Raw genomic sequence first — 56,279 nt, forward strand, 5'->3', positions numbered from 1 at the left:
GATGGTGTCGCCGATCATCAGCACTTCATCGGGCCGGCACGCAATGCCATCACAAAGGTATTGGTAGATCTCGGCTTGCGGCTTCACGGCGCCGGCTTCGTACGACCAGGCGCAGAAGTCCGGCCGAATGGGCAGCAAGTCCAGCACCGGCGGACCATACGGCGCGGCCAGGTTGGAGCAAAGCGCGACCTTGATGCCGCGTTTCCGCAATGCAAGCAACGTCGGCGTGGCATCCGCGAAAAGCGAGATGGATTGAATCTCTTCACGCAATTCGGCTTCAAGCGCGTTCAGATCTGCATCGCTGACCACTCCGCCAAACAGGCTGGCGGCCTGTCGCAGGTCGATCGGATTGCTCATCGCGCGGACCCCGTCGTCGCGCTGGCGCGGACGACCCGCTTCATGCAGCAGCCGGACCAGCTTGCGGAACGGTCGGGTCGGCCGTTCGATGTGGACCAAGGTTCCGAATACGTCGAATGCCACGGCCTTGATTGCCATTGAACCTCCTGCGCCAATGAGGCTTTCCGGTGATTGGCCGGACCGTGATGTCCAGCCTGTCTGCGACGGATTCTAGCGGCAAAACTTCCGGCGGCTTGCTGGACCCCTTGGTCTTCGGATGAGCAGGGAGGAAGGAGCACCGGGTGAGGGGCTACTCGTCGCGAGCGACCGTGACGAATATGCCGTCGGCTTCGTTCAAGCGGGGGCCCACCGGCAGGATCATTACCGACACGTCATCGGGCAGATGGGACGCCAGCGCTTGCAGCCGTTCGCTGACGATGCTGTCCAACGAATCGCGGCGCGACGCTGCTGACACCGCAAGGCTTACCCCAACCTTGTTCCAGCTTTCCCAGGATTCCGGCGCTTGCCGGTATGCCACTGTTGTCCATTCCGATGGGTTGACGACGGTGCCGTCCGCCAACCTTGGGGGCGCATCGCTCCAGGCTTCCAACTTCTCACGTGTCGCGCCGGAGTAGATCCACGCAGGGGGCGGGCGGATTCCCTGGGTGGGCTGGGCGGAAATATCAAGTTTGGCGGCCAGCGCCTCCAATGCCTGATCCGTGGACAGCTTGGCTTCCTTAAGCCGGGTGGGATCGATCGAGAGCCAAAGCTGGATGGGTTCCGGCACATTGCTCCAGACCTGGGTGATGGTATGGCTATCGCCAATACCACGACCGATCCTGTCGGCCACCAGTTGTTGCAGCTCGGGCTTGCTGAGGCGCGGACTGGCCACCAGCAGGTAGAGATCCGCGCTGGGAACGGCGCCCCACACGAGGGCCGGCGGCTGGATGGCGTCTGATGGCGTTGCCTGCGCGGCATTTGCGGGCAGGTAGACGCAGAGGGCCAAAGCGGCAAGCCAGTTGCAGCGCGCCGGCCAAAAGCGGTGAATCCAGGTCATCAGAGGCATAGGTTTTTAGTTGTTCAAATGCTGTTAAATCCCGCACGCGATGGTCACGAGCGGGGAGTTGATGGACATGATCATTGTTTCGATACCGGTCTACGGAAGCGCTGAGTCGCGCTCCTGACGGATCTGACGGTTGAGGTCCGGAATTATCCCAGACGGCAAAAACCCGCAGCGCGCGAGCTGGTGCGGGTTTGAGGTACTACCTGGATATCAGTCCAGACAGGTGTCTGGTGCCCGGCGGCCGGAATCGAATCGGCACGCCTGTCTTGCGCCTGGATTACTCGCTTTTCTCTGCGCGAACAAAATGATCAGCGCAAAGAATGATGATGAGCACAGACGAACCAACGTCGATTTCTAACGCGCTCACGCGCCGCGGCACTGACCGGCCGCGGCGCGTGCGCCTATCAACGCCGGCGCGCGGTCAGCCAGTCGATCGGCTGAAGCGCCTGGCCGACGATACGGATCTCGCCGACGCTGCCAAAGAACCCATCAGCCCGCGCGCCATCCCACGAACCGGCGCCGACGATCCACGGCATGTCGGCCGCCAACGTCGCCAGGCCGCGAGCGCCCGAGGTGTTGCGCAGAACCGGCGCGCCTTCCACGTACAGGATGGTTTCGTGCGTGGTGTCATCGTTCACCACGGCAACGTGCATCCACTTGTCGGGGATGATCTCGCCAGACCAGTTTGCCTTGGGACTACGCGTTCCGGTGTCGTCCGGCACCACTTCCCACTGGATCTCGCGCAGGCTCGACACGGCAAACAGCAGCGGCGGGGACTCGGGATCTCCGCCCGAAAAGCCCGCCAGTTCGCCGCGCTTGCCGTCACGCGTCATGATGTTCATCCACGCGTGCTTGGACGCGACCCAGTCGCGGTCGATCTTGATGAAGGCTTCCACCGTGTAGCCGTCGGTCGCGGTTTCACCGTTGATGATGGCCGCGGCATCCGTCGTGAAGTAGCTCATGCGAGCCGTGTTCTTGTCGGTGTTCAGGAAGCGCACGGAGCCGGGCGCGGCCGACAGGTAATGGTGATCGTCGGACCAGACCACATCGCCCACCTGCGCACCGGCCACGCCGTCGATATTCAGCGGCGCGCGCCGCATCGGATTCAGACCTGCGCGGTCCGCGATCACCTCGCCCACCGGCACCGGCTGCCCATTGGTGCCGCCAAAGAAGCGCCAGTGCGCCAGCGTGCCTTGCACCTGCGGATAATCATCCGGATCGGCGGCGGGCTTCTGCTCGGCGGCGACGGGATCCGTGTAGTTCGCCAAAATCAATGCGCGTGCCTGGTCGATCAGCGCGGTGTGCGACGGCGTAGCCGCCTTGAATTCCTTATTGAAGCCGCCAAAGCGCTTCGCAAAATCCATCTTGATGGTGAACTGCTCGTTCGCGCCGGTCAGAATGGCCTGGTCAAACGTGTTGAGCGTGTTCTTCGGCTTCTGCGGCACCCATGGCGAGAACGACAGCACGCGGATCTCGTTGTTGCTGAGGTCGAATTCGTAGAGCCGCATCAGGCCATTACCGCCCTGATAGGCCATCTGATAGTCCACCACCATTTCCTCGACCGAATTGCCGAACGCATTGGTCTTGGTCAGATGCGCGGCGCCATGATAGTGGCCGTTCAGCGTCATGAAGATCTGATCGTTGTCGCGGATCAGCTTGTCCCACAGCATCAGCCCGTAGGGCACTTCCAGCGGCGTGACACCATCCTTGTCGATGTTCAGCAACTGGTGGTTGACCAGGATCACCGGCAGTGTCGGGTTCGCGCGAATCACCTGGTTGGCCCAGGTCAACGCGTCATCGGAGATGCGCCACGACAGCGACAGCACCATGAACTTCTGGCCCTCGGCTTCGAACACGTGATATTCGTGGAAGCCGCTAGGATCGCGGCCGCCAAACGTGGCCTGGTTCTTGGCGCGATCGGCACTGAAGGTTTTCAAATAGGGCTCGTTGGCCAGATTGCGCTGCGCGTCCGTGGCGCTGGCCTGGCTGCTGGCGTCGACGTAGTCGCGATCCAGGATCACGTCGTGGTTGCCGGCCAGAATCGAGTACGGGACCTTGGCGTCTTCCAGAATCGCCATGGCGGCATCGGCCACTTTCCATTGATCCGGTTTGCCCTGTTGATCGACAACGTCGCCCAAGTGGATCAGGAACGGAATGCCCAGCGACTTCGAATGATCGGCCACCCACTGCGTCTGCGCCTTGAACGGCTCGCTGCCGTACTTGCGCATGAACTGCTGGTTTTCGGCGTCGGTTGCGTAGCGCGAATAGAACTGCGTGTCCGGCAGTACTGCTACAGCGAAGCTGGAGATGTTGACGGGTTGCGGTTGCGGCTCGGGTTGGGGCTGCGGTTGCGGTTGCGTGCCAGGCGTGTCGGGCGACGTGATGTCGTCGTCATCGTCGTCGCTGGAGCAGGCAGATAACAGCAGCGAACCGCCTACGGGCAGCAGCGTGGCGCCAAAGCCGGCCTTGAGCAAACTGCGACGACGCGGATCCGCATCGGTCGGCAGTGCCGCGAGTTTATTGGCAACCTCAAGTTTGCCGTCGTGCTTGTCGTTCGCCATCTGTGCTGCCCTTCAGAAAAAGCGGGAAGCTTAGGTAGGGCGGATGACGGGATGATGAATGTTGGCGAGGGATTGTTAGGTTGGTTTGGACGCGTGTGGCAGCTTGGCGGTACCACGGTTTAGACGCTGACTTGAGTCTGAATTCTGATCGTCTTGCTCTGGTAATCGGTCGCCGATGGATCTCCAAATATCTCCAATTGCCGCGATGCCATCCGGGGCAGGGTTTGGGGATCGAGTGCGCTGGCGCTTGGACCTTTCTTGCCGGCCGATCTGGGAGAGCATGCATTGAGTACGACCTGCGTCCCCGATCTCCATGCCGCGCTCTGCAAGCAAGCTAGAGAGTTCGACGTATGTCTTGTGCGGTTTTGGTGATGCCGCCTGAGCTAAGACGATTTCGTCAGAAATGAGAAGGCCCAAACATGCAGCCGGACAAGCCGACTACAGAGGTTTGGGCGCGATTACAGTGATTGTTGATTCTGCGGCCAGGAAACAGCAAGCGTTTGGCTGGTTCTCAGATCGGGAGGTTGCCAAAGCAGGACCAAGTCGGACGATAAATGCGGGGCGTGTCTTTTGCGGCTTTGACCTGAACGGTGGTCGGGACGCAGCTAGCAGCTAGGGCGGCTCGCCATCGTGGAGAACGACGCTATGAAGGGAAAGGTGGAGAGATGCGCTTTTGCAGCGCCACACGCATGGAATTCGTGGTGCCCGGGGCCGGAATCGAACCGGCACGCCTTGCGGCGGGGGATTTTGAGTCCCCTGCGTCTACCAATTTCACCACCCGGGCTAGGGGGTCGCGAGCGCGTCCAGGTGACGGCTGCGGGAGATGCGAAGACCGCGATTATATGCGGTCTTTGCCATCTTGTCAGGCGAGGGCCGGGCGGCCCTGCCGTTAAGGGCTGGCCGGGGGTTGCACACCCCTGACACGCGCCCCGTCAATCCTCACTTCTTCTCAGGCAAAAACCAGTTCATCACCAGCGCGCAAATCCCGCCGGTAGCGACGCCCGATTCCAGCACGCTCTTTACCGAGTGCGGCAGGTGCGACAGAATTTCCGGCACTTGCGACACACCCAGGCCCAGCGCCAGAGATACGGCGATGATGAGCAGCGCGCGGCGGTCCAGCTGAATGCCCGCCAGGATGTTGATCCCCGACGCGGCCACCGCGCCGAACATCACCATGGCTGCGCCGCCCAGGACGGGTTCGGGCACGGCTTGCAGGACGCCTGCGACAACCGGGAACAGGCCCAACAGAATCAGCATGCCGGCAATCCACACGCCGACGTGGCGGCTGGCGATGCCGGTCAGCTGGATGACGCCATTGTTCTGCGCAAATACCGAGCTGGGAAACGTATTGAACACGCCAGCCAGCAGCGAGTTCGCGCCGTTGACCAGCACGCCGCCCTTGATGCGCAGCATCCAGAGCGGACCTTCAACCGGCTGCTTGGAAACCTTGCTGGTCGCCGTGACGTCGCCAATCGCTTCCAGGGACGTGACCAGATAAATGATCAGCATCGGCACGAACAAGGCCCAAGAGAACCCCAGGCCAAAGTGCAGCGGTACCGGAACCTGGAAGACGGCGGCTTCGCGGGCGCCGGTGAAGTCCAGACGGCCCATGTAGGCGGCGGCGATGTAGCCGACGGCCAGCGCCAGCACTAGCGCAGTGCTGCGAATCCACACCACCGGCACGCGGTTCAGCAGGATGATGGTGCCCAGGACGAGGCCGGACAGGGTCAGGTTCTCGGCGCTGGCGAAGGTGCCGTTGGCCATGGCGCCGAACCCGCCGCCCATACTGATAAGGCCCACTTTGATGAGGGTCAGGCCGATCAGCAGCACGACGATGCCGGTGACGAGCGGGGTGATGAGGCGTTTGACGAAGGGCAGGATGCGGCTGATGCCCATTTCAACAAAGGACCCGGCGATGACGACGCCGAAGATGGCGGCCATGACGGCTTCGACCGGGGTGCCTTGCTTGACCATGACCGAGCCGCCGGCGATCAGCGGGCCGACGAAGTTGAAGCTCGTGCCCTGCACGATGAGCAGCCCGGCGCCCAGGGGGCCGAAACGCTTGCACTGGACGTAGGTGGCGATGCCGGAGATCACCAGCGACATGGAGACGATGAGGGTGGTGTCGCGGCTGCTGACGCCCAGGGCCTGGCAGATGAGCAGGCCGGGGGTGACGATGGGGACCAGGATGGCCAGCAGGTGCTGCAGGGCGGCGACGAAGGCGACGGGAGGCGCGGGGCGGTCGTCGGGGCCGTAGACCAGGTCGTGGCTGGTGTCGGCGTCATCGGACGTGCCGTGGGGGGCGGGTTGGGTCAGGGAGGCGGGTTGCATGGCGGGAGGGCCGGCCGGGGAGGGGTAGGTGAGAAAAGTGCGGGATTTTACCGGGGACAGCCGCCTGTCAGGTTGCTTCTCCGCCACCCCGGTCTTGAAAAGTTCCCATTGGCCCCCACATCAGTAGGGTTTCCGGGCGGCCGCGCGGGCACATCGCCCCAGCCGACCGATATTTGTCCCTAATTTATTTTCCGAGCCACGTAGAACTATGAGCCAAACCGCCACGAATTCCGCGTCCGAAACCCTGGGGTTCCAGGCCGAGGTGAAGCAACTGCTTCATCTGATGATCCATTCGCTTTACAGCAACAAGGAAATCTTCCTGCGCGAGCTGGTGTCGAACGCGTCGGACGCCTGCGATAAGCTGCGCTTCGAAGCCATCGACCAGCCGGAATTGCTGGAAGGCAACGGCGAACTGGCCATCACGGTCAGCTATGACAAGGCCGCCCGCACCATCACGATCTCCGACAACGGCATCGGCCTGTCGCGCGAAGAAGCGGTGGCCAACCTGGGCACGATCGCCCGCTCGGGCACGCGCGAGTTTTTCTCGCAGCTGACCGGCGACAAGCAGAAGGACGCGCAGCTCATCGGCCAGTTCGGCGTGGGCTTTTATTCGTCGTTCATCGTGGCGGACAAGGTGACGGTGGTCAGCCGCCGCGCCGGTTCCACGGACGCGATCCAGTGGGAATCCGACGGCCAGGGCGAATTCACGATTGCCGCCGCTGAAAAGGCCAGCCGCGGCACGGACGTGACGCTGCACCTGCGCGCTGACGAAGACGAACTCCTGAACGGCTGGAAATTGCGCGAGATCCTGCGCCGCTACTCCGACCACATTTCGCTGCCGATCCGCATGGCCAAGGAAGAGTGGGATCAGGAAAAGGGCGAGCAGGTCAAGACCGACGAACTGGAAACGGTGAACCAGGCGAACGCCCTGTGGGCCCGCAACAAGTCCGAAGTGACGGAAGAGCAGTACCGCGAGTTCTACAAGACGGTCTCGCACGACTACGACGATCCGCTTGCGTGGACGCACAACCGCGTCGAAGGCCGCAGCGAGTACACGCAACTGCTGTACGTGCCCAAGCATGCGCCCATGGACATGTGGGACCGCGACGGCCGCCATGGCGTGAAGCTGTACGTGAAGCGTGTCTTCATCATGGACGACGCCGACCAGCTCCTGCCGTCGTACCTGCGCTTTGTGCGCGGCGTGATCGATTCGGCGGACCTGCCGTTGAACGTGTCGCGCGAAATCCTGCAGGAAAGCCGCGACGTGCGCGCCATTCGCGAGGGTTCGGCCAAGCGCATCCTGTCGCTGCTGGAAGACCTGGCTGAAAACAAGCCGGAAGACTACGCGACGTTCTGGTCGGAGTTTGGCCAGGTGTTGAAGGAAGGTGCGGGCGAGGACTCGGCCAATCTTGAGCGCATCGCCAAGCTGATGCGTTTTGCGTCGACAAATTCCGGTGATCAGGCGCAGACGGTGTCGTTTGCCGACTACGTGTCGCGCAGGAAGGAAGGCCAGGACAAGATCTACTACGTTACGGCGGACACCTTCGCCGCGGCCAGCAACAGCCCGCATCTGGAAATCTTCCGCAAGAAGGGCATCGAAGTCCTGCTGCTGTCGGATCGCGTTGACGAGTGGATGCTGTCGTACCTGCGCGAATTCGACGGCAAGTCGCTGGTGTCGGTGGCCAAGGGTGGCCTCGATCTGGCCGAACTGGCCGACGAGGAAGAAAAGAAGCACCAGGCCGAAGTGGCCGAGGACTTCAAGCCGTTGGTCGAGCGTCTGCAAAAAACGCTGGAAGACCAGGTCAAGGAAGTGCGTGTGACGCTGCGCCTGGTGGATTCGCCGGCGTGCGTGGTGGTGGGCCAGAATGAACTCAGCCCGCACCTGTTGCGCATGCTGAAGGCCGCCGGCCAGGAAGCGCCGAACGTGAAGCCGGTGCTGGAGATCAATCCCGAGCATCCGCTGCTGGCGCGTATTCGTGCGGCTGATGATGGCGAGTTCGATCAGTGGGCGCGTCTGCTGCTGGATCAAGCGCTGCTGGCCGAGGGCGCGCAGATTGCGGACCCGGCGGCGTTTGTGAAGCGGTTGAATGCGCTGCTGTTGAAGTAAGCGGCGGTTGGTGCGAAGAGGGGCGTCCGGAAGGACGCCCTTTTTTTCGTGGGCCATCGGATTACCGAGCGGTAATTTATCCCGGAAAATGATGGGTCGAGGGCCGAATTATTACCGCTCGGTAACTGGGGACTGCAAACCTGAAGACCTGTCCTGGCGAGGGGACTTCCCCCACGGATTAATGACCTGAAGTCAAAAGTGTTTGCCTGCCAGACGGCTTTTTCTGCAAGTATCCGGCCGTCATACTGCACGCCTGTCTATCCGATGCGCCGCCCATTTCAGGCCGGATGCGCCCCAGGAACATCCGGCCGGCGCCGTCGAACCCAAGGAACTTGCATGAATCCCCAAGAAACCCAGCCGGTGAAGGCCGGCCCGCCGTTGTTGGCGCTTGCCGTCGGTGCGTTTGGCATCGGCGTGACCGAGTTTTCTCCCATGGGCCTGTTGCCCGTCATCGCCGAGGGGGTGAACGTGTCCATCCCCAGCGCGGGCATGCTGGTCAGCGCCTACGCCATCGGCGTGATGGTCGGCGCGCCGCTGATGACGCTGGCGTTCTCGCGGTGGTCGCGGCGCAAGGCGCTGATCCTGCTGATGGCGATTTTCACCATCGGCAATATCCTGTCGGCGCTGTCGCCCAACTACACGACGCTGCTGCTGGCCCGCCTGGTGACCAGCCTGAACCACGGCGCGTTCTTTGGCCTGGGCTCGCTCGTGGCTGCCAGCGTGGTGCCCCGCCACAAGCAGGCCAGCGCGGTGGCGACGATGTTCATGGGGCTGACCATCGCCAACGTGGGCGGCGTGCCGGCCGCGACGTGGCTGGGTCAGACGATCGGCTGGCGGATGTCGTTCTTTGCGACGGCGGTGCTGGGCCTGATTGCGATGCTGTCGCTGTGGTTCGCCCTGCCGGCGGGCGAGGCGGGCCGGCGTCCCAACGTGCGCCATGAACTGGCCGTGCTGCGCAGCCCTGCGGTGCTGCTGGCACTGCTGACCACGGTGCTGGGCGCGGGCGCGATGTTCACGCTGTACACGTATATCGCCCCGACGCTGGCCGAGATTACCGGCGCGTCCCCGGCGTTCGTGACGGGCATGCTGGTGCTGATCGGACTGGGCTTCACGTTGGGCAACGGCGTGGGTGGACGCATGGCCGACCGCTCGCTCGATGGCACGCTGATCTTCTTCCTGGTGCTGGTCATCGTGGACCTGCTGGCGTTCCCGTGGCTGGCGTCCACGCCGGTCGGCGCGGCGGTGGCGCTGCTGATCTTCGGCGTCGCGACGTTCGCGGTGGTGCCGCCCCTGCAGATGGGCGTGATGCGCGCCGCGACCGATGCGCCGGGACTGGCATCGTCGATGAACGTGGGCGCGTTCAACCTGGGCAACGCGGTGGGCGCGGCGGCCGGGGGCGCGGTGATCTCGGCGGGCTTGGGTTACGCGGCGGTGCCGATCGCCGGCGCGGTGATTGCAACGGCGGGACTCGCGCTGGTGCTGGTGCAGCGCGCCGGGAACGTGCGGCGGCGCAAGCTGGCAGTGCAGGGCTGCTGAGGTTTCGGCCTGCGGGCCGCCCAATGAAAAGCCTCGGTGGACGTGGATCCGCCGGGGCTTTTTGTTTGCCGTGAGCATCGCAGCCGGACTGGCACTCCCCACGGTCAGGAATTCGCCTGATCAGACAGAAGAATAAGCTGCGCCAAATTCGCCCCATATGAAAAAGGGCGTCCCGCGGGACGCCCCTTCATTCAAGGCCAGAATTCAAATCCAGGCCGATTCATCAAGCCTCGATCCGCTCCACCTTCCCGACCAGCAGGATGTACGACAGCGCGCCCAGCAACGCCAGCGACGATACGTACACGATGGCCGGCGCAAAGCTGTCCTTGGACACCAGCAAGCCAATCACGATGGGCGTGCAGATCGACGACAGGTTGCCGACGAAGTTGAACACGCCGCCGGTCAGGCCCAGGAGGCGAACCGGGGCCAGGGTTGAAACGAGCGACCACGTGATCGACGCCAGACCGTTCCCAAAGAACGCTACGGCCAGGAAGAAGATGACCCACGGCGTGGAGTCCGTGAAGTTCGCGCCGATCATGGACGTGGAGATCAACAGGCCCAGGATGATCGGCAGCTTGCGCGCCATGCCGACGGTGGCGCCGCGGCGGATCAGGAAGTCGGACAGCACGCCCGAGCACAGCACGCCGATGAAGGCGGCCAGGAACGGCACCGAGGCCAGGAAGCCGGACTTGATGAAGTCCATGCCGCGGTACTTGACCAGATATGTGGGAAACCAGGTCAGGAAGAACCACAGCGTGGAGGTCAGGCAGAACTGGCCGAGGTAGACGCCCCACAGCTTGCGCTTGCTCATGACCAGGCCCAGGTCGTTCCAGTTGAACGGGGCCTTCTTTTCACGCACGCGCGTGTCCAGGTCGACGACGCCGCCGCCTTTCTGGATCAGCTCGATTTCCGCTGCGTTGGCGCCCTTGAACTGGCGCGGTTCGCGGTAGATCATGAACCACAGCACGCCCCAGATGATGCCCAGGAGACCGGTGCTGACGAACACCATGTGCCAGCCGTAATGATGCTGCAGCCAGGCCAGCACCGGCGTCAGGAACGCCAGCCCGACGAACTGGCCCGACGTGTAGAAGCCGATGGCGGTGGCGCGTTCGCGTTCGGGGAACCACGTGGTGACGACGCGGTTGTTGATGGGATAGGCCGGGGCTTCCAGCGCGCCCACGGCCAGGCGCAGGACGAACAGGATGACGAAGCTGCCGGCAAAGCCCATGAAGAACGTGGCCGCGGACCACAGGATCAGCGCGGCGGCATACAGCACGCGGGGGGACACGCGGTCCACCAGCCAGCCGCCGGGAATCTGCATGGCGGCGTAGGTCCAGCCGAAGGCCGACAGGATCAGGCCTTCATGCCAGGTGTCCAGGCCGAACTCGTCCTTCAGGGCGGGGGCGGCGATGGACAGATTGCTGCGGTCCAGGTAGTTGATGACGACGGTGATGAACAGCATCACCATGATGATGTAGCGGCTGCGGGTCGGGCGCTGAGCGCCTTGCAGGCCGGCTTGGGCGGCGGTGGACAATGGAGTCTCCTCTCTCTTTTATCGGCTTACCACTCGGCGAAGCTGCCGTCGGCGTGACGCCAGATGGGATTGCGCCAGCGGTGGCCCACTGCGGCGCGTTCCTTGACGTATTCCTCGTTCACTTCGATGCCCAGGCCCGGCCCTTGCGGGATCGCGACCATGCCGTCCTCGTACGCGAAGACCTCGCGGTTGCTGACGTAGTCGAGCAGGTCGTTGGCGGCGTTGTAGTGGATGCCCAGGCTCTGCTCCTGGATGAACGCGTTGTAGCAGCCGGCGTCGATCTGCAGGCAGGTGGCCAGCGCGATGGGGCCGAGCGGGCAGTGCAGCGCCAGCGCGACGTCATAGGCTTCGGCCATCGCCGCGATCTTGCGGGTCTCGGTGATGCCGCCTGCGTGCGACGGGTCGGGCTGGATGATGTCGACGTAGCCTTCGGACAGCACGCGCTTGAAGTCCCAGCGCGAGAACAGGCGCTCGCCCAGCGCGATGGGCGTGGACGTCAGCGGCGCCAGTTCCTTCAGCGCTTCGTAGTGTTCGCTCAGCACGGGCTCTTCGATGAACATGAGCTTGAACGGATCAAGTTCCTTCATCAGCACCTTGGCCATGGGCTTGTGGACGCGGCCATGGAAGTCCACGCCGATGCCCACGTTCGGGCCAACGGCGTCGCGCACGGCGGCCACGTTCTCCAGGCACTTCTCGACCTTGTCGAACGAGTCGATGTATTGCAGCTCTTCGGTGCCGTTCATCTTGACGGCGGTGAAGCCACGCTCGACGGCGCTCTTGGCGGCCGCGGCGGTATCGGCGGGACGGTCGCCGCCGATCCACGAGTACACGCGGATGCGGTCGCGCACGTTGCCGCCCAGAAGCTGCGAGACGGGTACGCCAAGGTGCTTGCCCTTGATGTCCCACAACGCCTGGTCGATGCCGGCCAGCGCGCTCATGTGAATGGCGCCGCCGCGGTAGAAGCCGCCGCGGTACAGAACCGTCCAGTGGTCTTCGATGTTGCGGGGATCCTTGCCGATCAGGTAGTCCGACAGTTCCTCGACGGCGGCCGCAACCGAATGCGCGCGGCCTTCGACGACGGGTTCACCCCAGCCGACGATGCCTTCGTCCGTCTCGATCTTCAGGAAGCACCACCTGGGCGGCACGATGTAGGTGGTGAGCTTGGTGATCTTCATGCTTGTGTCTCCTGGGCAGGATAGGCGCGTTGCCAGGCCGCGACGAAAGCGCGCGCGTTCTGGCTGGTTGCTTCGGCCGACAGGCCGGGTTTGTACAAGGCGGAGCCCAGGCCGAAGCCGCTGGCGCCCGCCTGGGCGTAACTGAAAAGGTTGTCGGGCGTGATGCCGCCCACGGGAACCAGCGCGATCGGCGGGCGCATGACGGCGCGCCAGGCCTTGAGCACGGCGGGACCCAGCTGCTCGGCCGGGAACATCTTCAGCACGTCGGCGCCGGCGGCCAGCGCCGCGAAGGCTTCGGTGGGCGTGGCGACGCCGGGGCAGGACGCCATGCCCAGTTTCTTGGCCTGACGGATCACCGCCGGGTCGCTGTGGGGCATGACGATGAGTTCGCCGCCCGCCTGCTGGATCCGTGCGCAGTCGTCGGGATTGAGAACGGTGCCGGCGCCGATGAGGCAGTCGGTGGGCAGCGCGGCGCGCATGGCGCGGATGCTGTCCAGCGGATCCGGCGAATTGAGCGGCACTTCGATCAGGCGGAAACCCGCGTCGTACAGCGCCTGCCCGACGGGCTCGGCTTCGGCGGGCGTGATGCCGCGCAGGATGGCGATCAGGCCGCAGTGGGCCATGGCGGTTTGGAGACCGGGATGGTTCATCGAAGGTTCCTAGGCGGGGATCGGGGTGGAGGGGATGACGAGGCCGGCGCAGATGGCCAGGTGCCACAGGCCGCGTTCGGTTGCGTTCTGCGCCTGTTCGGGCACGCCCAGGCCGTAGTGCTGCATGGCCAGGGTGTAGCGCTTGCACAGCGCGGGGTCGCCGCACAGCACGATGCGGGGCAATTCGCCCTGCTGGCGCAACATCTCGGCCAGCGCGGCGACTTCATGGCCGATCAAGAGGCCCGACAGATAGTCCGCCTGCGATTCGGGCGCCAGTTCGCCGGTCAGGCCCAGCGCGCGCGTGCTGAAGATGGTAGACATGACGCCCGCGCGGCCCGCTGGCGCGCCGGCGATCTTGACGCCGCGCTCGAAGGCGGCCAGGTCAGGGGTGGCGGCGTCCGCCATCGTGCGGCCCAGAATGGTGTGGCCGCGCAGCGCCGCGTAGACCTCGCCGGTCATGAATGTGTCGAAGTGAGTGACGCGGCCGCGGCGCGCGTTGACCCATTTGGAGTGCGTGCCTGGCAGTCCGATGAGCACGCTGTCGGCGTTGACGTTGGCTTCTTCCGCCATCACGCCGAACACCTGGGTTTCTTCCCCGCGCATCACGTTGGGCAGGCCGTGGCGCTGGATTAGGCCGGGAACGATGTGGACGGGCGTGCCGCCCGCGCGCTCCACCACGGTCAACAGTGTGCCGATGCGTTCCAGGTCGACGGGCACGTCCAGGTAAGCGGCTTCCTTCCAGCCCTGCGCGCTGCCGACCATGCCGCACGCGATGACGGGCAGGGCGGGCTCGGCGCGCAGCCAGTCGCCGCAAGCCTGTTCAAACGCCAGCTCGAAGCCGGACAGCGTGGTGGTGGCGGCGCCGTCCTGCAGCGGTTGCGGCAGGCGCATGATGCCCCAGGGCAGATGGCGAGTATCGAGCGTGCGGCCCGTGGCATCCAGGCGGTAGGCGCGCAGCGAAGAGGTTCCCCAATCCAGCGCGATAAGAGCCGCACGGGCGGGCGATCCGGTATTCATCAGAGTCTGTCTCGTCTCTGGCCGCGCATCGGGCGCCGTCGCAGCGCCGTTATAGGGCGCGGGACCGGGCGAGGGGGCGCGGACCTTGTTGTCTGAAATCTGCCGTGCGCGCGCGGGAGACGCGCAGCGCACGAATGGCAAAAATTCTAGTCCAGCGCTTGAAAAATCTCAAAATATAGAATTAAATCCCACATACAGGGAATTTATTGTGCTTTGGAAGTGCTCTGGAAGCGCTTTTGAAGTGGCCTTTGAACAGGCAGTCGACATGACTTGTTCGCCCCGCGAAGCGCCGTCGATCCCCTCTTTGCTCACGTATCCGTGCCGCGGCGCCGGGTATGCTTGCCGATCTTTCCCCGCCGCGCCGCAACGCTCTCTTCGCAACATGACCGCCACCACACTGCCCCCCGAGCCATCCGCCCAGCTGGACCCCGATGCCGCCGCGCCCGCCGGCACGCAGACGCTGATGCGCGGTCTTGCCGTGGTGCAGGCCGTGGCCGATGGCGCACGCGACCTGAAGGAGATCTGCGCGCGCATCGGCGTGGCGCGCAGCACCACGCACCGGCTGGCAAGTTGTCTGGTGCAAGAGCGCTACCTGCGCGCGTTGCCGGGCGTGGGCTACGTGCTGGGCCCCAAGCTGATCGAGCTGGGATTCCAGGCGCGCGAGGCTTTTCCGCTGGCGACGCTGGCACGTCCTTATCTGGACCGCCTGGCCGAACTGACCGGCGACACGATCCACCTGGCGGTGCGCGACAACAACGACGTGCTGTATCTGGAAAAAATCCCGGGCAAGAAGGGATTGGAAATGCGTTCGCGGGTAGGCCACCGCATGCCGCTTGCCGCAACCGGCGTCGGCAAGGCGCTGCTGCTGGACGCCGACGAATCGCAATGGAAATCGCTGCATCGAGTGGGCGCGCCCGTGTCATCCCGCGCGCCGGGCGGACAGCAGGGATGGGAGGCGTTCCGCGACCGCATGCGCGACTACGCGTCGCAAGGTTATGCGTTCGACCTGGAAGACAACGAGCCGTCGATCCGCTGCGTGGCGGCGCCGGTGCGCGATGCCTCCAGCGGCATCGTGGCCGCGATCAGCGTGTCGAGCACCGTGCCTTATATGTCGCTGGAGCGCATGCGCGAGATGGTGCCGGTGGTGCAGGGCGCGGCGGCGGGGATTTCGGCGGAGATGGGGTGGAAGGTGGAGCGGGGGTGAGGGGGATTGGCTTGCGGGAAGGGGCTATCTTGGAGGGAGCCGCAGACCATCGCGGTCGCACAAAGTCAAGCAGGTGCAATGCTTGCCCCTATCCCCGAGCACCCCGCCGCTCGATCGTAGACAGCATTTCCAGCAGCACGTCCATATCCACCGGCTTGACCAGATGTGCATCGAAGCCGGCTTCCATCGACGCCCTGCGGTCCTCTTCCTGGCCCCAGCCGCTCAGCGCAAGAATCGTTGCGTGCTCGCCCCAGTCGAGGGTTCGCATGTGGCGGCAGGCCTCGTGGCCTGTCATGCCGGGCATGCCGATGTCCATCAGGACCACTTGTGGACGGATCTGGTTGCCCAGGGCAATGGCTTCTTCGCCGTCGTAAGCGGCAGTGACGTCGTGGCCTTCCAGGGCAAGCACGGCGACCATTGATTCGACCGCGTCGCGGTTGTCGTCGACCACCAGCACCTTGCGCGCGATGGGCGACAGCGCGCTGGCGGATTGCTCGGGTGCGGCTGCCTGGATGCCGGTGACAGGCAGCCGGACGACGAATGTGCTGCCTTTGCCTTGGCCTTCGCTATGGGCGCGCACCGTGCCGCCATGCATTTGCACCAGGCGCTTGACGAGCATGAGGCCAATGCCCAGGCCGCCCTGCGCGCGTTCGGGTGTCCGGTCGACCTGCATGAACATCTCGAAGATCCGGTCGAGCTGGTCGGGTGGAATGCCCGAGCCGTTGTCGCGGACCGTGACGTCGACGCTGTCCTGGCCCGGGTCGACGAAGAGCTCGATGTCGCCGTCGGGTGGCGTGTATTTGGCCGCGTTTGAGAGCAGGTTGCCGAAGACTTGCGTCAAGCGCTCGGCGTCGCCCTGCAGCGTGATCTGCGCGTCGGGCTGCACCAGCCTCAGCCGGTGCCCGTGTTGTTCCAAGGCGGGGCGGCAAGCCTCGATGGCGTGCTGCAGGACCGCGTCGAGCGTGAGCGCGGTGAGCCGAAGTTCGAGCTTGCCGCGGTTGATGCGGTTGACGTCGAGCAGGTCGTCGACCAGCCTGACCAGCTGGCGCAACTGGCGGTCCATGACTTCGCGCGCGCGTGCCGTCAGGGCGGGATCGCGCTCGGCGCGCTTGAGCACTTCGAGCATGTTGCGCAGGGCGGCAAGCGGATTGCGCAACTCGTGCGCCAGCACCGCCAGGAATTCGTCCTTTTGCCGCCGTTCGCGCGCCAGTTCCGATTCCGCGATATGACGTTCGAGCAGTTCGGCGGCCTGCCGCGCGAGCAGATCGATGTAGCGCAGGGCCTCTGGGGTGGGACCGCCGGGCCACGCGTAATGGTTGTTGAGCATGCCGAGCAGCTGGCCGCTGCGGCTGAGCAGCGGCGTGCATTGGATCGACCGGATGTTGTCCGCCAGGATGACCTCAAGCCCCGGCGTGCCTCGCGGGTCCGTCAGTTGTTCGACGTCGGGCACGACCAGCCGAGCCAGATTCTTGGCGGCCTCGGCGCAACTTGCGACCCAGCCGTCCTGCGCGAAATGCTCGACGAAGTGAGAGCTCAGGCCCTGGTGAACGGCGATGCGCAGGGTGTTCTTGGCGGGATCGTAGATCTGGATGTTGCCTTTCTCGGTGCCGGAAATGTCGGCCGCGGCGGCCAGGATTTTTTTCAGAAGCGGTTCGAATTCGCCGGGGCCGACGAGTTCGGCGCTCAGCGCCTGCAGTCTGGCCAGGGCGTGGACTTCATGCCGAAGATGCGCGGCCGCGCGGTCCCGTTCGACCACGATGCTGGCGGCCAATGCGCCGAACTCCGCGACACGCTGCTCCCAGGTGCTCAACGCAGCCGCTTGAGGCAGAAACAACAGAAACCAGCCGACGGGCGCCCCATCGGCGGCCTGTGCGGGCTGGGCGTGACAGGCCCGGATACCGTGTTGCACACATAGGGATTGCCACGCCGACGCCCACATTGCCGCGTCCTCGATATCGAGGCAGCCGGTTGGCTGGTCACACCGCGCGGCAAGGCCCGGCGCGAAGAGCGCCTGATCTATCGACTGTCCGCGCAGGCCTGCGGCGAATTCGGCAGGCAATTGCGAGGAATATCCGTCGTCCACGGTCGCGCGGTCCGAGCTCGCCAGAATGACGCAGGCGCGTGCGTCGGGAAGCAAGCGGCCGACGGCCTCGGTAAGCGCCTCCAGGCATGCCTTGGCCGGCGTGCCCGACGCCGACGAAAGCAGGATCTGGCGTTGCGCTTCATGCAGCGCAGTGTGGCTTGCGGATTCTAGCGGCTGGCAAGTCAAGCAAGTCTCCTTCCTGGTGCCCCCAACGCATCAGTCATCTGGCGGGAACGATGCATGGATGGAGGCGTTTGGCCTGTGGCGCCGCGGTGTGCGCCTGAGAACGGCTTCGAATATTTACATGGATCCCGCCCCGCGAGTGTTGCAATTTGTCGGTCAGCCGTCACGGATCGTCGCGCAGTTGTCGAGTTCTTTCAGGCGTCGGCAGTGATCGGGGGCAATGGCAACAGCCGCTGCTGGATGTGGGCCATCGCCGTCTCCAGTTGCTCGACCAGCGCCTGCGCGGCCGGCGACAACGTCCTGTCGCGACGATGCAGCACGCCGATGTAGCGGCGCGCCGACGCGTCGCAGAGGGGCGTGCAGAGGAGGCCGGACAGGTTCAGTTCCGGCAGCGCCAGCCGCGGCAGCACACTGACGCCGAGCCCCTGACGCACCATGCCGGCCGCCGTGCCCATGTGCGTGACGTCGTAGCGCAGCGCGGTGGTCGGCGCCCCGACCTCATCGCGCACGGCGCGGTCGAACTGTTGGCGCGCATGGGACCCCTGCGAGAGCAGGATCAGGTCGTAGCGCAGCACGTCGCGCCAGTGCAGCTTGCCCGGGGCCTCGCCCAGCGGGTGACCAGCGGGAAAGACGGCGCAAAAGCAGTCCTCGCCCAAGGGTGTGAACGTCAGGTCGGACGCCGGCTCGGCCTGCGCGGCCACGGCGAACTCGATCTGGTTCGTGCGCAAGAGGGCGACCAGTTCGTCGTTGTGGGCCTCGACCACCCGCACCTTCAGCGCCGGATGCGCCTGGCGCAGCGTGCCGGTGGCGGCGGGAAGAAGTGTCAGGGCGGCCGAGGGCAGGGCGCCCAGCGCCACATTGCCGCGCCGCACGGCAGCCAGGTCTGCCAGGCTGCGGTAGGCCTCTTCGAGGTCGGCGATGGGCCGCTGCACGCGAGCATAAAAGTCCTGCCCGGCCGAGGTCAGGCTGATGCTGCGCGTGGTGCGCTCGAATAACCGCAGGCCGAGCACTTCTTCAAGGTCCTGAATCAGGGCGGTGAAGGACGGTTGTGTCACGCCGAGGTGATTGGCGGCGTGGGTGAAGGAGCCGGTGTCCACCGCAAGCAGAAAGGCCTTGAGCGGCCGGTATTTGATATTGATAGCCATTGGCTAATAATAGTGAAGAAATATCTATTTGTGTCTAATAATTGACCATACGATGATGACGTCTACCGAAGCCCTCCGGATTCATAGACGTTATGGACGCATCGAGCCACAAGCCCTTCCGGCTGGGCGCCAACTGGCGCCAGAGCCAAGACGGCGACGCCGTCATCACCTCCATCAACCCGGCCGACGGCAGCATTGCCGGCATCGTCACGCGCGCGCTGCCGCAGGACGTTGATACCGCGGTCGCGGTCGCCTGGGACGCTTATCAGAACAAGCCCTGGCGCAAGCTGCGTCCCGACCAGCGCGCCGCCACACTGTACGAAATCGGGCGCCGCCTGTCCGCCGAGCGCGAGCCCTTGGCGCGCCTGCAGATGCTGGACAGCGGCAAGCCCTGGAAGGAATGCCTGAACATGGTCGACAGCGCGGCCGGGCATTTCCGCTATTACGCCGCCGTGTGCGAGACGTGGCAGAACGAGATGACGTCGCCGCGCGGGGAATACTTTTCCATGGCCTTGGCCGAGCCCTTTGGCGTGATCGCGGCCATCACGCCCTGGAACTCGCCCATCATGAACGAAGCGCAAAAGGCCGCGCCAGCGCTGGCCGCGGGCAACGCGGTGCTGATCAAGCCGTCCGAGGAAACGCCGCAACTGGCGCTGGAACTGGCCCGCATCTGCGCCGAGGCGGGGCTGCCGGAAGGTCTGCTGACCGTTCTGCCCGGCCATGGCGAAGACGTGGGCGCGGCGCTGGTCAGGCACCCGGGCGTGCGCATGGTGTCGTTCACCGGGGGCACCGAAACCGGCCGCGCCATTGGCGGCATTGCGGGCCAGCGCCTGATTCCGGTCGGACTGGAACTGGGCGGCAAATCGCCGCATATCGTCTTTGACGATGCCGACCTCGATCGCGCGGTGGCAGGCGTGGTGTCGGGGATTTTCGGGTCGGCGGGCCAGAGCTGCGTGGCCGGGTCGCGTCTGTTCGTGCAGAAGTCCATTTACGGGCGTTTCATGCAGGCGCTGGTGGAGCGCACGCGGCAGGTCCGCGTCGGCCTGCCCGACGATTCAGCCACGCAGATGGGGCCGCTGGTCTCGCGCGCGCATCGGGACAAGGTGGCGGGCTATGTGGACATCGGCCGTGCAGAGGGCGGGAAAGTTCTGGTGGGAGGTGCGGCGCCCACGCAGGCCGAACTGGCCAACGGATGGTTCTACCTGCCGACCGTGATCGATGGGTTGGGCAATGGCGCCCGCGTGTGCCAGGAAGAAATCTTTGGACCGGTGCTGGTGGCGCTGCCGTTCGAGGACGAAGACGATGTGGTCCAGCAGGCCAACGACACCGCGTTCGGACTGGCCGCGGGCATGTGGACCGGCGACTACGCCCGCGCGTGGCGCGTGGCGCGTGAGATCGAGGCCGGCTCCATCTGGATCAACACCTACAAGCAATCGCATATCGCGACCCCGTTCGGCGGCTTCAAGGCCAGCGGCATCGGGCGCGAGAAAGGCCTGCACGGCCTGCGCCTCTACAGCCAGGTCAAGAGCCTGTACTGGGGCATGCACGACAAACCGATGGGACTTTGAGCAAACATGACGACTGAAAAGAAACAAGGCGCGGCGCTGTCCCTGGCCGACGCGCGCATCCTGATTGCCGGTGCGGCCAGCCTGGTGGGATCGCACACGGCCGATGCGCTGCTGGCGGCCGGCGTCAAGGAGGTCATCCTGCTGGATAACTTCGCGTTCGGCACGCCTGAGGCGATCGCACATCTGCAGGACAATCCCCGCGTGAAAGTGGTGCGCGGCGACCTGATGCGCCTGCCCGATCTGCTGACCGCCACCGAGGGCGTGGACGGCGTGCTGCACCTTGCCGCCTACATGACGCTGGGTTTTGCCCAGACGCCCTGGCAGGCCGTGGACGTGAACATCCGTGGCGCGCAGAACATGCTGGAGGCCTGCCGCGCCAACAAGGTGAAGAAGATCGTCTTCGCCTCGTCCAATGCCGTGTATGGCTATGGCACCGGCATTGCGGGCGCGCTGGTCGAGAACGGTCCCTTCCATTCGGTGGGCGCGCCTCCCGCGGCCATCCTGTATGGCGCGTCCAAGATCATGGGCGAGCAGCTATGCCGCCAGTACTACCAGAAGGCCGGGCTGGACTACGTGGTGCTGCGCTACTCCACGGTCTACGGCGAACGGCAGCATTACCGCGCCGCCAACTCCCTGTACATCATGGAAACCTACGACCGTGTGCGCAAGGGCGAGCGGCCCGTGCTGCCGGGCGACGGCACGGACACCAAGCATTTCGTGCACGTCTCGGACGTGGCGCGCGCCAATGTGGCCGCCTTTGAAAGCGCCGCCACCGATGTCGCGGTGAATGTGTCGGGGCCCGCGCCCATCACCACCGGTGAACTGGTGCGGCTGGTGCTGGACTACTGCAAGAGTGACCTTCAGCCTGAAATCAAGCCGGATCCGCCCGGCACGGTGCGCCTGACGTCGGGCGGCGCCTTCCACATCCCGCATGACCTGGCTGGCCAACATATCGGCTGGCAGCCCCGGGTCGGCATGGCGGAGGGCGTGAATCGGCTGCTGGCCTGGCGCGAGGCGCAGGAGGGCGTGCAGACGCCGTAAGGAGGAATGCGCTCACGGCGCCATAGAGCGCCGGGGCGGGCAGTACGTACTTCAGTAGTCACGATAACGACATCCACAGGAGACAGGACAATGAAGTTGCGCAATTGCATTGCCGGCGTGGCCATCGGCATGGGGCTGGCGTTGGGTGGGGCCGCGGCGCAGGCAGCGGGCTACCCCGACAAGCCCGTGACGCTGGTGGTGCCGTACCCAGCCGGCGGCGCCACGGACGTCATCGCGCGCCTGATCGCGGAGAAGCTGCCGGCCGCATGGGGGCAGCAGGTCATCGTCAACAACCGGCCAGGCGCGGGCACCACGGTGGCCGCCGAGCAGGTGGCGCGTTCGCCCGGCGACGGCTACACGCTCTACATGACGACGGCCGCCCACACCATCAGCGCCAGCCTGTACAAGAAGCTTAACTACGATCCCTTGAAGGATTTCGCGCCGCTGACGCTCACGTCCACGATTCCGCTGGTGCTCGTGACCTCGCCCTCGCTGCCGGTCAAGACCCTGGACGATCTGATCAAGTACGGCAAGGCCGCGCCGCAGGGGTTGAGCCTGGCGTCCACCGGCAACGGCACGCCGCAGCACCTGACGGGCGAACTGTTCAAGGCCAGGACGGGAATCAAGCTGGTCCATGTGCCGTACCGCGGCGATGCGCCGATGCTGACCGACCTGATAGGCGGACAGGTGCAGATGGCCTTCGTCACGTTGTCGGCCGCGTTGCCCCACATCCAGTCGGGCAAGCTCAATGCCATCGCGTTGGCGCATCCGCGCCGTGTCGAGGCCATCGCGCAGGTCCCGACGATGGCCGAGGCGGGCATGAAGAACTTCGAAGCCGCGACCTGGTTTGGCCTTTTCGCGCCGGCCAGCATGCCGGACGCCCTGCGCGAGAAGATCTACCAGGATGTCGCCCGCGTCGTGGCTACGCCTGAAATGACCAAGAGGCTGCAGGAGATGGGCGGCGATGTGAACAACAGCTCGCCTCAGCAGTTCCAGGCCTTCATCAACGACGAGGCGAAGCGGTGGGCCGAGGGCGTCAAGCTCTCCGGCGCACAGATCGACTGAGCGGCCGCACGGTCGATACCGACGGGAGAACCTACTGAATGAGCGACAACGATCAAGAACTGCTGGCGCGCTGCGCCGCCATCGGCACCAGCACCTGGGCCGATGCGATGGATACGCTGGGCATTGCCGGCGTGGTGCAAGGCATTGAGCGCCGGGGCGGGCAAGGCCGTATCGCTGGCTTTGCCGTCACCGCGCGCCACGTCTGGGGCGGCCTGGGAGACTTCGACCGCGCCGATTTCGCGGTGGGGCGCCTGGTGGCCGCCACAGGTCCCGGGCGCGTGCTGATGGTGGACGCCGGCGGGACCTGCATTTCCACCTTTGGCGGCATTGCCTCGTTGGCCGCCTCGCGGCGCCAGGCAACCGCTGTCGTCATCGATGGCGCCTGCCGCGACGTCGATGAAATCCGTGCGACGGGACTGTGGCTGGCGAGCCGCCATGTCACTCCGTTGACCGGCAAGACACGCCTGCGCCTGCAGGCCATGGGCGAAACCGTCACCATCGGCGGCGTGCAGGTCGCCGAGGGCGATCTTGTCGTTGGCGACGACACCGGGCTCATCGCCGTGCCGCGCGCGCGGTTGCAGGATGTGCTGGCGGCGGCAAAGCACGCGCTGGAGGTGGATGAGCGGGTGGAGCGCGGCATTCGGGACGGCCTGTCTTTCGCTGAGGCCGCAGCCGCGGCCAACTACATTCCCGCCAGCGCGGGAGGCCGTGCGTGACTGCCCGCTACGAGGTGGTGCAGGTCGCATCGCTGGGCGCCGCGTTCGATGCGCGCCTGGCCGCCCATTACCGCGTCCTGCAGGCCTGGCGGGAACCGCGTGGCCTGGCAGCGTTTGGCGAAGAATTGGCGGGGCCGCGGGTCGCGGTGACGTCTGTCCGGCATGGGTTCACGCAGCCGATGTTCGACGCGTTGCCGAATTTGCAGGCCGTGTGCAGCTGGGGGGTGGGTTACGACACCCTGGACTTGCGCGCCGCCGCCAACCGTCGCATCGGGATCAGCGTCACTCCCGACGTGCTGGACGACTGCGTCGCCGATCTGGCGTGGGCGCTGATGCTTTCGGCGGCCCGGCGTACCGCCGTGGGCGACCGCTACGTGAAGACGGGCCAGTGGCGCGCCATTGGGCAATTTCCGGTTGCGACCCGGGTATCGGGCAAGCGGCTTGGCATCCTGGGACTTGGCCGCATCGGTGAAGCGATCGCCCGCCGGGGCGCGGGCTTCGACATGCAGGTGCGCTATCACAATCGAAGCCCCAGGCCGCAGTCGCCATACCCCTATGAAGCATCACTGGTGGACCTGGCCGCGTGGGCCGACTTTCTGGTGGTGGCTTGCGTGGGCGGGGCCGCCACGCGGCATCTGGTCGATGCGCCCGTCATTCGCGCGCTGGGCCCGCGGGGGATTCTGGTCAACATCGCGCGCGGCAGCGTCGTGGACCAGGCGGCGGCGCTGGCTGCGTTGCGCTCGGGCGAGCTGGGCGGTGCCGGCCTGGATGTGCTTGAGCAGGAGCCCACCGATGCCGCCGATTTTGCCGATCTGGACCAGGTTTCCCTGATGCCGCATGCGGGCAGCGCCACGCACGAGACGCGGGCCGCGATGGCAGATCTGGTTTTCGATAATGTTGCAGCGTTCCTGCGCAGCGGCGCGCTGCTCACGCCGATCGCCGACCGGGAGATGCAGGCATGACCCCGGCTGCGCTGCGGGCGGCGTTGACTGCCTGCCTGGGCGAGGCGAACGTGCTGACGGGCGCGGATGCCCAGCCCTATTTAACCGATTGGCGCCAGGCCGTGACGGGCCGGGCCATGGCGGTGTTGCGGCCGGGCGATACCGGCGAAGTCGCGCAAGTCGTGCGTCTGTGCGCGGCAGCCGGGGTCCCGATCGTCCCGCAAGGCGGCAACACCGGACAGGTGGCGGCCGCCACGCCGGACGTCAGCGGTTCTGCCGTGGTGCTGTCGCTGGCGCGCATGAACCGGGTGCGCGCCCTGGATCTGGACAACGACACCATCACGGTTGAAGCGGGTTGTGTGCTGCAGTCGGTGCAGGCGTCTGCGCGCCAGGCGGGCCGGCTCTTTCCGCTATCGCTGGGGGCGCAAGGAAGCTGCACCATTGGCGGCAATCTGGCCACCAACGCTGGCGGAACGCAGGTGCTGCGTTACGGGAACGCGCGCGAGCTTGCGCTGGGACTGGAGGTCGTCACCCCGCAGGGCGAAATCTGGCATGGCCTGCGCGGCCTGCGCAAGGACAACACGGGCTACGACTTGCGTGATCTGTACATCGGCAGCGAGGGCACGTTGGGCATCATCACCGCGGCGGTGCTCAAGGTGTTTCCGTTGCCGGTCGCGCAGCGAACCGCGCTGATCGCGGTCGCCAGCCTTGAGCAGGCCCTGCAACTGCTGCAACGCGCACGCGCGGGCTTCGGCGCCGGACTGACCGCATTTGAAGTGATGTCGGCGGCGTGCCTGCGTGACGTGGTCCAGGCTTTCCCGCAGCAGCGCCTGCCATTCGCCGATCTGCCCGCGGACGCATGGTGCGCGCTGCTGGAGCTATCGGACAGCGAGGACGAAACGCACGCGCAGACGCGGCTGGAAGCCGTGCTGGCGGCCGCGCTGGAGGCCGGCGAGGCGCTGGATGCGGCAGTGTCGGTGTCCGGCTCGCAAAGCGCCGCATTCTGGCACCTGCGCGAGAGCATCACCCTGGCACTGGCCAAGGCCCGCGCGTGCGTCAAACATGACATCTCGCTGCCCGCCTCACGCATCCCTGCCTTTGTGCGGGCCACCGACCACGCCTTGGCCACGGCGTTTCCCGGCGTGCGCATGCGCGTGTTCGGCCATCTGGGCGACGGCAATCTGCATTACAACCTGCTGCCGCCGCAGGGCGTGCCGGAACCGGCGATCCAGCGGCTCGTCCACGACCGCGTGCACGAGGCCGGCGGGTCTATCAGCGCCGAGCAGGGGATCGGCCAACGCCGGGTGCTCGACCTGGAGCGATACAAGAGTCCGGTGGAACTGGACCTGATGCAACGCATCAAGCAAGCCCTGGACCCGCAAGGGCTGATGAATCCCGGCAAGGTGCTGTCCGCCTCGGCAGATCGCGCCTTGGCGTAGCGCGCCACGATGGCGCGCGCCATTTCAATGACGGCCTTCCGGCCCAATGACATAACGACTGGAGACAAGAAAATGTTGCTGATGAGCAAGACCCTCGTGCGCGCCGCGCTGTCCGTTGCCGGCCTTTGCGCCGCTTTGCCGGCTTGGGCCTGGCCTGACCGGCCGATCGAACTGGTGGTCGGGTTTGCGCCCGGCGGCGGCACCGACCTGACGGCCCGGGCATTGGCCGTCTTCCTGGAAAAGGAACTGGGCACGACCGTCGTTGTTCAGAACAAGCCGGGCGCGTCCAGCGCGATCGCCCTGTCCTACGTGGCGCGCGCCAAGCCGGACGGCTACACGCTGGCGATGACGAACATGCCGGGGCTGGTGTCGCTGCCGATCGAGCGTCAGGCGGGCTTTACCGGCGATGACTTCACGTACCTGGCCAACCTGGTCCGCGACCCCAGCGCGTTCAGCGTGGCCAGCGACAGTCCGTACAAGACCTTGCAGGCGTTGATCGCCGCCGCCAAGGAACGGCCGGATGCGGTGAGTTATGGATCGACGGGCGTGGGCACCGACGATCATCTGGCGCTGGTGTTGTTCCAGGTGCAGACGGGCACCAAGCTCAATCACGTTCCGTATAACGGCGCGGGCCCATTGCGCAGTTCGGTGCTGGGGGGGCATACCGTCATTGGCGGCCTGAATCTGGGCGAGGTCATGCCCTACAACGGCAAGAATATGCGGGTGTTGGCGCAGGCGAGCGAAAAGCGGTCGCCGCTGGGCCCTGATGTGCCAACGTTCAAGGAATTGGGCGTGAACCTGGTGTTTGCCTCGGAACGCGGCATCGTCGGGCCCAAGGGCCTGCCGGCCGACGTGTCGGAAAAACTGCGGCAGGCGCTGGGCAAGGTGGCGGCCAATCCGGCGTTCCAGACCCAGATGAAGCAGCAGTTCACGGAAATGGACTACGTGGACGGGCCGCAGTGGCAGGAGCGCCTGAAGGGCGACGATGCGCGCCTGCGGCAGATCTGGGCCCAGACGCCCTGGGTGGAGTAGCCTGCGCGATTACGCCAGCGGCAAGGTCAGCACGCCTTGCGGGGCCGGGCGCATCATGACTCGCCGATACCACGCCGATAGCGCAGGGGTATCGGGCCGTTCAATCGGCATGGCGAGCCATCGATGCGCGGCCGCGACCAGCGCGATGTCGCCCATCGTGAGATGACGGCCCACGATGAACTCGCGGCCTTGCAGGGCCTGGTCCAGGATCAGGGCGCGCGCGTTCGAGCGCTGGACGGATTTCTCGATGGCGGCCTTGTCGCGCTTGTCTTCGGGCGTGCGGATCAGGCCCAGAAATGCCGGCACCATGGCCGGCTGCCATTCGGTCGCCTGCCAGTCCATCCAGCGGTCCGCATCGGCGCGCAGGCAGACATCCTCGGGCCACAGCGTGCCCACGCCGTAGCGTGCCGCCAGGTAGCGCACGATGGCATTGGACTCCCAAAGGATGAAGCCGCCGTCGTCGATGACCGGCACCAGGCGATTGGGATTGAGCTTTGCCGCGTACTCGTCGGTGTCGACCACGCCGTGGGGGCCGCCTGCCTGGACAAAGGTGTGCGGCAGCGCCAGCTCGCGTACGGCCAGCATTACTTTTTGAACGTTGACGGATGTCAGGCGTCCCCAGATCTTCAACATAGCCAATCCTTTCAAGGGTCAGGGCGGCGGCAGGTGCCGCCGCGCAAAGCCGCTGTCGCGCCCGAAGCGCGTCCAGTCGAATGCCGGCCCGGGGTCGGTCTTGCGCCCCGGGGCGATATGTTCGTGTCCCTGGGCGGCCACCAGGGGATAGCGCGCGCGCAGCGTGTGGGTCAGCTTGCGCAGCGACGCGTATTGCTCGTCAGTGTAGGGCAGCGTGTCCGTGCCTTCCAGTTCAATGCCGAGGGAAAAATCGTTGCAGCGCTCGCGTCCTGCAAAGCGCGACACGCCGGCGTGCCAGGCGCGCCGGTCCGTGGAGACGAATTGCATGATGCCGCCGTCGCGGCGAATGAAAAAGTGCGCGGACACGCGCAGCCCGCGCAGGCGTTCCAGCCAGGGATGCGAGCCGTAGTCGAGCGTGTTCAGGAACAGGCCCGCGACTTCGGGGCCGCCGAACTTGCCCGGCGGCAGGCTGATGTTGTGCAGGACCAGCAGCGAGACCTGCGCGCCCGCGGGGCGCGTGTCGCAGTTGGGCGAGCGCAAGAGGGAAACGCCCGGAGCCGGCGCCAGCCAGCCATGTCGATCCAGGAGCAAAGGCATAGGGAGGGAGCGAGTGAGGATTCCGGCACCCATTATGCCGTGGGCCCGCCGATTGCCCTATCCGGCCACTTGGCCCGCCCAGAGGACTGGGGATCAGCGCTTGGCCGGGCCTAGGCGCGCGTGGTCGGCGCTGCACCAGGTCTGGCCGTTCTGCAGCAAGGCCTCGGAGCGGGGCAGATGGATGCCGCAATGGGCACAGCGCACCATGGATTCCAGGGTCGGCGGGGCCGCGTCGGCCTGCGCCTTTTTCTTCGGGCCGGCCTGCCGCTGGGCGGCCATGCGGCCGGCGACGCGGGCAACAAACAGGACCAGGATGATCAGAACGATCCAGAAAAGCAACTTGCCCACGTCAGCCTCGATGCAGAATCATTTCCAGCACGAACCGGCTGCCGGTGTAGGCCAGAATCAAAAAACCGAAACCCGTCAGGGTCCAGCGCAGGGCGACGCGGCCGCGCCAGCCCCAGATGTGCCGCCCGGCCAGCAGCACCCCGAAGGTCAGCCAGGACAGCAGCGTGAAAACGGTCTTGTGGTCGAACGGGAGGATCTTGCCGGTCAGCTTCATGGAGGCGATCGAGCCTGACCCCACCGCCAGCGTCAGTACGACGAACCCGATCCAGATGATGCGGAAAAGCAGTTGCTCCTGCACCAGCAGCGGCGGCTGTGAATCGAGCACGCGCCCGATGATGCTGCGCTCGGCCGGCGCGTCCAGGGGACGGTGCAGGTGGCGGTCCAGGAGCGCCATCATCATTGCGTGCAGGGCCGCGATGGTGATGAGCCCGTAGGCCGCCAGGGCGATCAGGAGGTGCACGCGCAGCCAGGCGTCGTTGGCATGCGGCACGAATTGCCCTTGCGGGAAGATGGCGGCAAGCCCGCTGGCGATGGCGGCCGCGGGCAGCAGCAGCAACTGCAGGCCGTCGATGCGCACGAGCAGGCTTTCCACCCAGAACACCACCATGCCCAGCCAGACGGCGGCGGACAGGGCAAGCGCCCATCCAATGAACAGATGCTGGGCGCCCAGCATCGATTGTTGCAGCCCGATTCCATGGAGAACCAGGGCGCCCAGCAGGCACAGACGGGCAATTTTGCCGGTCTGTTCCACTTCCTTGGCGCCGGCCAGGCGGATCCAGAGCGACCCCCCGAGCACTGCGTACGCCAAGGCAGCCGCTGTGTGAAATACAATGCCTAGTGACATAGAAACCGTTGTCTGGATGGGGCCTTTGGGATGCACGTCACCCTAAAGCGCAGAATCCGCGCCTGCGGCCACCGTTCAATCGACTAGTTTAAGCGGAAACGCCTCTCATGCTCGATAACCTAACTCAACGCCTGTCGCGTGTCGTCAAGACGCTGCGCGGGGAAGCCCGCCTTACCGAGGCCAACACGCAGGAGATGCTGCGCGAAGTGCGCATGGCGCTGCTGGAAGCCGACGTCGCGCTGCCGGTCGTTCGCGACTTTGTCGCGCGGGTGAAGGAAAAGGCGCTGGGCGAAGAAGTCGCCGGCAGCCTCAGCCCGGGCCAAGCGCTGGTCGGCGTCGTCCACAAGGAACTGACCGCCCTCATGGGCGGCGACCTGGGCGCCGACGCCAACGAACTGTCGCTGGCCGTCCAGCCGCCCGCCGTGATCCTGATGGCGGGCCTGCAGGGCGCCGGCAAGACCACCACCACCGGCAAGCTGGCGCGCTGGCTCAGCGAAGGGCAGCACACGCAGCACGGCCGCAAGACCGGCAAGAAGAAGGTACTGGTGGTGTCCGCCGACGTGTACCGTCCGGCCGCTATCGACCAGTTGAAGAGCGTGGCCGCGCAGGTCGGTGTGGATTTCCTGCCGTCCGATCCCAGCCAGAAGCCCGAAGACATCGCGCGCGGCGCGGTTGATCACGCCCGCCGCCATCATTACGACGTGCTGATCCTGGACACGGCCGGCCGCCTGGGCATCGACGAGGCCATGATGCGCGAGATCCGCGCGCTGCATGACCTGGTCAAGCCGGTGGAAACGCTGTTCGTGGTGGACGCGATGCAGGGCCAGGATGCGGTCAACACCGCGCGCGCCTTTGCCGACGCGCTGCCCCTGACCGGCGTCGTCCTGACCAAGCTGGACGGCGACGCCCGCGGCGGCGCGGCCCTGTCGGTGCGGCACGTCACCGGCAAGCCGCTCAAGTTTGTCGGCGTGTCGGAAAAGCTGGATGGCCTCGAGCCGTTCTACCCCGACCGCATGGCGCAGCGCGTGCTGGGCATGGGCGACATCGTCTCGCTCGTGGAGCAGGCGCAGAAGAACATCGACATCGCCGAAGCGCAGAAGCTTGCGTCCAAGATCAAGTCGGGCAACAAGTTCGACCTGAACGACTTCCGCGACCAGCTCGGCCAGGTCAAGAAGCTGGGCGACATGGGCTCGCTGCTTGAAAAGCTGCCGGCTCAGTTCCAGCAGGCCGCCGGTCAGTTGCAGGGCGGCCAGGCGGAAAAGCAGCTTCGCCGCACTGAAGGCATCCTGAATTCCATGACGGCCGCCGAACGCGCCAAGCCCGAACTGATCAAGGCCTCGCGCAAGCGCCGCATCGCCGCCGGCTCCGGCGTGCCGGTTCAAGAGGTCAACCGGCTGCTGGCTCAGTTCGAGCAGATGCAGGGCATGATGAAGCAGATGAAAAAGGGCGGCATGGCCAAGATGATGCGCGCCATGGGCGGCATGAAGGGGCTGGGCCGCTTCGGGATGAAGTAAGAGGCCTCACGCCGCTCTCGCTTCGCTCGCTTGCAGCCCCCGAAAGGGCTGCCCCGCTCTGCTACGAGGCCAGGTGTCAGACACCCGTGGGGCAGGCTTTTGGCGCGTGCGGGTGTCGCTGGGGTGTCAGACACCTTCAGACCGTCAGCCAAAAAAATGGCCAGACATTGCGTCTGGCCAAGCAATCGCGGCAGGCAGGGGGCGCCGCACCGCGACACAAGCCGGAGAACGCATGGGTGTCCTCCGGATTGTTTGAATTCAGTGCCGCTTACGACAGCGGCGGAATGCGCAGCACCTGGCCCGGGTAGATCTTGTCGGGGCTGGTGAGCATGGGCTTGTTGGCTTCGAAGATCAGGGTGTTCTTGGCGCCCTGGCCCTTGCCGTATTGCGCTTCGGCGATCTTCCACAGGTTGTCGCCCTTTTGCACGGTGTACATCTTGGCTTCCGGCGTGGCCTGCTTGACCTGCAGCTGGTTGTCCACCGCGGCCACGCCAACCGTGTTGCCCAGCGCCAGTGAAATCTTCTCGGCGTCTTCCGTGCTCAACGCCTGACCCGCGACCGTGACCTTGTCGCCGTCCACCGTGATTTGCAGGCCATCCGCGTTCAGGCCGTGCTTATCCAGCTCTTTCTTCAATTCCTCTGCCGTCGCGGCCTTGGCCTCGCTGGCGCCGAAGAGTTTTTCTCCAACGTCCTTGATGAAATTGAGCAGACCCATAGCGTTTCCTTTATCGATATTGCGGTGAGAAAACCTGTGCTCTCGAAGGCGCCTGTCCGGTTGAAGGCGGCGCGATAGAAACGATTATGACTCGCACATTTGCCCTACGACGAGGGGTTGTGGTGTAACAGGTTGCTAGCCTCTTGCCAGACTACGCAACAATGCTGGCACCTTCGCAGGACGTTTGTATCCGGGGGCGTAAGCCCCCTCGTGCGTGGGGCGGCATGCAAAAAGGCCGCTGGGTTTCAGCGGCCTTAAAGGGGGTGTCGCGATGCGGCGCCGGAGCGCTGCGGTGACCGTAGTTCAGCCGCCGCCCACCGCGACCACGATCTCGATCTGGTCGCCGTCCGACAGCGCCGTCTGCGCGTGCTGGCTCTTGGGCACGATTTCGCCGTTGCGTTCGACGGCCACGCGCTTGCCCGCATAGCCCAGCGTTTCGAGCAATTCGTTGACCGTGGTGTCCAGCGGGAACTCGCGGGCGTCTCCGTTCAGGGTGATGTGCATGTCAGGGCTCCTCACTGTTTGGCGTAGGCGTCGGTGGCGGCGATCAGGCGCGCCAGCGTGCCGGGTTCGTCGAAGGCGTGGCCGGCATCGGGCACCAGGTGAAACTGCGCTTCCGGCCATGCGCGGTGCAGGTCCCACGCGGTGCGCGCGGGCGTGCAGACGTCGTAGCGGCCCTGCACGATGGTGCCGGGGATGCCGCGCAGCTTCTGCGCGTCGCGGATCAACTGGCCTTCTTCCATGAAGCCGGCGTTGAAGAAATAGTGGTTCTCGATGCGCGCAAAGGCCAGCGCGGCGCGGTCCGCGGCGTGGCTTTGCTGATGGCGCGGGCTGGGCAGCAGCGTGATGGTGCTGTCTTCCCATTTGCTCCAGGCCTTGGCGGCGCGCAGTTGCTCGGCGGGGTCGTTGCCCGTCAGGCGCTTGTGGTACGCGGTGACCAGGTCGCCGCGTTCGGCCTCGGGGATCGGCGCCAGGTATTCTTCCCAGCGGTCCGGAAACAGCCACGATGCGCCTTCCTGGTAGAACCATTGGATCTCGGCGCGGCGCAGGCCGAAGATGCCGCGCAGCACCAGTTCGCTGGTGTGTGCCGGGTGCGTCTCGGAATAGGCCAGCGCCAGCGTCGACCCCCAGGATCCGCCAAACACCAGCCACTTCTCGGCGCCCATGACTTCGGTGCGCAGTCGCTCGATGTCGGCGACCAGATGCCACGTGGTGTTGTTGTCCAGGCTGGCGTGCGGATGCGATCGACCGCAGCCGCGCTGATCAAACAGCAGCACGTTGTAGCGTTGCGGATCGAACAACTGCCGATGCACGGGCGAGCAGCCGCTGCCGGGCCCGCCATGCAGGAAGACGGCGGGCTTGCCGTTGGGGTTGCCGCACATTTCCCAATAGATCTGGTGACCGTCTCCGGTATCCAGCATGCCTTGACGGTAGGGTTCGATCGGCGGATAGAGCATCAGGCGACTCGCTTGAAGATCAGGTCCCAGACGCCGTGGCCCAGGCGCAGGCCGCGTGTCTCGAATTTGGTGAGGGGGCGGTAATCGGGGCGCGGCGCGTAGCCGTCGACGGTGTTCTTGAGGAGCGGCTCGCCGCTCAGCACTTCGAGCATCTGCACCGCGTAGTCTTCCCAATCGGTGGCGCAGTGGATGTAGCCGCCGGGCGCAATGCGGCTGGCCAGCAGCGAGATGAAGGCCGGCTGGATCAGGCGGCGCTTGTGATGGCGCTTCTTGGGCCACGGGTCCGGAAAGTAGATGTGCACGCCGGCCAGGGAATCGGGGGCGATCATGTCGCGCACCACTTCGACGGCATCGTGCTGGATGATGCGCAGATTCTGAATGCTGGAGTCTTCGATGCGGCGCAGCAGCGATCCGACGCCGGCGTTGAACACTTCCACGCCCAGGAAGTTGTCGCCAGGCCGGGCCAGCGCGATCTTCTCGGTGGTTTCGCCCATGCCGAAGCCGATCTCCAGCACCGTCGGGGCCTGCCGTCCGAAGGCGGCGGCCGGATCCAGGCGGCGGGGGGCATAGGGGAGGGACCATTGGCCCATCAGGCGTTCCAGCGCAGCGAGCTGGCCCTGGGTGATGTGGCCGCGGCGATGGACGAAGCTGCGGATGTGCGCGGCGCCGGGACTGTTGGGCGCATACGCGGCGCTGGTCAGCGCGGCCTGGGTTTCCGGGGAAACGGGGGCGGGCGCGGCGTCGGCGGCGGGCGTGGCGGGCGCGTCTGCGGGGAGGTCCGCAGGGGTGTTCGTGGAGCTGTTGGTGGGGTTGTTCGTATTCATAGGCGGGATTGTAGTGGCAGGTCTGCCCGCGCGGAGCCGGTCATAGGGACGAAAACAGGGACACATTTATGCCGGACGGCTGCGGCTATAGTTTCAGCCCGGTTTCCCTGCGCCGCAGTCCTTTGTCATGAACTTTGCCCGGATCGACCTCGTCACGCTTGCCCTGTTTGTTTCTGTTGCGCGCCAGGGAAGCATCTCGGCCGGCGCGCGCCAGTCGCATCTGGCAGTAGGCGCGGCCAGCAAGCGGATTTCCGACCTGGAAGCCGCGCTGGGGTCGCCCCTGCTGTTTCGCAATGCCGCCGGCGTGGAGTTGACCGACGCCGGACAGGCGTGCCTGGTGCACGCGCTGCGGGTGCTGCAGGAAGTCGAGCAGATGGCCGGCGCGCTGTCCGACTTTGCGCAGGGCGTGCGAGGCCAGGTGCGCATTGCCGCCAACACCTCGTCGCTGACACAGTTCCTGCCCGAGGACCTGGCCGCCTTCATGGACGAGCATCCTGCCGTGCGCATCGACCTGGAAGAGCAGAACAGCAGCGACATCGTCACCGCCGTGCTGGAGAACCGCGCGGACATCGGCGTCTTTGCCGACCGCACGCTGGCAGACGGTCTTGCCACCTTCCCGTATCGCCTGGACGAGTTGGTGCTGATCGTGCCGCAGCGCCATCCGTTGGCCGCGGAGCCGCAGGTCGCCTTCGCGGACACGCTGGCCTACGACTACGTCGGCCTGCCGCCCGCGACGTCGCTGGCGACCCGGCTGTCGGAAGAAAGCGGCCGGATGGGCCGGGCGATGCGGCTGCGCATCCAGGTGCGCAGTTTTGACGCCATTTGCCGCATGGTCGCGGCCACGCGTGGCGTGGGCATCCTGCCGCGCATCGCCGCCGAGCCGCACGCGCGGTCCATGCCGATCCGGCTGATTCCGCTGACCGACGAGTGGGCGCGCCGCTGGCTGCTTCTGGGCGTGCGCGACGCCGACACCCTGACCGTGGCCGCGCGGCTGCTGCTGGCCCACCTGCGCGGCGAGGGCTGAGGGTTAGCCCGGGGTTTCTCGTTCCGGGAATGCCCCTTTCCCCGATTGTCCATTCCGCATCGCGCCGCTTTGCGCGCACACTGCCTTCCATCACTACCGTAAGACGCGCCTGGGAGGCGATATGGCAGGGCAGATTCTTGCCGGCATTCGTGTGCTGGAACTGGGACAACTCATCGCGGGGCCTTTCGCGGCCAAGACGCTGGCGGATTTTGGCGCGCAGGTCATCAAGATCGAACCGCCGGGCCAGGGCGATCCGCTGCGCAAGTGGCGTCTGCTGCACGAGGGCACCTCGGTGTGGTGGGAGGCGCAGTCGCGCAACAAGCAGTCGGTCTGCGTCGACCTGCGGCAGCAGGAAGGCCAGGACATCGTGCGCATGCTGGCGCGCGAGGCCGATGTACTGATTGAAAACTTCCGCCCCGGCACGCTGGAAAAATGGGGCTTGTCGTGGGAAGCCCTGCACGAACTGAATCCCCGCCTGATCATGTTGCGCATCTCGGGCTACGGCCAGACCGGTCCCAAGGCGCGCGAACCGGGCTTCGCCGCGATCGGCGAAGCCATGGCGGGCCTGCGCTACCTGAACGGTGAGCCGGGCCGGGCGCCGGTGCGCGCCGGCCTGTCGCTGGGCGACACCATCGCCGGCCTGCATGGCGCGCTGGGCGTGATGCTGGCGCTGTATCAACGCGATGCGCGCGGTGGCGTGGGGCAGGTGATCGACACCGCGCTGTACGAAAGCCTGTTCAACCTGAGCGAGAGCCTGCTGCCCGAGTATTCGGTGTTCGGCGCGGTGCGTGAGCCCGCCGGCGCGTCGCTGCCCGGCATCGCGCCGTCCAACGCCTACCCGTGCCAGGACGGCTACGTGCTCATCGCGGGCAACGGCGACGCCATCTACACCAGGCTGATGGCCCGCATCGGCCGCGACGACCTGGGACAGGACCCGGCGCTGGCGCACAACGACGGCCGCGCGCGCCGTGTGGAAGAGATCGACGCCGCCATCGGCGCGTGGACGCAGGAACGGCAGATCGATGACGTGCTGGCCGCGATGCTGGAAGCCGGCGTGCCCGCTGGCCGCATCTATTCCGTTGCCGACATTGCCAAGGATCCGCACTACCGCGCCCGCAACGCCATCACCTCGATGGAATCCGCGGCGGGCGTGCAGGTGGAAATGCCCGCCGTCTTCCCGTACCTGTCGTCCAACCCAGGGGCGGTGCGCGAACGCGCGCCGACGCTGGGCGAACACACCGACACGGTGCTGGCGTCGGCGGGCCTGACCGAAGAACAGCGTGCCGCGTTGCGCGCCAAGGGAGTGATTGCATGAACCACGGACCCGCCCGCATCGAGATCAACGAGGTCGGGCCGCGCGACGGCCTGCAGATCGAGAAGACCCTGGTGTCCACGGACGACAAGGTCGCCTTCGTGGACGCGCTGTCCGACTGCGGCTTTGCCCGCATCGAGGTCACCAGCTTCACGTCCCCCAAAGCCATTCCCGCGCTGGCCGACGCCGTCGACGTCATGCGCCGCATCCGCCGCCGTCCCGGCGTGATCTATACCGCGCTGGTCCCGAACGTGCGCGGGCTGGAACGCGCGCTGGAGGCCGGCACCGACGAGATGAACCTCGTCATGTCGTGCAGCGAGACGCACAACCGCGCCAACCTGCGCATGACGCGCGACCAGTCGTTTGCCGAGCTGTCGCACGTTCTGGCTGCCGCCGCAAAGGCCGGCGCGCCGTGCAACGTGTCGTTGTCGACCGCGTTCGGCTGTCCGTTCGACGGCGACGTGCCCGCGGACACGGTGCTGGATCTGGCGGCGCGTCTGGTCGATGCGGGCACTGCCGGCATCACGCTGTGCGACACGACGGGCATGGCGTTTCCGACCCAAGTGGCCGCGTTGTGCGAACAGGCGGCTGCGCGCCTGCCATCCACCGCGCTGACCGTACACCTGCACAACACGCGCGGCATGGCGTTGGCCAACGCCATCGCGGCCTGGCAGACCGGCATCACCCGCTTTGACGCCGCAGCGGGCGGCCTGGGCGGATGTCCTTACGCGCCGGGCGCCAGCGGCAACGTCAACACCGAAGAGCTGGTCCACATGTTTGCTTGCATGGACGTGGAGACCGGCGTGTCGCTGGAGCCGCTGCTGGCCATCGTGCGAAGCCTGCCCGGTTTGGTCCAGCGCGATCTGTCCAACGCATTGCTGCAGGCGGGGCCGAGGCTGGCCTTGCATGCGCCGCCCGCGTGGCTGGCCGAACGGTTTCCGGCCGACGCCTGATTGATCTGTCTTTTCCAAGCTGTACCTGCCGTACCCGAACCACCCACAGATAAAACAATACCCAGGAGACAACGCATGGCCTCTTTCCGCCTGCCCACCGCACTGCGCGTCAGCGCCGCCTTCGCCCTGATCACCGCCGCCGGCGCCGCCAGCGCGCAGGCCGATTTCCCCAACCGTCCCGTCACGCTGATCGTGTCTGCCGCGCCCGGCGGCACCACCGACATCGCCGCCCGCCTGATTGCGCAGCCCTTGGGCGCGGCGCTGGGCCAGAGCGTCGTCGTCGAGAACAAGCCCGGCGCCTCTGGCGGCATCGCTGCGCAGGCCGTGGCGCGCGCCAAGCCGGACGGCTACACGCTGCTGCTGCAGTACTCGGGCTTTCAGGTCATCACGCCGCACGTGACGCCCGCCGCCGGCTGGGACCCCATCAAGGACTTTGCCCCGGTCGCCAACGTGCTGTCCGCGCCGCAAGTCGTGGTCGTGCGTCCCGATCTGCCCATCAAGTCCCTGAAGGAACTGGTCGCGTACGCCAAGGCCAACCCGGGCAAGCTGAACTACGCGTCCTCGGGCAACGGTTCGCTGCAGCAGGTCGCCACGGAACTGCTCAACCAGATGGCCGGCACGCAGATCACGCACATCCCGTACAAGGGCACCGGCCCCGCGCTGAATGACTTGCTGGGCGGCGCTGTCGACATGACGATCACCACGCCGCCGCCGCTGCTGGGCCAGATCGCCGCAGGCAAGCTGCGCGCGCTGGCGGTCACGGGCAATGCCCGCTTGCCGTCGCTGCCCGACGTGCCCACGGCCGCCGAAGCCGGCTACCCCGACCTGATCGTGTCGTCGTGGTTTGCCATGTACGCACCCAAGGACACGCCCGCGCCGGTCGTCGACAAGATCGCGGGCGAGATCCAGAAAATCATGAAGACCGACGAGTTCCGCAAGAAGGCGGCCGAGCAGGGCGCCGAGGCGATCTTCATGGGCCCGAAGGAACTGGGCGCCTACACGCAGACCGAACTGGACCGCTGGGGCAAGGTGGTCAAGGCCGCGAACATCACGGCGAATTGATGGCGGCGGGTTTTTTGGTAGGAGGGGGCGGGCTTTTTCGACCCGCCCCGACTGAAAAAACCCGCGCTATAATCGCGGCTCTGCCCGGCCCACGGCTGCGGCACGACACCCGAGCGGGTGTAGTTCAATGGTAGAACGGCAGCTTCCCAAGCTTCATACGAGGGTTCGATTCCCTTCACCCGCTCCATCAATCCCGGCAAGTTCCCTTCATGCGACGCTGATCACTTGATTCTGCGGCGTCGGCATTCATTCCCTGCATCGATCAACGCATTGCCCGAGGAGGTCCGCGTCGACCTGCGCTGGGGCGTTCCTGAGCGCGCCTTCCGGTCAAGCGAGCCGGTGACAAACGGCCTCGATGTTGTAGCCGTCGGGGTCCAGGATGAAGGCGCCGTAATAGTGGGGGTGGTAATGCGTGCGCAAGCCTGGCGGGCCGTTGTCGCGGCCGCCGGCTGCCAAGGCGGCGCGATGAAACGCGTCGACCGCTTCGCGGCTGCGGGCGCGGAAGGCCACATGCACGCGCGGCGCGCAGGGCGTGCCCTCATGTATCCAGAATTCGCCACCGGGGTTGTTCTCGTTGTCCGGTTCTCCGACGCCGAAGCCCATGTCGGTCTCGAACGTCTTGCGTGCCACATAACCCAGCGCCGCCAACGCGCTCAGGTAAAACGCGCGGCTGCGCTCGAAGTTGCTCACATGGATCGTGATGTGGTCCAACATGCAACGCTCCTTCAGAAAGGTGGCCCATCGGGCCGGAACGATCAGCATAGGCCATCAGGGCGGACGACAGGGCGGTGATTCGCAAGGTGGCCTGATTGGAGGGAGCCGGCGCGGGAGGCGCTCTCACACCTGCGCCATCCCCCATCGACAAACAGCGCGTTGCCATTGACGAAGCTTGCCAATCGATCACCGAAATAATGGACGACTCCGGAAAGATTGGAACGACTATGCGTGTTTGTGGATAATCGCTTCATCTCAAGGAGTCTTCGGCATGGATCAATTGACCGCGATTCGCGGGTTTGCGCGCGTAGTGGAGGCGGGCAGTTTCACGCGGGCGGCGGATTCGCTGGATATGCCCAATGCCACGCTGAGCAAGATCGTGCAGGACCTGGAGGCGCACCTGGGCGTGCGCCTGCTTCAGCGAACGACGCGGCGCGTCACGGTCACGCCGGAAGGGCGCGAGTACTACGAGAAAGCGTTGCGCATCGTGCGCGACCTGGAAGACATCGACGGGTCGTTCAATGCCGTGCAAGGCAAGCCGAAAGGACACCTGCGCATCGACGTGGGCGGCTCCACCGCGAGCGACGTGCTGATCCCCGCGATCTCCGATTTTCTGACGCGCTATCCCGACATCCGGATCGACTTCGGGGTGTCAGACCGCCCCGTCAACCTGATCAGCGACAACGTCGACTGCGTGATCCGCGGCGGTCCGCTCGACGACTCTTCGCTGGTGGCGCGGCAGATCGGTACCGCCGATCTGATCACCTGCGCCACGCCGGGATACCTCAAGCAGTTCGGCACGCCTGCCTATCCGGATGAGTTGAAGAACGGCCACAAGCTGGTCAGCTACCTGTCGCCGCAGAACGGCCGCGCATTTCCGTTCCGCTTTGAGCGCGATGGGGAAAAGACGGAGATCAAGGTCGAGCATCGCGTCGGCGTCAATGAAAGCAACGCGCATCTGGCGGCGGCGCTGGCGGGCCTGGGGATCGTTCAGACGTTCACCTATGCGGCGGGCCCCGCGTTGCAAAGCGGCGCGCTCGTCGAGATTCTGAAACCGTGGCGGCCCCAGCCTTATCCGTTTCATGTGGTGTACCCGCACAACCGCCATGTGACGCATCGGCTGCGTGTGTTCATTGATTGGCTCGTGGCGAATCTGCCCGCGCAGCTCAAAGGATGAAGGGCAGGTGCTGGTCCACCCAAGCCCTCATCGAAGATGTCATGTTGGGAAAGGCGCACCCCGTCAACACGAAGTGCGCCCCGTTCAGAATTACTGATACGCGTTAGAAGCTGGGCTTTCTGGACTGGCTGCGCTGCACATACTCGATCCGCGCATTCATCCATGCCGGGTCGTGCATCTGGATGCTGACGCCGCTGTATTTCAATACCGCCTGCGTCAGGTCCGTCGAGCAGCCCATGCCAGGGTTCGTGCTGGGTTTGGTGCACCATTCCATGTTCAGGTCGTTGGGATAGTTCGACTGGCGGCCGTATTTTTCCAGCACAGCTTTGCCCATGGCTTCCTTGTTGGCCGGCGTCCACGGCAGTTCATAGCGGATCTGCGACACCGCCAGCGGCCGTTGCTTGTCGACAGGCACGCGCGGCTCGAAGTGGACGATGAAGCTGACGCCATCTTTGTCGTAGCTGAAGTTCATCGGCATCTTGGTGTTCGTGACGGGGTTGTTCGTCGCGTAGCCGATCCGGATGTCCTTCTTGCCAACATTGAAGTTCTTGGCGGTGGCGGCAAGGGCTTCGTCGAAGTCCATGCCCGTCTTGACGCCGGCGACATCAAATGTGCGGGCGTCGACCGAACGGGGAGACGCGGCATTCGCGGGAGCAACGACGACGGCGGTCAGCGCGGAAATGAGGAGTGCAGCTTTCAACTTCAAAATAAAGATCCTTTTCGAATAGCGCGGGGATTATCCGATCGGGTCTTTATTGTGTCCCTAATAAAGTGCAACCAAACTTGTCATCGAGGCGTTTTATTCAAAGGCTGAAGGCCAGCACAAAGCTCAGCAGGGCGACGGTCATCAGCCCGCCCGCGACGGCTGCGGAAGGACGGTGATCCGGGCCGGAGCCGTTGTCCTTGAACCGGAAAGGCCGTTTGACGCTGATGTACACGCTGGCCGCCAAGGCGGCCGCCGCAACTGCGCCGGTTGTGTAGGCAAGCATCTGAACTCCTGGACCCATGAAGCGGCCGGGCGCGCGCCCGGCCACCATCTCAAACCGGCTGGCTCGGCTCTTCGGCCAGGAAACCCCCGCTCTGATGCCGCCACAGGCGCGCGTACACGCCGTTCATTGCCAGCAGTTCCGCATGGCTGCCCTGTTCGATGATCTGGCCTTGATCCATCACGATGAGACGGTCCATCGCGGCGATGGTCGACAGGCGGTGCGCGATGGCAATGACGGTCTTGCCCTGCATGACTTCGTCAAGGCTCTCCTGAATGGCGGCCTCCACTTCCGAATCCAATGCGCTGGTGGCCTCGTCCAGCAGCAGGATGGGCGCGTTCTTGAGCATGACGCGGGCTATCGCGATGCGCTGGCGCTGGCCGCCCGACAGCTTGACGCCGCGTTCGCCGACGAGCGTGTCGTAGCCGGTGTTGCCGTGCGAGTCGCTGAGCTGCTGGATGAAGTCGTCGGCCTGTGCGCGGGCCGCGGCGGCGCGGATTTCTTCGCGGCTGGCGTCGGGGCGGCCATACGCGATGTTGTCGCAGATGGAGCGGTGCAGGAGCGATGTGTCCTGCGTGACCATCCCGATGGCGCTGCGCAGGCTGTCCTGCGTGACCTTCGAGATGTCCTGGCCGTCGATGCGGATGTGTCCCCGTTCGACGTCGTAGAAGCGCAGCAGCAGGTTGATGAGCGTGGATTTGCCGGCGCCGGATCGTCCGACCAGGCCGATCTTTTCGCCGGGGCGCACGGTGAGGGTCAGGCCGTCGAGGACCTGGCGCTCGTTGTTGTAGTTGAAATAGACGTCATCGAACTGGACTTCGCCTTGCGTGACTTGCAGGGTGGCGGCGTTGGGCGCGTCCTGCACCTTCGGGACGTGGGTCAGGGTGGCGATGCCGTCCTGCACGGTGCCGATGTTCTCGAACAGCGAGGTCATCTGCCACATGATCCAGTGCGACATGCCGTTCACGCGCAGCGCCATCGCGGTCACCGCCGCCACAGCGCCGGTGCCGACTTCGTTGCCGTGCCACAGCCACAGCGCGTAGCCGCCGGCCGCCAGGATCAGCGCCGACACCAGCGCCTGGTTCACGATTTCAAACTGGCTGACCAGACGCATCTGGCGGTAGCCGGTTTCCTTGAAGTCCTCCATGGCGGCGCGCGCAAAGCGGGCCTCGCGATTGGTGTGCGAGAAAAGCTTGACGGTGGTGATGTTGGTGTAGGCATCGGTGACGCGTCCGGTCATGGACGATCGGGCATGCGCCTGCTCTTTGCCGACCTTGCCCAGCCGCGGCACGAAATACATCATGGCCAGGCCGTAGAGCGCCATCCAGCCGATGAAGGGCAGCATCAGACGCCAGTCGAAGCCCCCGGCCAGCGCGACGATGGTGACGAAGTAGACAGCGATGCCGAGCAAGATTTCGCAGAAGGTCAGCAGCACTTCGCGCACGGCAAGCGCGGTCTGCATGACCTTGGTGGTGACGCGGCCGGCGAACTCATCAGAGAAAAACGACAGGCTTTGCCGCAGCATCATGCGGTGAAAGTCCCATCGCAGGCGCAGCGGCAGGTTGATGGCCAGGACCTGATGCTGGACCAGTGTACGTAGCGCGACGACGCCAACGCTGACGCACAGCACGATGGCAATGCCCCACAGGACCTGGCGTTCGTGTGCCGACGCGGCCTCGCCGGCTTTCCAGGCGGTGAGCATGTCGACAACCTGCCCCAGGAAGGCGAAGAGCCACGCTTCGTATATGGAGACCGCCGCGCTCAGGATCGCCAGCGCGGCGATGTAGCGGCGCGAACCGTGCGTGCAGAACCACAAGAAGGCGAAGAAACCCGTGGGCGGCGGGGGGACATTCTCGGAAGGGAACGGATTGAGCTGGCTTTCAAATCTGCGGAACAAGGCAGAGACTCCAAATTCACGAATTAATGCGAGGCGGTCGTGCGGCGGACCCGACAGGTGATACCTCAGCGATATTTCAGCGCGTCGACAAAGGCGGAGAAGGCGGGCGAGGCGGGGGCATGCAGGTGAATGCCCCGGGATGCCGGGTCGTTCTTCCGCGAACTTCCAGGCGTGGATGGATCCGGATGGCCGCTGCCGGATGCTGACGCGGGATGGCCCGGTCAGATCTTGCGGCGTGGAGGGTGTCGGATTCCGCGCGGCGTACGCAGGCGATCCTACCACCATCAGACGCCGGGCCGTCCGCGCTGGCAGGGATGACCACGCACACGGCAGTGATCAGGTCTTGAAATACCGCGCCGGCGTCGTGCCGAACACGGCCTTGAATGCAGCGACGAAGCTGGACGCGGATTCATACCCCACGTCGAGCGCCACGTTGGTGACACTTTCGCCGTAAGCAAGCTGCTCCAGCGCGGTGAGCAGCCGCTGGCGCTGGCGCCATCGGCCGAACGACAGGCCGGCCTCCGTCTGGAACAGGCGCTCGATGGTGCGGGGGCTGGATCCCACTTGGCGGGCAAGCGCGGCCAGCGGCTGGCGGTTGGCGGGGTCGGCGCGAAGCAGGTTCGCCAGGCGCAGCGCGCGGGCCGACGCGGCCACGCTGGGTTCTGTGCTGCTGTGCCTGGGCCTGGGCGCCGTGATCGGCATGCCAGGGGCGGGCGCGCTGGTGGGGCGCGTGGGTTGCAAGGCGCTGATCGTGACGGCTGGGCTCATGCTGGCCGCCGTGCTGCCCTTGATGGCGATCGCGTCGACCACGTTCACGTTGGGCTTGTGCCTGCTGATCTTCGGCGCGGCCACCGGCGCCATCGACGTGGCGGCCAACGTGCATGGCACCGAGGTCCAGCGGATTGCCCGGCAGCCGCTGATGTCGGGCTTTCATGGGCTGTACAGCATCGGGGGCCTTGTGGGCGCAGCGGCAATGACGGCAATTATTGCCGCCGGCGCCAGCGCGGCGGCCGCCACCATCGCAGCCGGCCTCGTCATCGCGCTCTGCGTGCTGCTGGCCGCACCCGGCTTCCTCACCTTGCCGCAGGCAAAAAAAAAGGCGCCGTTGCTGATCGTGCCGCGCGGCATCGTGGTGGGCATCGGCCTGCTGGCGATGGTGATCTTCCTGGCCGAGGGCGCCATGCTGGATTGGAGCGCGCTGCTGTTGTCGCGCGAGAAGGGCGTAGACCAGCGGTTTGCCGGCGCCGGGTACTCGGTCTTTGCGTGCGCCATGATGCTGATCCGCTTTGTGGGCGATCGATTCGTGGCGCGGGCGGGTGAGCGCGTCGTGCTGATCGCGGGGTTTCTGATTACGGCGGGCGGTCTGGCGCTGGCGGCGTGGAGCAGCAACCTGGCGGTCGTGTATCCCGCCATCGCCTTTGCGGGGCTTGCCGCCGGCAATGTGGTGCCGATCCTGTTTTCGCTGGCGGGACGCCAGACTGCGATGCCGCCGTCGCAGGCCATTGCGGCGGCCAGCATACTGGTCTATCTGGGCGTGCTGCTGGGGCCGGCTCGGCTACGCCGCGCATGCGGTGGGACTGGTTGACGCGTTCTTCTGGCTTGCTGGATTGGTGGCTGTGTCGGCGGTTGCGATTCGCTTGGTGGTGCGGCGCTGACCGCGCCGCGCATTGACGCGCCGCGGGTGATGCGCCGGGGGAGATGCACCTCCACGCGTCGCGGCTATGCGCTTCATGGCATACCGGCCATCCGTCTTACGGCATCGACGCCACGCGGCGGCGGAACAGGTCCGCCATGGTGGCGGCAGCCAGCGATAGCGGCGTGCCTTGCAGCGTCATGATGCCGATGCTGGCGACCGGCATCGGCACGTCCGCACGGATGCGCCGCGCCTCGTCGCCGTAAGGCTTGATGTCGAGCATGCCGGACGGGCAGATGATAAGCGCGTCGCTGCGGGTCATTAGGGTCCACATGACGCCGAAGGTGTCGCATTCGATGACGCGGGCGGGCTCGGGCAGGCCGTGCGCGCGCAGGCCGCGCAGGAAGGCTTCGGTATGGCTGCCGCCCGAGACGTTGAGCAGCCATTCGCTGCCGCGGATGTCTTCCCAACGCCGCGCGCGCGCCAGCGGATGGCCCTTGCGGCAGGCAATCATGAATTCCAGCGGGCGCAGTTCTTCGAATTCAAATTCCTGGCCGCTAGCGCCGTCGTTCATGCGCGAGGCCAGCGCAAAATCCAGCGCGCCGTTGCGCAGGGCCGGCTGCACTGACGCCAGCAGGCCTTCCGAGACCTTGACCTTCGCGGCCGGCATGCTGGCCCGGAATTCGGTCAGCACGTCGGGCAGCACGCTGAGCATGACCATGGGTGTCACGCCGACCGCCACTCGCGCCTGCGCACCGCTGAGCAATTGGCGGATGTCCTGGCGCGCCAGTGCGAGCTGCGCCTGCGCCAGGCGGGCCCGCACCGTCAGGTGTTCGCCGCATTCGGTGACGGCGATGCCCTTGGGGCTGCGCGTCAGGAGCGGCGCGTCCAGTTCGGTTTCGAGTTCCTTGATGGCCTTGGTCACGGCGGCCTGGCTCAGGTGCAGGCTGCGGGCGGCGGCGCGAATGCTGCGCAGTTCGGCCACTTTCAGCCACGCCCGCAATTGGTGGTCCTTCATGACGGTTTCCTGCTGACAACCTGGGGTGGTCACCTTAACAAAAATATAGCCTTACAGGCAGCGCGGACCATCCCTAAGCTGATCGTCGATCAGGCCCGGCAAGACCGAGAGGCCTGGCCCGAAAAGCGCTTCAGGAGAATGCCATGCCGATCTTTGCCCGCCGTGCCGTTTCCTTGTTTCTTGTCCTTGTGGCCGCCACCGCTGCCGGCGCCGCCCGCGCCGATTGGCCGGAACGGCCGATCAAGCTCATCGTCCCGTACGCCGCGGGCTCCGGTCCCGACGTGGTGTTGCGCCCGATTGCCGATGCGCTGGGCCGCGAACTTGGGCAGCCGGTCATCGTGGAAAACCGGGGCGGGGCGGGCGGCATCGTCGGCACGCAGGCCCTGGCGTCGGCGCCGCCCGATGGCTACACCATCGGCTTCGGCAACATCGTCACGCTGGCGATCAACAAGAGCATGTACGCCAAGCTGCCCTACGACCCGCAGCGCAGTCTGGCGCCCGTCAGCCTGGCCATCAGCAACGCGCTGGTGCTGATCGCGCGCAATGGCCTGCCGGCCAACAACGTGCAGGAGCTGGCCGCGTATGCGAAGAAGAATCCCGGCAAGGTCAGCGTGGGATCGCTGGGGGTCGGCTCCAGCGCCCACCTGGCGGGCGAAATGCTCAGGAGCGAGACCGGCACCACCATGTTGCACGTGCCGTACAAGAGCGGCCAGCAGGCGGTTGTGGATCTGGCGGGCGGGCAGCTTGACGTGATGATCGACAACGTCGCCGGCGTTCTGCCTTTCATTCGGTCGGGGCAGGTCAAGGTGCTGGGCGCCACCAGCCTGAAACGCGTGCCCGTGCTGCCGGAGGTGCCGACGCTCGACGAGTCGGGCTTGAAGGGGTTCGAGGTGGTGTCGTGGGGCGGCATCGTCACGCCGGCGGGTGTGCCCAAGCCGGTGATCGATAAGCTGAATGCCGCAGTCGCCAAGGCGCTGCTGGACCCCGCGGTGCAGAAGCAGAACGAAACCCTGTCCGTCGACGCCACGCCGTCCACGCCCGAGCAGTTCGCCAGCCTGATCGCTGCCGAGATTCCGCGCTGGGCGGCGATGGTGAAGCAATCCGGCGCGTCCGCCGATTGAGCGCGCGTTGCAGGATGGGGCGGGCAGAACGCGTGCCGCGCAGCGGTTCCTGCGCATCCGGAATTTCAGAATAGGGAGACAACATGACTAACGCACTCTGGCGCTGGAACGCGCTCGACCTGGCCCGCGCCATCCGCAACGGTGAAGTATCCAGCCGGGAGGCGGTGCAAAGCTGCCTGGACCGCGCCCAAGTCGTCAATCCAGCCTTCAACCCGCTGACGGAGACCTATGCCGATCAGGCGCTGCGCGCCGCGGACGCGGCCGACGCGGCGGTGCGCAGCAAGCAGGAGTTGGGCGCGCTGCATGGCGTGCCGGTCACGATCAAGGCCAACGCGGATCTGGCGGGCACGGCCACGACCAACGGCGTGACGGCCTACCGGGACCTCATCGCGCAGGAAAACAATCCGGCGGTCGACAACTGGCTTCGCGCGGGGGCGATCGTCATCGGACGCACGAACGTTCCGGCGTTTTCCTGGCGCTGGTTCAGCGACAACGATCTGCACGGCCGCACCGTCAATCCGTTCGATGTGGCGCGCACGCCGGGCGGCTCCAGCGGCGGGGCGGCGGTGGCGGCCGCGCTGGGCGTCGGGCCGCTTGCGCATGGCAGCGACCAGGGCGGCTCCATCCGCTATCCCGCGTATGCGTGCGGCGTGGCAGGGCTGCGGCCCTCGCAGGGCAGGGTGACCGCGTATAACGCGACCCAGCGCGCCGAGCGCCCGGTAGCCTCTCAGATGGCGGCCACGCAAGGGCCGTTGGCGCGTACCGTGGCGGATCTGCGCTTGGGGCTGGCGGCGATGTCGGGCGGCGACGCGCGCGATCCCTGGTGGGTGCCGGCGCCACTGGAATTTCCTGACTTGAACGGCAGCCGTCGTGTCGCGCTGTTTGCGGGCACGGCGCAGCACAAGGCCGACGCTGCAGTCACCAACGCGCTGCAGCGCGCCGCCGGCTGGCTGCAGGACGCGGGCTACTTTGTCGAGGTTGCCGAGCCGCCGCAGTTCGACGCCGCGGCCGCGCTGTGGCTGGACGTGCTGATGAACGAAGCCGCCGGGTCCATGCAGCGCGAGATCGAACGCGCCGGCGACCGCGCCATCCAGAACGCGTACCAAAGCATGCTTGCGCACACGCCCCGCCGGGACAAGGACGGCTTCATTCAGGCGATGGCGATGCGCACGACGATCCTGCGCGAGTGGGGCCGCTTCTTTGAGCGCTATCCTGTCTTGTTGATGCCCGTGTCTTTCGCGCTGCCATTTCCGGTGGATCGGGATCAGCAGGGTGCGGACGTGATGGCGGACATCCTTCGGGCGCAGAGCCCGTTGATTTCAACGGCGATCCTGGGATTGCCGGGCCTCTCCGTACCCGTTGGCCGCGCCGAGGGCGTGCCGGTTGGGGTGCAGTTGGTCGCCGGGCGCTTTCGCGAAGACCTGTGCCTGGCGGCCGGCGAGGTCATTGAGGCGCGGGCCGCGTGGTCGGTGCTGGACCAGCTGCACGTGTGAACGGGGGCGCGTCCGCGTTTCAGCGGGACGCGCCGGTGTCTTGCAGACGCGCGTGGACGGTCGCGCCCAGCGCCGCGCCATGCACGGCCAGATGGGCGCCCAGTTGAATGGCTTGCAGGATCTGGCTGCGCGACAGGCCTCGTGCGAGCCCTTCACCGATGCACGCGCGCGTGTTTGCCATGTCGCCCTGCGTGAAGCACGCGTGCAAGGCGATGCGAATCAGCAAACGTTCCGTCTGCGACAGACCGCCGGCCGGCGCGCCGCCTTCCAGGAAGTCGAGCAGGACGGCGACATAGCCCCGGTCCTGCGCCGCCAGCCGCAACAGGCTGGGCGCCTGTTCCGGCCACAGCGCGGCGATGCGGGCGCGCAAGGGATCTTGCGCGTCCAGCGCCGGTAGCGGTGCGGCCTCGTGCAGCAGATCGGCGGCCAGAAGGACCGCGCTCAACCCCTGCAGGGTCACCAGATGCAGCACGTCGAAGACGTCGGCATCCGTCGCGCCGACCTCGCGCGCCATGCGCAGATGGGTGGCAAGTCCCGCTTCGTAAAGATGCGTGGCCGATGCGTCCAGCGCCACATAGATCAGTTCGACCATGCGCGGCGACAGCGGACCCGTGCTGGCGGGATGGCCCGCGTAGTCGGCATAGTGCGCGAGAAACCCCGGATTGGCGCGCAGCATCGCGTCCGTCCACGGCCGCCAATAGCCGCGCGCGGCGATGAAGCGCGTCTTGATCTCGTCCAGATCGCTTATTGGCTGCATAGCACCTGACCCGTGAGGTATTGCGCCTGCGCGCCCGCGACGAAGCGCAGCAGCGGCGCCAGCGCCTCGGGCGCGGCGCCCGGCGCAACCTGCACCGCGTTGATGCGGCGCGCCGCGGGGCCCCATTCGCAGGCCAGCGAGGCCACGAGCATCCGCGCCGCCGCGTGATCCCCGGCATGCTCCCACGCCAGGTCCTCGCCGCCGGGCAGCAGCAGCGTAAGGCTGGCGGGTCCGTGCAGGTCGAAGCGGCGCGCGGCATTCAGCACGGCCGCCAGGCGTTGCCCCGGCGGGCTGGATAGCACCGTGGCATCCAGCACGGCGGGATAGCCGTCGCCGGTCGCCTCGTCCCGTGGCGAGGGCCAATCGCCGCGCACGGTCAGCGACAAGGGCGCGTCGACTTGAATACGGTTTTCGCTCGCAGCCGGCGCATAGGTCTGGCTGCCGCCGTACACCGATGAGCCGCCATCCACGCACAGCAGACTGCCTGCCAGGGGCTTGGCCTGCGCACCTGCTGCAAAGACCAGCGCGCAGGCGATCTCGTCGGGATCGGCCAGCCGGCCCAGCGGAATCTTGGCGACCGCGCGCGCGGGGTCCAGGCGGCCGGATGTGATCAGGCCGTTCACCAGTTCCGTTTGCACATATCCCGGGCACAGCACGGTGACGCGAAGTCCGGGGTCGGCCTGCGCCAGCGCGCGGCTTTGCGCGATCAGGCCGGCTTTGCTGGGGCTGTAGCCGCCGCGCCACGGGATGGCGCGCAGCCCCGCGCCCGAGGCCACGTTGACGACACGCGCGCCCGCGGCGAGGCAGCCGCGCAGGGCGCTGACCACGCGCGCGGGCGCGTGCAGGTTCAGGTCCAGCAGCCGCTGCCAGTCCTCGTCCGTCTGGTCGACGGTGGGACGGTTGCTGCTGTCCGTCATGCCCGCGTTGTTGATGATGGCGTCCAGTCGCGGCATGTCGTCCGCCAGCGCCGCTATCTGCCCGGCATCGGTCAGGTCCGTCACGCAGGCAAGATGGTTCTGACCTGCGCGGACGGGCAGTTCCGCCTGCAGCGCCCGCAACGCCGGCGCGTTGCGATCGACCAGCACGCAGCGATGGCCCGCATCGGCCAGCCGGCGGGCCGTCGCCCGGCCGATGCCGCTGGCCGCGCCGGTGAGCAGGACGGTGTCCATCAGAGCGTCGTGAACGTGATGCCGCCGTCGACCACCAGCGCCTGCGCGGTGATGAAGCGCGCCTCGTCGCTGGCCAGGAACACGATGGCGTCGGCAATGTCGTCCACCGAGCCCAGTCGGCCCATCGGCGTGCTTGCGACGCGGCGCGCGTCGCGCTCGGCGTTGCGGTTGCGCTGCGTGCCTTCCGTGGGTACCGCTGACGGGCACACGGCGTTCACCCGGATGCGGCGCGCGCCCAGTTCGGCGGCCGCCGCGCGCGTCACGCCCAGCACGCCTGATTTGATGCCGGAGTACACCATCGAACTGGGGGCGGACTTGAGCGCCGCGGTTGACGCCACGTTGACGATGGCGCCGCCGCGTTCGGGGTCCATGACCTCGGCGGCGGCCTGGATGCCCCAGATCACGGCCTTGAAACCGATGTCCAGCATGCGTTCCAGCGTATCGGGCTGAATCTCCAGCACGCTCTGATAGCGGACCCAGGCCGCGTTGTTGATCAGGATGTCCAGGCGCGAGCCTTGTTCGGCGGCCTGTCGCACCGCCTGGCCGATACCTTCACGCGTGGCGACGTTCTGCACGACGGGGAAGGCCTTGCCGCCTTCGGCGGTGATGCCGGCGACGGCCTCGTCCACCAGCTCCTGCTTGAGGTCGTTGACGCCGACCGTGGCGCCGCGCGCGGCGAGCAGGCGCGCGGTGGCCCGGCCGATGCCGGCGCCCGCGCCGGTGACGAGCGCGACGCGCCCGGCGAGATCTTGTGCCATGGTGTCTTCCTATACCGATTGGATGAATGCGCGGCCGTTGCCGCTGGCCAGACCCGCGAAGGCGGCGTCCAGCTTGCGCACCGCGCGCAAGGCGCGATGCAGGGGCAGTTCCCACGTGAAGCCCATGCCGCCGTGCAGGTGGATGGCTTTCTCGATGACGAAAGCCGCGTTGGCGAGCGCGCCGGCCAGCGCGGGCTGCGTCTCGCGCGGCGCGCCGTATTCGTCGGCTTGCGTGGCGCGGCGGATCGCGGCGCTGGAGACGTCCTGCAGCAGCCGCATGCGGGCCAGGAGGTGGCGCACGGCCTGCTTGGCCGACAAGGGGCGGCCGAACTGCACGCGGGTCGCCATGTACTCGGCCGCGGCCTGCAGGGCGCCTTCGGCGGCGCCGTTGGCGAACTCGGCAAGCAGCAGATGGGCCTGGCGCTGGAGCGCGTCCCAGGCCCGAGCATCCAAGCGCGCCAGCACGGGCGCGCCGTCCAGCGCGATCCACGCTTGCGGATGATCGGGATCGAGCGCCGCCTGTTCGTCGCGGGGCAGGGCGCTGGCATCGAGCAGCGTGGCGCCCTCGCCGTCAGCCACCAGCACCCAGTCCGCCGGGCCATTGTCCAGACGGGCATGGCCCGACTGCAGGCTGCCTTGCCACGCGATGCCGGCCAGGCGCTCGCCGGCGGCCAGCGCGGCGGCCTGCGGCGTGCCGGCCAGTGCGCTGGCAAGCAGGATCTGTTCGGGCAGCGGCAGCGGCAGGCGCAGGCGTCCGGCGGCGTGCGCGATCGGCAGCGCGAAATCGAGCGAGAGGCCCAGCCCGCCGTCTTCCTCGGCCGCCATCACGCCGGTCAGGCCGGCCTGCGCCAGCACCTGCGCCATGGCACCGGCATCCGGGCGGGACAGGGCGTCGGTGATCGCGGCTTCGGCGGCCTGCGCGAATTCCTCGGGCCGCAGTTCTTCGTGGCTCATGTCAGGTCCTTGGGCAGATTCATGACGCGCTGCGCGATGACGTCCAGCTGCACTTCGGTGGTGCCGGCGTAGATCGTCTCGGCGCGCGAGAAGAGGTAGGCGGTGGTAAAGGCCTTCTGGGCGCGGCGCGCCAGGGGACTGGAGTGCGGGCCGACCTGCGACAGCAGAGACAGCGCCAGGCCGGCAAAGGCCTGGTGGCATTCCGACCAGTAAAGTTTGGTCAGCGATCCGCGCGCGCCGATGGTCTCGCCACGCAGCATGCGCGCCACCGTGAGCTCGACCAGCCCCTTCAATCCGTCGATTTCGCTGACCAGATCGCCGACGCGGCGCTGGACATAGCCGTCGTCGAGCGCGGGCGCCAGTTGCGCATCGGACTTGCAGGCCGCAATGAGCTGGCGCAATTCGCACTCGAAGCGCCACGGGCGATACATGCGGTTGGTGGCGCGCTCGATGGACAGCACGCGGATGGCGGCGTTCCAGCCTTCGTCCGGCGCGCCCAGGCGTGCACTGTCGGGAACCACCACGTCGTCGAAGAACACCTCGGCAAAGGATTCCTTGCCGTCGATGGACTTGATGGGAACGACGCGGATGCCCGGCGTGTCCATCGGCACGGCGAACATCAGCAGGCCGCGATGTTTGTCGGCCACCGTGCCGGTGCGTGTCAGTAGCAGGCAGTAATGCGCCTTGGCCGCGCCGCTGGTCCAGATCTTCTGCCCGTTGATGCGCCACGTGCCGCCTTCCTGCACGGCCTTGGTGCGCAGCCGTGCCAGATCCGAGCCGGCGTCCGGTTCCGAAAACCCCTGGCACCAGTACTGCCGCATCGCCAGAATCGCGGGCAGGAATTCCTGCTTCTGTTGCTCGGTGCCGACGGCCATGATGATCGGCCCGGCCAGTTCCTTGCCGATCGAGCTGACGCTTTCCGGCATGGGCAGCGCGCCGATCTCCTTGTTCACCGCCAGGTGCTCGCGCAGCGTCAACCCGTGGCCGCCGTAGGCCTTGGGCCACGTCATGCCGGCGAGTCCGGCCTGATACATCGCGGCCTCCCAGGCGCTGCTCTCGGCAAGCGTGGGCGCGCGCCAGTCCGGGCTGTCGGCGCGCATGAAATCTGGCAGGTTGGCGCGCAGCCAGGTGCGCGCATGCTGGCGGTAGACCTCGGGGCCTGCGGCCGGGTCAGGGACCGTGGCAAGTTGTTCGAATTGCATGGCTGTCCTCAATGGGCGGGCGCGGCGCGCGGGATCATCAGCGCGTCCAGCACGACCACGCCTTGGCCCTGCGGCCGGACCAGAATAGGGTTCATGTCGATCTCGGCGACGTCGTCGCGATGGCGGTACGCAAACGCCGACAGGCGCGCCACGCTACGCGCGGCGGCGGCGATGTCGGCCTTGGGCTGGCCCCGCGCGCCGTCCAGGATGGCAAACATCTTGAGCGAGCGGATCATTTCCGCGGCCTCGTCCTCGGTCACGGGCGCGGCCTGCACGGCCACGTCCTTCAGCACCTCGGCGTAGATGCCGCCCATGCCGACCATGACGATGGGGCCGAAGACGGGGTCTTGCGAGACGCCGGCGATCAGTTCGGTGCCGCCCGCGACCATCGGCGCGACCAGGACGCCATCGATGCGGGCGCCGGGCGCATGGCGCGCGACGTTGGTCAGGATGCGGGCATGGCCGTGGCGCACGGCGTCGGCGTCGGCCACATTGAGCAGCACACCACCGGCTTCCGTCTTGTGCGCGACGTCTTCGGAGGCGATCTTGAGCACGACGGGGTAGCCGATGGCCTCGGCCGCGCGCACCGCGTCGTCGGCACTGCGGGCGATGAATTCGCGCGGCACGTCGATGCCGGCGTTGCCCAGCGCCTGCTTGGCGTGGAATTCGTTGCGGAACACCGCGGGATCGACGGGTTCGGCGGCGGGCAGCGCCGTGTCGGCATAAGCGGCCGCGCGCAGCTTGCCCAGCTTCACCAGGCCCGACAGCCCCGTCGCCGCGGCGTCGATGCTGGAGAACACCGGAATGCCCAGCGCGTTGATCTGTTCGACGGCGTCGGCGGGCCCCTGGCTGATGACCATCAGCAGGCGGTCTGGATGGCTGGTGCGCACCTGCGCCAGCGCTTCCAGATAGATGCCTCGCAGCCGGGTGTTGTAGAGCGACAGCGACATGAACAGCGCCAGCGAACTGGCCGACGGATCGTCCAGCAGGGCCGTCAGCATCTTGAGCAGAATGTCGGGGCGGCTGGACATCTGGGCGGACGCGTCCACCGGATTGCCGGTGCTGGCCGTGGGCACGGCTTCCAGGATGCGCCGCTGGGTGTTGGGTGCGAGCGCGGGCAGCGCAAGGCCGGCGTCGCTCATGGCGTCGGCCATCATGATGCCGAAGCCGCCGGACGCGGCAACGAGCGTGACCGCGTCGTTGGCCGGCAGGCGGTCGGGCATGAGCAGCGAGGCCGCGTGGCCGATGTCGATCAACGCTTCAACAGAGCGCACGCGCAGCACGCCGTGCCGGCGGAAGACCGCGTCGATCACCGCGTCCGAGCCAGTAAGGGCGCCCGTGTGCGAGGCAGCGGCCGCCTGGCCTTTTTCCGTGGAACCGATCTTCAGGATGATGACGGGCTTGCCGTTGCCGCGCGCAAGGCGCAACGCGTCGATGAGCTTTCCGGCATTCCGGCAAGTTTCCATGCAGCACAGGATGATGCGCGTGTCCGGATCCTCGGCCAGCGCGGCAATGCCGTCGGCGGCGTCCACATCCGCCTCGTTGCCGGTGGCGATGAAGCGGCTGACGCCCATGCCGCGCCGGGCGACGCTCTGCATGGTGTGACTGCCCACGTTGCCGGACTGCGACACGATGCCCACGTGGCCGACCGGCGGCATGTTCTCCTCCAGCGCGATCGAAAATGAGCCGATCAGGCGCTCGGCGACGTTGACGGTGCCCAGGCAATTCGGGCCCAGGACGCGCATGCCGTGTTCGCGAGCGATCGCCACCAGTTCGGACTGTAGCGCCGCGCCTTGCGGACCGGCTTCGGTGAAGCCGGCCGACAGGACGATGGCCGCCTTCACGCCGCGCGCGGCGCAGTCGCGCAGCGCGGCAGGCGTGGCGGCGGCGGGCACGGCCAGGATGGCGAGTTCCGGCGCTGCCGGCGTGTCTTTCACCGACGTGTAGGCCGGCAGCCCCTGGATGGTGCCGCCTTTGGGGTTGATGGGATACACCGCGCCGCGGTAGCCATGCTTGATCAGCATGTGGACGGGGCGGCCGCCGATTTTGGTGACCTCATCGGAGGCGCCAATCACGGCGATGCCCGACGCCTGGAAAAAGGGGGCCAGCCCCGCACCGGGGCGTTGATTCTGCTGCGTCATGCTCAACGCCCCTTGAATTGCGGCTGGCGCTTTTCCAGGAACGCCATGCGGGCCTCGCGCGCGTCTTCGGTCTTGGCCAGCGCCATCGTGAAGTCCTGCTCGAAGCGATAGGCGTCGCGCTGCGGCATCAGGTCCACCATGTTGGCCGCGCGCTTGGCGTACAGCACGGCGAGCGGCGCCTTGGCGGCGATTTCGTGCGCCAGCGCCAACGCGGCGGGCAACAGCTGATCGGGGGGCAGCACGTCTTCCAGCACGTTGCGGCGCAGCAGGTCGTGGGCGGTCAAGCGCTGTCCGGTGTAGAACATGCGGCGCAGCGTCGAGCGCCCGAACAGCGTACGCAGCATGGAAGCGCCGCCGGCCAGGCCGACGTTGATCTCGGGCATGCCGAACGTGGCGTTGTCGGACGCATACATGATGTCGCAGGCAGCCATGAGCCCAAGGCCGGCGCCGAGCGCCGCGCCGTTGACGGCGGCGATGACCGGCTTGGCGCACTCCTTGATGGCGTTGCCGGTCTCGCGGGTGATGCGGTTGTGTTCCAGGAAGTCGCCGGCGATGTCGGCGTTGGGGCGGTCCTTCAGGTCCGCGCCCGCGCAGAACACCGTGCCGTTGCCGGTCAGCACCGCGCAGCGGATGTCCTCGCGCTCGGAGATCTCGTCGAAGATCGCCACGATGCGCCGCCGCATGTTGCGGTTCAGCGCGTTGACCGGCGCGTTGTTCAGGGTGACCAGGGCAACGCCCTCGTTGACTTCGAACTTGACGGGGGTGTCGCTCATGCGCGCACCTCGTTCGACTGGGCATGGACAGTGGGGCGCCGGGCGCCGTGGGCGTGCTGCATGGAAGTCTCCTCGGGTCGGATCGACCTGTCTTGTCCGCAGTCCGTGCCGGGCGGCGCCGGACTTTTTTTTGATTTTAGGTAGGGGCTCCTGCGCGATCTACGCCAAAAACGGTGGTTGTGTTCTGCAGGAATGCCGCATATTCCGGCCCACGCCAAGCCGATACCATGGGGAAAAAAGTCGGTGGAAAGCCGGCTAATAAGGAGCGAGGCGGAAGATGCTGATTGAACAAATCGGGACGCTGCGCGCAGCCCTGGGCGAATGTCCGGTCTGGGATGCGGCGCGCGGGCTGCTGTGGATGGCGGATTGCCGCAAGGGGCTGATCCTGGCCGTGAACCCCGACTCTGGCAGCGTGCAACGCTGGCAGTTGCCTGCGCCGCTGGGTTCCTTTGCGTTCAATGGCGAGGACGAGCTGG

At 66.3% G+C, this 56,279-nt stretch carries 51 protein-coding genes and 2 tRNA genes (1 of these 53 running past the window's edge); 21 read left to right on the forward strand and 32 right to left on the reverse strand.

The genetic code is table 11. The features are described 5' to 3' along the window. From B2W22_RS21505 to B2W22_RS21525, 5 genes are all read right to left on the reverse strand, one after another. Window positions 1-495: HAD family hydrolase (locus B2W22_RS21505; protein WP_286939495.1), on the reverse strand; the 495-nt coding region annotated here is incomplete at its 3' end. Between the two features lie 151 nt (window positions 496-646). Then, the gene (locus B2W22_RS21510) at window positions 647-1,402 is read right to left on the reverse strand and encodes a hypothetical protein (RefSeq protein ID WP_175122294.1); all 756 of its coding nucleotides are present in this window, start codon (window positions 1,400-1,402) and stop codon (window positions 647-649) included. A 401-nt stretch (window positions 1,403-1,803) separates the two neighbouring features. Continuing rightward, window positions 1,804-3,960 carry a LamG-like jellyroll fold domain-containing protein gene (locus B2W22_RS21515; RefSeq protein WP_175137929.1) on the reverse strand — a complete coding sequence of 719 codons (2,157 nt, stop codon included), beginning with the start codon at window positions 3,958-3,960 and terminating at the stop codon, window positions 1,804-1,806. A gap of 699 nt (window positions 3,961-4,659) precedes the next feature. Next, a tRNA-Leu gene (locus B2W22_RS21520) sits at window positions 4,660-4,744 on the reverse strand. A gap of 155 nt (window positions 4,745-4,899) precedes the next feature. Continuing rightward, a complete protein-coding gene (locus tag B2W22_RS21525; protein ID WP_175137928.1) occupies window positions 4,900-6,291 on the reverse strand; it encodes a uracil-xanthine permease family protein in 1,392 nt (463 codons plus the stop codon). 208 nt (window positions 6,292-6,499) lie between these two features. On the opposite strand from B2W22_RS21525, the gene htpG reads away from it, so the two are divergent. After that, on the forward strand, window positions 6,500-8,398 hold the full coding sequence (gene htpG, locus B2W22_RS21530; protein WP_286939496.1) for a molecular chaperone HtpG: 1,899 nt from the start codon (window positions 6,500-6,502) through the stop codon (window positions 8,396-8,398). A 336-nt stretch (window positions 8,399-8,734) separates the two neighbouring features. Further along, window positions 8,735-9,934, forward strand: a complete 1,200-nt coding sequence (locus B2W22_RS21535) for an MFS transporter (RefSeq protein WP_175122345.1) — start codon at window positions 8,735-8,737, stop codon at window positions 9,932-9,934. 223 nt (window positions 9,935-10,157) lie between these two features. Here the strand turns inward: B2W22_RS21535 and B2W22_RS21540 are convergent, their stop codons facing one another. The 4 genes from B2W22_RS21540 to B2W22_RS21555 are packed head-to-tail and all read right to left on the reverse strand — an operon-like array spanning window position 10,158 to window position 14,310. Then, complete coding sequence (locus B2W22_RS21540; RefSeq protein ID WP_286939497.1) at window positions 10,158-11,468, reverse strand: MFS transporter; 1,311 nt, start codon at window positions 11,466-11,468, stop codon at window positions 10,158-10,160. Between the two features lie 26 nt (window positions 11,469-11,494). Further along, complete coding sequence (dgoD, locus tag B2W22_RS21545; protein ID WP_056559450.1) at window positions 11,495-12,643, reverse strand: galactonate dehydratase; 1,149 nt, start codon at window positions 12,641-12,643, stop codon at window positions 11,495-11,497. Further along, the gene (locus B2W22_RS21550; RefSeq protein ID WP_286939498.1) at window positions 12,640-13,293 is read right to left on the reverse strand and encodes a 2-dehydro-3-deoxy-6-phosphogalactonate aldolase; all 654 of its coding nucleotides are present in this window, start codon (window positions 13,291-13,293) and stop codon (window positions 12,640-12,642) included. Before B2W22_RS21550 ends, dgoD begins: the two co-directional genes overlap by 4 nt. A gap of 9 nt (window positions 13,294-13,302) precedes the next feature. Further along, a complete protein-coding gene (locus tag B2W22_RS21555) occupies window positions 13,303-14,310 on the reverse strand; it encodes a 2-dehydro-3-deoxygalactonokinase (protein ID WP_286939500.1) in 1,008 nt (335 codons plus the stop codon). A 382-nt stretch (window positions 14,311-14,692) separates the two neighbouring features. Here B2W22_RS21555 and B2W22_RS21560 point away from each other — a divergent pair, with 382 nt between their 5' ends. Further along, window positions 14,693-15,514: an IclR family transcriptional regulator gene (locus tag B2W22_RS21560; RefSeq protein WP_286939501.1), complete on the forward strand. Its 822-nt coding sequence runs from the start codon at window positions 14,693-14,695 to the stop codon at window positions 15,512-15,514. Window positions 15,515-15,602: 88 nt separating this feature from the next. On the opposite strand, the gene B2W22_RS21565 is transcribed toward B2W22_RS21560, so the two are convergent. Together B2W22_RS21565 and B2W22_RS21570 are read right to left on the reverse strand one after the other, a co-directional pair. After that, entirely contained in the window at window positions 15,603-17,783 is a 2,181-nt protein-coding gene (locus B2W22_RS21565) for an ATP-binding response regulator (protein WP_286939502.1), read from the reverse strand. A gap of 191 nt (window positions 17,784-17,974) precedes the next feature. Then, window positions 17,975-18,925 (reverse strand): LysR family transcriptional regulator, encoded by a 951-nt coding sequence (locus B2W22_RS21570; protein WP_128829333.1) that lies wholly within the window; start codon window positions 18,923-18,925, stop codon window positions 17,975-17,977. Window positions 18,926-19,017: 92 nt separating this feature from the next. Between B2W22_RS21570 and B2W22_RS21575 the strand changes: the two genes are divergently transcribed. From B2W22_RS21575 to B2W22_RS21605, 7 genes are all read left to right on the forward strand, one after another. Further along, complete coding sequence (locus B2W22_RS21575) at window positions 19,018-20,493, forward strand: aldehyde dehydrogenase (protein WP_179690434.1); 1,476 nt, start codon at window positions 19,018-19,020, stop codon at window positions 20,491-20,493. 6 nt (window positions 20,494-20,499) lie between these two features. Continuing rightward, a complete protein-coding gene (locus B2W22_RS21580; RefSeq protein WP_280021787.1) occupies window positions 20,500-21,534 on the forward strand; it encodes an NAD-dependent epimerase/dehydratase family protein in 1,035 nt (344 codons plus the stop codon). A 90-nt stretch (window positions 21,535-21,624) separates the two neighbouring features. Beyond that, window positions 21,625-22,599: a tripartite tricarboxylate transporter substrate binding protein gene (locus B2W22_RS21585; protein ID WP_128829330.1), complete on the forward strand. Its 975-nt coding sequence runs from the start codon at window positions 21,625-21,627 to the stop codon at window positions 22,597-22,599. Between the two features lie 38 nt (window positions 22,600-22,637). Beyond that, entirely contained in the window at window positions 22,638-23,315 is a 678-nt protein-coding gene (locus B2W22_RS21590) for an RraA family protein (protein WP_286939505.1), read from the forward strand. Continuing rightward, on the forward strand, window positions 23,312-24,277 hold the full coding sequence (locus tag B2W22_RS21595; RefSeq protein WP_286939507.1) for a 2-hydroxyacid dehydrogenase: 966 nt from the start codon (window positions 23,312-23,314) through the stop codon (window positions 24,275-24,277). The genes B2W22_RS21590 and B2W22_RS21595 overlap by 4 nt, the downstream gene beginning before the upstream one ends. Continuing rightward, window positions 24,274-25,695, forward strand: coding sequence for an FAD-binding oxidoreductase (locus B2W22_RS21600; protein WP_286939508.1), 1,422 nt, complete (start codon window positions 24,274-24,276; stop codon window positions 25,693-25,695). The genes B2W22_RS21595 and B2W22_RS21600 overlap by 4 nt, the downstream gene beginning before the upstream one ends. An 81-nt stretch (window positions 25,696-25,776) precedes the next feature. Beyond that, window positions 25,777-26,727 (forward strand): tripartite tricarboxylate transporter substrate binding protein, encoded by a 951-nt coding sequence (locus B2W22_RS21605; protein ID WP_271263629.1) that lies wholly within the window; start codon window positions 25,777-25,779, stop codon window positions 26,725-26,727. A 9-nt stretch (window positions 26,728-26,736) separates the two neighbouring features. On the opposite strand, the gene B2W22_RS21610 is transcribed toward B2W22_RS21605, so the two are convergent. From B2W22_RS21610 to B2W22_RS21625, 4 genes are all read right to left on the reverse strand, one after another. Then, window positions 26,737-27,360 (reverse strand): glutathione S-transferase family protein, encoded by a 624-nt coding sequence (locus B2W22_RS21610; RefSeq protein ID WP_271263628.1) that lies wholly within the window; start codon window positions 27,358-27,360, stop codon window positions 26,737-26,739. Window positions 27,361-27,378: 18 nt separating this feature from the next. Next, window positions 27,379-27,957: a 1,6-anhydro-N-acetylmuramyl-L-alanine amidase AmpD gene (gene ampD, locus B2W22_RS21615; RefSeq protein WP_128829325.1), complete on the reverse strand. Its 579-nt coding sequence runs from the start codon at window positions 27,955-27,957 to the stop codon at window positions 27,379-27,381. Window positions 27,958-28,050: 93 nt separating this feature from the next. After that, on the reverse strand, window positions 28,051-28,305 hold the full coding sequence (locus B2W22_RS21620) for a PP0621 family protein (protein WP_128829324.1): 255 nt from the start codon (window positions 28,303-28,305) through the stop codon (window positions 28,051-28,053). A gap of 1 nt (window position 28,306) precedes the next feature. Beyond that, window positions 28,307-29,149, reverse strand: coding sequence for a cytochrome C assembly family protein (locus tag B2W22_RS21625; RefSeq protein WP_062839871.1), 843 nt, complete (start codon window positions 29,147-29,149; stop codon window positions 28,307-28,309). A gap of 107 nt (window positions 29,150-29,256) precedes the next feature. On the opposite strand from B2W22_RS21625, the gene ffh reads away from it, so the two are divergent. Then, complete coding sequence (gene ffh / locus B2W22_RS21630) at window positions 29,257-30,663, forward strand: signal recognition particle protein (RefSeq protein WP_286939510.1); 1,407 nt, start codon at window positions 29,257-29,259, stop codon at window positions 30,661-30,663. A 268-nt stretch (window positions 30,664-30,931) separates the two neighbouring features. Here the strand turns inward: ffh and lysM are convergent, their stop codons facing one another. From lysM to trmB, 4 genes are all read right to left on the reverse strand, one after another. Then, window positions 30,932-31,378 (reverse strand): peptidoglycan-binding protein LysM, encoded by a 447-nt coding sequence (gene lysM, locus B2W22_RS21635; RefSeq protein WP_056559419.1) that lies wholly within the window; start codon window positions 31,376-31,378, stop codon window positions 30,932-30,934. Between the two features lie 303 nt (window positions 31,379-31,681). Then, a complete protein-coding gene (thiS, locus tag B2W22_RS21640) occupies window positions 31,682-31,882 on the reverse strand; it encodes a sulfur carrier protein ThiS (protein WP_056559414.1) in 201 nt (66 codons plus the stop codon). Between the two features lie 11 nt (window positions 31,883-31,893). Further along, window positions 31,894-32,835 (reverse strand): prolyl aminopeptidase, encoded by a 942-nt coding sequence (pip, locus tag B2W22_RS21645; RefSeq protein WP_218342798.1) that lies wholly within the window; start codon window positions 32,833-32,835, stop codon window positions 31,894-31,896. Further along, window positions 32,835-33,659, reverse strand: a complete 825-nt coding sequence (trmB, locus tag B2W22_RS21650; protein ID WP_056559408.1) for a tRNA (guanosine(46)-N7)-methyltransferase TrmB — start codon at window positions 33,657-33,659, stop codon at window positions 32,835-32,837. Before trmB ends, pip begins: the two co-directional genes overlap by 1 nt. Window positions 33,660-33,786: 127 nt before the next feature. Between trmB and B2W22_RS21655 the strand changes: the two genes are divergently transcribed. From B2W22_RS21655 to B2W22_RS21675, 5 genes are all read left to right on the forward strand, one after another. After that, a complete protein-coding gene (locus B2W22_RS21655) occupies window positions 33,787-34,683 on the forward strand; it encodes a LysR substrate-binding domain-containing protein (protein ID WP_175122360.1) in 897 nt (298 codons plus the stop codon). Window positions 34,684-34,804: 121 nt separating this feature from the next. Then, window positions 34,805-35,998 carry a CaiB/BaiF CoA transferase family protein gene (locus B2W22_RS21660; RefSeq protein WP_279975861.1) on the forward strand — a complete coding sequence of 398 codons (1,194 nt, stop codon included), beginning with the start codon at window positions 34,805-34,807 and terminating at the stop codon, window positions 35,996-35,998. Beyond that, window positions 35,995-36,948, forward strand: coding sequence for a hydroxymethylglutaryl-CoA lyase (locus B2W22_RS21665; protein ID WP_286939512.1), 954 nt, complete (start codon window positions 35,995-35,997; stop codon window positions 36,946-36,948). The genes B2W22_RS21660 and B2W22_RS21665 overlap by 4 nt, the downstream gene beginning before the upstream one ends. A 75-nt stretch (window positions 36,949-37,023) precedes the next feature. After that, on the forward strand, window positions 37,024-38,010 hold the full coding sequence (locus B2W22_RS21670) for a Bug family tripartite tricarboxylate transporter substrate binding protein (protein WP_175184770.1): 987 nt from the start codon (window positions 37,024-37,026) through the stop codon (window positions 38,008-38,010). Window positions 38,011-38,123: 113 nt separating this feature from the next. Further along, a tRNA-Gly gene (locus B2W22_RS21675) sits at window positions 38,124-38,197 on the forward strand. 140 nt (window positions 38,198-38,337) lie between these two features. Here the strand turns inward: B2W22_RS21675 and B2W22_RS21680 are convergent. Continuing rightward, window positions 38,338-38,724, reverse strand: a complete 387-nt coding sequence (locus B2W22_RS21680; RefSeq protein ID WP_175122364.1) for a VOC family protein — start codon at window positions 38,722-38,724, stop codon at window positions 38,338-38,340. A 271-nt stretch (window positions 38,725-38,995) separates the two neighbouring features. On the opposite strand from B2W22_RS21680, the gene B2W22_RS21685 reads away from it, so the two are divergent. Continuing rightward, window positions 38,996-39,901 (forward strand): LysR family transcriptional regulator, encoded by a 906-nt coding sequence (locus B2W22_RS21685; protein WP_175137907.1) that lies wholly within the window; start codon window positions 38,996-38,998, stop codon window positions 39,899-39,901. Between the two features lie 103 nt (window positions 39,902-40,004). Here the strand turns inward: B2W22_RS21685 and B2W22_RS21690 are convergent, their stop codons facing one another. From B2W22_RS21690 to B2W22_RS21705, 4 genes are all read right to left on the reverse strand, one after another. Continuing rightward, window positions 40,005-40,607: a hypothetical protein gene (locus tag B2W22_RS21690; RefSeq protein WP_175137906.1), complete on the reverse strand. Its 603-nt coding sequence runs from the start codon at window positions 40,605-40,607 to the stop codon at window positions 40,005-40,007. A gap of 97 nt (window positions 40,608-40,704) precedes the next feature. Continuing rightward, window positions 40,705-40,890 (reverse strand): hypothetical protein, encoded by a 186-nt coding sequence (locus tag B2W22_RS21695; RefSeq protein WP_286939514.1) that lies wholly within the window; start codon window positions 40,888-40,890, stop codon window positions 40,705-40,707. Window positions 40,891-40,939: 49 nt separating this feature from the next. Then, entirely contained in the window at window positions 40,940-42,784 is a 1,845-nt protein-coding gene (locus B2W22_RS21700) for an ABC transporter ATP-binding protein (RefSeq protein WP_286939515.1), read from the reverse strand. Window positions 42,785-43,120: 336 nt separating this feature from the next. After that, window positions 43,121-43,438 carry a helix-turn-helix domain-containing protein gene (locus tag B2W22_RS21705; RefSeq protein ID WP_286939516.1) on the reverse strand — a complete coding sequence of 106 codons (318 nt, stop codon included), beginning with the start codon at window positions 43,436-43,438 and terminating at the stop codon, window positions 43,121-43,123. A 10-nt stretch (window positions 43,439-43,448) separates the two neighbouring features. Between B2W22_RS21705 and B2W22_RS21710 the strand changes: the two genes are divergently transcribed. Continuing rightward, on the forward strand, window positions 43,449-44,369 hold the full coding sequence (locus tag B2W22_RS21710; protein WP_286939518.1) for an MFS transporter: 921 nt from the start codon (window positions 43,449-43,451) through the stop codon (window positions 44,367-44,369). Between the two features lie 166 nt (window positions 44,370-44,535). Here the strand turns inward: B2W22_RS21710 and B2W22_RS21715 are convergent, their stop codons facing one another. Then, window positions 44,536-45,435: a LysR substrate-binding domain-containing protein gene (locus tag B2W22_RS21715; RefSeq protein ID WP_286939519.1), complete on the reverse strand. Its 900-nt coding sequence runs from the start codon at window positions 45,433-45,435 to the stop codon at window positions 44,536-44,538. Between the two features lie 143 nt (window positions 45,436-45,578). Between B2W22_RS21715 and B2W22_RS21720 the strand changes: the two genes are divergently transcribed. Together B2W22_RS21720 and B2W22_RS21725 are read left to right on the forward strand one after the other, a co-directional pair. Next, entirely contained in the window at window positions 45,579-46,556 is a 978-nt protein-coding gene (locus tag B2W22_RS21720; protein ID WP_286939521.1) for a Bug family tripartite tricarboxylate transporter substrate binding protein, read from the forward strand. 83 nt (window positions 46,557-46,639) lie between these two features. After that, window positions 46,640-48,049, forward strand: a complete 1,410-nt coding sequence (locus tag B2W22_RS21725; protein ID WP_286939522.1) for an amidase family protein — start codon at window positions 46,640-46,642, stop codon at window positions 48,047-48,049. Window positions 48,050-48,068: 19 nt separating this feature from the next. Here B2W22_RS21725 and B2W22_RS21730 read toward each other — a convergent pair whose 3' ends face one another. From B2W22_RS21730 to B2W22_RS21760, 7 genes are read right to left on the reverse strand one after another with little or no spacing between them, the layout of a single operon-like run. Then, window positions 48,069-48,806, reverse strand: a complete 738-nt coding sequence (locus B2W22_RS21730) for a carboxymuconolactone decarboxylase family protein (protein WP_286939524.1) — start codon at window positions 48,804-48,806, stop codon at window positions 48,069-48,071. Then, window positions 48,794-49,975, reverse strand: a complete 1,182-nt coding sequence (locus B2W22_RS21735; protein WP_286939525.1) for an SDR family NAD(P)-dependent oxidoreductase — start codon at window positions 49,973-49,975, stop codon at window positions 48,794-48,796. The genes B2W22_RS21730 and B2W22_RS21735 overlap by 13 nt, the downstream gene beginning before the upstream one ends. After that, the gene (locus B2W22_RS21740; protein ID WP_286939526.1) at window positions 49,975-50,733 is read right to left on the reverse strand and encodes an SDR family NAD(P)-dependent oxidoreductase; all 759 of its coding nucleotides are present in this window, start codon (window positions 50,731-50,733) and stop codon (window positions 49,975-49,977) included. Before B2W22_RS21740 ends, B2W22_RS21735 begins: the two co-directional genes overlap by 1 nt. A 9-nt stretch (window positions 50,734-50,742) precedes the next feature. Then, a complete protein-coding gene (locus tag B2W22_RS21745) occupies window positions 50,743-51,687 on the reverse strand; it encodes an acyl-CoA dehydrogenase family protein (protein WP_286939527.1) in 945 nt (314 codons plus the stop codon). Continuing rightward, window positions 51,684-52,889: an acyl-CoA dehydrogenase family protein gene (locus B2W22_RS21750; RefSeq protein ID WP_175184748.1), complete on the reverse strand. Its 1,206-nt coding sequence runs from the start codon at window positions 52,887-52,889 to the stop codon at window positions 51,684-51,686. The genes B2W22_RS21745 and B2W22_RS21750 overlap by 4 nt, the downstream gene beginning before the upstream one ends. 8 nt (window positions 52,890-52,897) lie before the next feature. Then, a complete protein-coding gene (locus B2W22_RS21755; protein WP_286939529.1) occupies window positions 52,898-55,030 on the reverse strand; it encodes an acetate--CoA ligase family protein in 2,133 nt (710 codons plus the stop codon). Window positions 55,031-55,032: 2 nt separating this feature from the next. Beyond that, on the reverse strand, window positions 55,033-55,803 hold the full coding sequence (locus tag B2W22_RS21760; RefSeq protein WP_175184746.1) for an enoyl-CoA hydratase/isomerase family protein: 771 nt from the start codon (window positions 55,801-55,803) through the stop codon (window positions 55,033-55,035). A gap of 277 nt (window positions 55,804-56,080) precedes the next feature. Here B2W22_RS21760 and B2W22_RS21765 point away from each other — a divergent pair, with 277 nt between their 5' ends. Then, window positions 56,081-56,279: the start of an SMP-30/gluconolactonase/LRE family protein gene (locus tag B2W22_RS21765; RefSeq protein ID WP_286939530.1), read on the forward strand. Its footprint extends 686 nt past the window's final position; 199 of the gene's 885 nt are visible here — the first part of the coding sequence; its start codon is at window positions 56,081-56,083; its stop codon lies off the right edge, out of view.

Origin of the sequence: Achromobacter sp. UBA4530 (assembly GCF_002388205.1) — a bacterium.
Lineage (GTDB): Bacteria > Pseudomonadota > Gammaproteobacteria > Burkholderiales > Burkholderiaceae_B > Achromobacter > Achromobacter animicus.

Excerpts from the sequence above, each read along its gene's own strand:
- B2W22_RS21510 (WP_175122294.1), bottom strand. The coding sequence starts at position 1,402 with ATGCCTCTGATGACCTGGATTCACCGCTTTTGGCCGGCGCGCTGCAAC.
- B2W22_RS21515 (WP_175137929.1), bottom strand. The coding sequence starts at position 3,960 with ATGGCGAACGACAAGCACGACGGCAAACTTGAGGTTGCCAATAAACTC.
- B2W22_RS21525 (WP_175137928.1), bottom strand. The coding sequence starts at position 6,291 with ATGCAACCCGCCTCCCTGACCCAACCCGCCCCCCACGGCACGTCCGAT.
- htpG (WP_286939496.1), top strand. The coding sequence starts at position 6,500 with ATGAGCCAAACCGCCACGAATTCCGCGTCCGAAACCCTGGGGTTCCAG.
- B2W22_RS21535 (WP_175122345.1), top strand. The coding sequence starts at position 8,735 with ATGAATCCCCAAGAAACCCAGCCGGTGAAGGCCGGCCCGCCGTTGTTG.
- dgoD (WP_056559450.1), bottom strand. The coding sequence starts at position 12,643 with ATGAAGATCACCAAGCTCACCACCTACATCGTGCCGCCCAGGTGGTGC.
- B2W22_RS21550 (WP_286939498.1), bottom strand. The coding sequence starts at position 13,293 with ATGAACCATCCCGGTCTCCAAACCGCCATGGCCCACTGCGGCCTGATC.
- B2W22_RS21555 (WP_286939500.1), bottom strand. The coding sequence starts at position 14,310 with ATGAATACCGGATCGCCCGCCCGTGCGGCTCTTATCGCGCTGGATTGG.
- B2W22_RS21560 (WP_286939501.1), top strand. The coding sequence starts at position 14,693 with ATGACCGCCACCACACTGCCCCCCGAGCCATCCGCCCAGCTGGACCCC.
- B2W22_RS21570 (WP_128829333.1), bottom strand. The coding sequence starts at position 18,925 with ATGGCTATCAATATCAAATACCGGCCGCTCAAGGCCTTTCTGCTTGCG.
- B2W22_RS21575 (WP_179690434.1), top strand. The coding sequence starts at position 19,018 with ATGGACGCATCGAGCCACAAGCCCTTCCGGCTGGGCGCCAACTGGCGC.
- B2W22_RS21580 (WP_280021787.1), top strand. The coding sequence starts at position 20,500 with ATGACGACTGAAAAGAAACAAGGCGCGGCGCTGTCCCTGGCCGACGCG.
- B2W22_RS21585 (WP_128829330.1), top strand. The coding sequence starts at position 21,625 with ATGAAGTTGCGCAATTGCATTGCCGGCGTGGCCATCGGCATGGGGCTG.
- B2W22_RS21590 (WP_286939505.1), top strand. The coding sequence starts at position 22,638 with ATGAGCGACAACGATCAAGAACTGCTGGCGCGCTGCGCCGCCATCGGC.
- B2W22_RS21600 (WP_286939508.1), top strand. The coding sequence starts at position 24,274 with ATGACCCCGGCTGCGCTGCGGGCGGCGTTGACTGCCTGCCTGGGCGAG.
- B2W22_RS21605 (WP_271263629.1), top strand. The coding sequence starts at position 25,777 with ATGAGCAAGACCCTCGTGCGCGCCGCGCTGTCCGTTGCCGGCCTTTGC.
- B2W22_RS21610 (WP_271263628.1), bottom strand. The coding sequence starts at position 27,360 with ATGTTGAAGATCTGGGGACGCCTGACATCCGTCAACGTTCAAAAAGTA.
- ampD (WP_128829325.1), bottom strand. The coding sequence starts at position 27,957 with ATGCCTTTGCTCCTGGATCGACATGGCTGGCTGGCGCCGGCTCCGGGC.
- B2W22_RS21625 (WP_062839871.1), bottom strand. The coding sequence starts at position 29,149 with ATGTCACTAGGCATTGTATTTCACACAGCGGCTGCCTTGGCGTACGCA.
- ffh (WP_286939510.1), top strand. The coding sequence starts at position 29,257 with ATGCTCGATAACCTAACTCAACGCCTGTCGCGTGTCGTCAAGACGCTG.
- lysM (WP_056559419.1), bottom strand. The coding sequence starts at position 31,378 with ATGGGTCTGCTCAATTTCATCAAGGACGTTGGAGAAAAACTCTTCGGC.
- thiS (WP_056559414.1), bottom strand. The coding sequence starts at position 31,882 with ATGCACATCACCCTGAACGGAGACGCCCGCGAGTTCCCGCTGGACACC.
- pip (WP_218342798.1), bottom strand. The coding sequence starts at position 32,835 with ATGCTCTATCCGCCGATCGAACCCTACCGTCAAGGCATGCTGGATACC.
- trmB (WP_056559408.1), bottom strand. The coding sequence starts at position 33,659 with ATGAATACGAACAACCCCACCAACAGCTCCACGAACACCCCTGCGGAC.
- B2W22_RS21655 (WP_175122360.1), top strand. The coding sequence starts at position 33,787 with ATGAACTTTGCCCGGATCGACCTCGTCACGCTTGCCCTGTTTGTTTCT.
- B2W22_RS21660 (WP_279975861.1), top strand. The coding sequence starts at position 34,805 with ATGGCAGGGCAGATTCTTGCCGGCATTCGTGTGCTGGAACTGGGACAA.
- B2W22_RS21665 (WP_286939512.1), top strand. The coding sequence starts at position 35,995 with ATGAACCACGGACCCGCCCGCATCGAGATCAACGAGGTCGGGCCGCGC.
- B2W22_RS21670 (WP_175184770.1), top strand. The coding sequence starts at position 37,024 with ATGGCCTCTTTCCGCCTGCCCACCGCACTGCGCGTCAGCGCCGCCTTC.
- B2W22_RS21680 (WP_175122364.1), bottom strand. The coding sequence starts at position 38,724 with ATGTTGGACCACATCACGATCCATGTGAGCAACTTCGAGCGCAGCCGC.
- B2W22_RS21685 (WP_175137907.1), top strand. The coding sequence starts at position 38,996 with ATGGATCAATTGACCGCGATTCGCGGGTTTGCGCGCGTAGTGGAGGCG.
- B2W22_RS21695 (WP_286939514.1), bottom strand. The coding sequence starts at position 40,890 with ATGCTTGCCTACACAACCGGCGCAGTTGCGGCGGCCGCCTTGGCGGCC.
- B2W22_RS21715 (WP_286939519.1), bottom strand. The coding sequence starts at position 45,435 with ATGAAGGACCACCAATTGCGGGCGTGGCTGAAAGTGGCCGAACTGCGC.
- B2W22_RS21720 (WP_286939521.1), top strand. The coding sequence starts at position 45,579 with ATGCCGATCTTTGCCCGCCGTGCCGTTTCCTTGTTTCTTGTCCTTGTG.
- B2W22_RS21725 (WP_286939522.1), top strand. The coding sequence starts at position 46,640 with ATGACTAACGCACTCTGGCGCTGGAACGCGCTCGACCTGGCCCGCGCC.
- B2W22_RS21730 (WP_286939524.1), bottom strand. The coding sequence starts at position 48,806 with ATGCAGCCAATAAGCGATCTGGACGAGATCAAGACGCGCTTCATCGCC.
- B2W22_RS21735 (WP_286939525.1), bottom strand. The coding sequence starts at position 49,975 with ATGGACACCGTCCTGCTCACCGGCGCGGCCAGCGGCATCGGCCGGGCG.
- B2W22_RS21740 (WP_286939526.1), bottom strand. The coding sequence starts at position 50,733 with ATGGCACAAGATCTCGCCGGGCGCGTCGCGCTCGTCACCGGCGCGGGC.
- B2W22_RS21745 (WP_286939527.1), bottom strand. The coding sequence starts at position 51,687 with ATGAGCCACGAAGAACTGCGGCCCGAGGAATTCGCGCAGGCCGCCGAA.
- B2W22_RS21750 (WP_175184748.1), bottom strand. The coding sequence starts at position 52,889 with ATGCAATTCGAACAACTTGCCACGGTCCCTGACCCGGCCGCAGGCCCC.
- B2W22_RS21755 (WP_286939529.1), bottom strand. The coding sequence starts at position 55,030 with ATGACGCAGCAGAATCAACGCCCCGGTGCGGGGCTGGCCCCCTTTTTC.
- B2W22_RS21760 (WP_175184746.1), bottom strand. The coding sequence starts at position 55,803 with ATGAGCGACACCCCCGTCAAGTTCGAAGTCAACGAGGGCGTTGCCCTG.